The organism is Flagellimonas lutimaris, assembly GCF_051494225.1.
Taxonomy (GTDB): Bacteria; Bacteroidota; Bacteroidia; order Flavobacteriales; family Flavobacteriaceae; genus Flagellimonas; species Flagellimonas lutimaris_A.
Window position 1 is genome coordinate 57,672 of the sequence record NZ_JBNPYE010000007.1, and the last position, 57,671, is coordinate 115,342.

Below are 57,671 nucleotides of genomic sequence, written 5' to 3' on the forward strand. Positions count from 1 at the left end.
TGAAGCATTGATCTTTGCTATCTCTGCATTTGAACCAATAGATGATGAATTCGATTGGTCTTTGGTGTACCCAGAATTGGCCGGTGGAGAAGCAGATGCTTCCAGAAAACAACAAGCTAAAGATGCTCAAGAAGCTGAAGGACTTCTTTCCAAGAAATTGGATAGTCTTCTTAAAGACGCTAAAATCGATTCTGAACTTTTCTCCAACTTAGGTGAAAGTATCAAGAGTTTTGAAGGTGCCGCCAAGAATATCACTCCTACTACAGATGCTATTCAGCACACTAAAAAATACTCTGAGGAACTGTCTCATGCAGCAGCTCAAATGGAATCTTTGAACAGCTTGTACAAAGTACAATTGGAAAGCGCAAGCAGACAAGCTTCCATTAACGAGGAAGTAGTTCAGAACGCAGGTGCCTTGAAAGACCAAATGGAGTCTTTGGCCACTAACCTATCTTCTTTGAACGGAGTATACGGAGGTATGCTTACAGCCATGGGCGGAAAAGTCTAATTAGAGGTTTTTAAATCAACAGAAAACCAAACCAAATCAAATTAATTATTAAATCTAATTAGAAAAACATGGCAGGAGGAAAACAAACACCACGTCAGAAGATGATCAACCTTATGTACTTGATCTTCATCGCGATGTTGGCACTTAATATGAGCAAGGAAGTACTTGCCGCTTTCGGACTAATGAACGAAAAGCTGGAAACTTCCAATACCAATATGGACTCCAACAACTCTAGCTTTTTTGCTAGTTTGGAAACCAAAGCTTCTGAAAATGAAGAAGAGTATGGAGAACTTTATAAAGACGCTCAACAGATCAAAGAACTTTCAGATTCTTATTACAATTATTTGGAAGGATTGAAGAAAGAAATGACCGCAGATTTGGAAGACCCAAAAGACTATGTGGTTATGGACAAGTCTGATTACTTGGACCAAAAATTCTTTCAAGGCGACAATTTGGGCCCAGAAGGAAAAAAGTTCATGGACCAGATCAATAATTATCGTGAAGGCGTAATCAACGCATTGCCAGAAGGCGAATTTGAAGCATTGAAATCAGCGGTTAAAACTCGCTTTGCAACCGGCGATGGTAAAAAAGACGACGGTAAAGTTGAGAAACGCGATGGTACGCGTCAAGATTGGATCAACTATCACTTCGAAGGGTTCCCATTGGTAGCGTCTTTGACCAAGTTGACCCAATTGCAGGCAGATATCAAAACTACCGAGCAAGAGGTATTGAAAACCCTTTTGGAAGGTGAGTTGACCGAAGCGGTTTCCTTGACAAATTTTGCCAGTGCATTGGATGCTCCTAAGTCTGCATACTACGCTGGTGAAAAATATGATGGTAGAATTATTGTTAGTAAAACTGACAGGACTTCTACTCCTGTAAAAGCTGAGTTGACTTTGGACGGAAGACCATTGACAGAAGGTAAGGATTACGAATTGGAAGCTGGTGGTATCAAAATGTTGATCAGTGCCGGTACTCCAGGTGACCATACCATTAAAGGAACCATGACTTATATGCAGGATGGTAACGAAGTGCCAGTAGAAGTAAACAATACTTTTGCAACTATTTCTATGCCTAACGCAGCAGTAATTTCTGCTGATAAGATGAATGTGGTTTACCGTGGTGTTTCTAACCCAATGACCATCTCTATTCCTGGTATTCCAGATAACAAGGTTTCAGCTTCAGCTCCTGGTTTGAGCAGAAGAAGTGGTAGCAATTACATCATGAACCCTGGAACAGGTAGATCGGTAACCATTACAGCTTCAGGTACATTGCCTGATGGTAAAGGAATCCGTACCTCGTCTGAATTCCGTATCAAGGATATTCCAAGACCAAGCGGTACCGTTCGAGGAGAATCCGGTAGCATAAAAATGCCTAGAAAGAACCTTGAAATCGCAACGGTTAGTGCTATGTTGGAAGACTTCGATTTTGACTTGAACCTTGCAGTAGGTCAATTCAAATTCAAAGTACCAGGTCAGCCTACAGTAGTTGTAAACGGAAACAAATTGGATAACAGAGCTAAATCTGCACTTAAAAGAGCAGGTAGGGGCGAGTCTGTCCAGATATTCGATATCCAAGCTTACATCACAAACAATAAGAGTTACAAGTTGAAGAAAGTATCTCCGGTTGTGGTTGAGCTTACTAACTAAGAAGTATAAAAAGTATACAAGTGATCATGAATTGGAAAAACGCACTATTAATTGGATTGTTGGGCATATTGCCGGTATCAATCATGGCGCAGGCAAACATTTTGAATGCCAAATTGCCCGAAGATATAGGTAAGAAAACCCAAGCTCAAATAGAGCAAGATGCTGATGAGCCTTTAGCGTATGGTTATGTGGATGATAGGGATATCCTTTGGTCCAAAACCGTATGGGAAATCATCGATCTTGACGAACGAGTTAACTTTCCATTGTATTACCCAACCGATACCATAGGTATTGGAAAGGATAGAAGGTCACTGTACCACGTTTTGATGAAGAACATCAAAAATGGAAACCTTACGGAGGTTTATACAGATTCCTACTTTACAGAAAAAAGAAAGTTGGAAGACCTTGCAGCTACCTTGAGTAAAGTGGATACAACAGATTTAGGATATGAGCAAGTAAATGCCGGTGAACAGGTTTCCCCAGAGTTTATTAACCAAAGGGATCTTACTGCGGCAGATATTGAGGAATATCGTATAAAAGGAATCTGGTATTTCGATAAACGCCAAGGAGAGCTTAAGTTTCGCTTGTTGGGAATTGCACCAGTTGCACCCGATGTAAACTTTATAGATGATGAATCTGTAGATCCGGGACAGAACAAGGTAGAGTTGTTTTGGATATGGTACCCTGCGGCAAGGAAAATCCTGCACGATGCCAAGGTGTATAACCAGCGCAACTCAGCAAGACCTATTTCCTTTGATATGTTGTTGAACGCACGTCGATTCAACGGTATTATCTATAAAGAGGAAAATGTTCACGAAGATCGTGAGATAAGTGATTACATTTTTGATAATGCATTGTTCCAGCTCTTGGAAGCTCAAAGAATAAAAGAGGGCATACGAGATAGAGAGCAAGATATGTGGGCCTATTAATTTTAACCCATAGAAATATTTCCAATTCAATAAAGCAAAACGCCGCATCTAGTGCGGCGTTTTTTTTTGCATTAAACTGAGGACTCAGTGATCAAGAGATCAATCAGATGCCTAATTTTGTAGCATGTTGGATTATATTGTAGTAGGTCTAGGTTTGGCAGGAATATCATTCTGCGAAACATTGGAGAAAAATGGAAAATCGTTCAAGGTAATTTCCGATGAATCACAAAGAGCCTCCCAGGTAGCTGGAGGGCTGTACAATCCCGTAATTCTGAAAAGATTTACCATGGCCTGGAAGACCAAACAACAATTGGAACTCGCCAAACCGTTCTATCAATACCTAGAAGAAAAACTAGATGTAAAATTGGATTATGAACTTCCCGTTCTGCGAAAGTTTGCTTCCATTGAAGAACAAAACCTATGGTTTGAAGCTTCGGACCGTTCAGAGTTGGATTATTTTCTGTCCACTAAAATTCTGCCGAACAACAATCCTAGCATTGATGCGCCCCATGGTTTTGGTGAGGTGAAATATACAGGTAGAATTGATACGGGCACATTGGTGCGTTCCTACAAAAATTATTTGGATAAGAAAGGACAACTACAAGCTGAACCTTTTGATTTTGATGCGCTTTCCATCACCGAAGATCAAGTGGCCTACAAATCCATTACCGCCAAAAGGATTGTATTTGCATGCGGTTATGGGCTTAAGCAAAGCCCATACTTTGGATATCTGCCCATGAACGGAACCAAAGGAGAATTATTGATTATCCATGCACCCGATTATAAAGAGGAAAATGTGATTAAATCATCTGTTTTTACTATTCCAATGGTTGATGACAGATATTTGGTGGGAGCTACTTATAAGTGGAAAGACAAGACCAACACACCTACCGAAGAATCCAAAAATGAACTTTTGGGAAAATTGAAGACCTTTTTAAAATGTGATTTTGAAGTCCTTGACCACGTAGCAGGAATTCGTCCCACCGTAGTGGATCGCAGACCTTTGGTCGGGAGGCATCCAGAGCATCAGAATTTGTATGTTTTAAATGGATTTGGGTCAAGAGGGGTGCTAATTGGACCCTATGCATCAAAGCAGTTATTCGATTTTATAGAAAACAATGGTGAGCTTGATCCAGAAATGGATATCCAAAGATTTACCAAAAAATATTATTCCGATTAACCTTTTATTGCCTTGTTTTTCTTAACAGCAGTAGGGTCGTACTTCACAAAAAAGTTGATCCAAATATTTCTGGATAACCTAATAATTACTGGCATAAAAACAATCATGGTGCCTACAATCGATATAAAGGTAGTCATCAAAGAAGTGCCAATTAACAAAAAGGAAATTACAAAAGCAGCGACAGCAAAAGCAATACCTACACCATAACTCACGTACATTGCACCATAAAAAAAGGAAGGTTCGATCTTATATTTCAAACCACAATGGGAGCATCTTTCATTCATGCTGAAAATTTTGGACAGTGTATAAGGGTTAGATTTCTCATACATGCTCTCCTCTTGGCATCTTGGACAGTTTCCTGTTAAAATGCTGTACATTTTGGTTCCTTTTTTTAACATTTGCAGGGTTTTTGCACAAAAGTATAAATTCAGTATCTAATGTTTTGTAAACAAGGTCACATATAATGTTAAACATTCACAATCTTTCTGTAGCCTTCGGAGGCGAATACCTGTTCGAGGAAATTTCATTTCGTCTTAACGGTGGGGATAGAGTAGGCCTTATTGGGAAAAATGGCGCAGGAAAATCCACTATGCTTAAACTGCTTGCCAAAGAAATGCCTTTGGATGAAGGAGCTATAGCTACAGAAAAGAACATAAAGATTGGATTTCTAAAGCAGGATATTGATTTTGAAGAAGGAAGGACCGTACTGGAAGAATCTTACCAAGCATTTTCCGAAATCAAAGCATTGGAGCTTAAATTGGATGAAATTAATGCCGCTTTGGCAGAGCGTACCGACTATGAAAGTGATGGATACCATCAGCTTATGGTAGACCTTAACGATGTTACCCATAGATATGAGATCTTAGGAGGTTATAACTATCAAGGAGATACCGAAAAGGTGCTTCTTGGATTGGGTTTTAAGCGGGAGGATTTCAATAAATTGACCGATACATTTTCTGGTGGGTGGCGTATGCGTATTGAGTTGGCCAAACTATTGCTGCAAAGCAACGATGTCCTTTTACTGGATGAGCCCACTAACCACTTGGATATTGAATCGATAATTTGGTTGGAGCAGTTCCTCCGAAACTTTACGGGTGCAGTGGTTATTGTTTCCCACGATAAAATGTTTTTGGATAACGTTACCAACCGTACCATTGAAATTTCTTTGGGAAGGATTTACGACTACAACAAACCTTACTCCCAGTTCTTGGTACACCGAAAAGAAATCCAAGATCAACAAATTAGTGCCCAAAAGAACCAAGAAAAACAAATACAGCAGACCGAAAGGTTGATAGAGAAATTTAGGGCAAAATCCAGCAAGGCCTCGATGGCACAGTCGCTTATCAAAAAGCTGGATAAAATGGAGCGTATCGAAGTGGATGAGGAGGACAATAGTGTAATGAACCTTCGATTTCCAGTTTCGGTAAATCCTGGAAAAGTGGTAGCGGAATTGAATGGTGTTTCCAAAAACTATGGAACTAAAAAAGTGCTACAGAATATAGACCTTATGGTGGACCGTGGTAGCAAAACGGCTTTTGTGGGACAAAATGGACAAGGGAAAACGACCTTGGCCAAAATTTTAGTGGGAGAACTGGATTATACAGGTGATTTAAAAATAGGCCACAATGTGCAATTGGGTTATTTTGCCCAGAACCAAGCTGAATATCTGGATGGTAACAAAACCATCTTGGATACCATGATAGATGCTGCCAATGAAAAGAACCGAAGTAAAGTAAGAGATATTTTAGGGTCGTTTCTGTTCAGGGGAGATGAGGTGGACAAATATGTAAAAGTACTTTCCGGAGGGGAAAGAAACCGATTGGCCTTGGCCAAAATGCTTCTACAGCCTTTTAATGTGTTGGTGATGGACGAACCAACCAACCATTTGGACATCAAATCCAAAAACGTACTCAAACAAGCCCTTCAAAATTTTGAGGGAACCTTGATTTTGGTTTCTCACGACCGGGATTTTCTTCAAGGGTTGACGGATAGAGTATATGAGTTTAAGGACGGAGGCATAAAAGAGTATTTGGGAGATATTGATTTTTACTTGGAACAACGTAAGATGGAGGATTTTCGAAGCGTTGAAAAAGGGGACCAAAAAAAAGAAGACAAACCCCAACCCAAAAACAAGGAAAGCGATTATCAAACCCAAAAGAAGCAAAAATCCCTAAAAAATAAACTTAGCGGGGTGGAAAAGAAGATTTCGCAATTGGAAAAGGATATTGCAAATATTGATCATGACCTGCTCATGGATTACGATGCTACTATTGCCAAACCCAACTTTTTTGATAATTATGAGGGCAAAAAGAAGGATTTGGAATCCTTAATGGAGGACTGGGAAAACCTGTCCCATGAGTTGGAATCACTGGATTAGAGCAACTCCCTTGATTTTTCACAACGATATTTAGCTACTTCACAACAAAGTAAGGTGTATTCACCGATTTAATTTGTAAGGTGTTTCTTCTTTATCGTACTTTGTAGGTAAATTCCGTACAAGTAAATAAGTATTAAATGATTCGGGTAGCCATTTTTTTCTTTTGTTTGATGATTTCTTCAGGCGTATCTTTTGCCAGTGGCCAGGTATCCCCTAAAGAGAAAGCAGCATTGGTAGACTTATACAATAGTACCAATGGTGAGGACTGGAATGCTTCTTGGGATTTAGCCGCCCCTATAAATTCATGGAAGGGTGTAGAGATTAAGGATGGACATGTAGTGGGCATCACTCTATTTATGAATAATTTGAGTGGCGTGCTTCCTGAAAGTATTGGTGATTTAAAATATCTTTCCAATTTGAATCTAGCTTTTAACCAGATTGCGGGTGTACTGCCAGAGGATATTGTAAAACTTGACAAATTAAAGGTTTTCCGTTTAGAGATGAACCGAATCAAGGGTGCCATTCCTACAGGGGTGGATAATTTAAAAGAATTGGAAGTATTTTCCATGTTCAACAATTTTTTGAGTGGTTCAATTCCTGAAAATTTTGGAAAGCTTAAAAACTTAAGGGAGCTCAACCTTTCCAGTAACAATATAAAAGGGGAAATACCTAAGTCCATAGGTAATCTTTCAAACTTGCAGGCTTTGGGACTTTTTGAAAATAAGTTGGAAGGCCAGATACCGGCGGAAATTGGAAACTTGGTGCAGTTAAAGGAATTGGTGCTGTCCAATAACCAATTGGGTGGTGAAATTCCCAAAGAATTCGGTCAATTGGCAAGTTTGGAAATATTACAACTTCAAAATAACCAATTCAATTCTCTCAATGTTCTCCACAATATGAACACAAAACAGTTTTTGGTTTTTGATACGGACGATAATACCTTGAATCCAAGGTTTAATGATATTCAATTTGAACGTACTCGAATGGCAGATACCAAATTCGAGGACGAAAACGAAAACGAGTAGTTAGTTATTACTTTAGTTTGTTTGGTTTGGGGATGCAGGCGTGTATCCCCATTTTTTTTACGACAGAGGTTGGTCAGTTTTATGAAATATTTAACCATTGTAAAAAATGTAGGGAATAGATTTGCAATGATTAAACCAACTAGCGAATGCGAAAGCTCATCATATCGGCCGTTGCCGGTGGTATTATAATTGTTGCTTCCTTATACTTTGCGGGAATTATTGCAGATAGCAAGGATAATAGAAGACCACCAAACCAAAAGGTGGTAAAGACTGTTTTTGTAGATACGGTAAAGAATGCAACCATTCCCATAATGGTGCCAGCCAATGGTAACCTACAAGCCAAAAAAAGAGTAGAGTTATATTCAGAAGTTCAAGGAGTTTTTAGACCGGGCAGTAAACTGTTCCGAACAGGACAAGAGTATACTGCAGGGCAAACCCTTATTAAAATAGATGCAAACGAATACTACGCATCTGTGCAATCGGCCAAAAGTAACTTGTACAACTTACTTACTTCCATAATGCCTGATTTGCGATTGGATTATCCTGAAATATATCCAAAGTGGCAGGCGTATCTTAATAGTTTTGATTTGGAAAAGACAACTCCGGAATTACCGGAATTAAGTTCTGAAAAAGAAAAATTCTTTATTACCGGAAGAGAAATAATCACAAATTACTACAGCGTAAAAAACTTGGAACAACGATTATCCAAATATATTATCAGTGCACCTTTCACTGGAGTGTTGACTGAGGCTTTGGTTACCGAGGGAACCTTGGTAAGGTCCGGACAAAAGTTGGGCGAGTTTATCAATACAGGATTGTACGAATTGGAGGTTTCCGTAAGTAAGACCTATGGAGACTTTTTAAAGGTTGGAAAAAAAGTGGAGCTTTCCAATTTGGAAAAGACCCAAACTTATGTTGGAGAGGTTACTCGGGTAAATGCCAGTGTTGACCAGAACTCACAAACAATAACCGTTTACATTGAAGTTAGTGGAGACAACTTGAAAGAAGGCCAATACCTCGAAGCCAACCTCGAAGCCAAAGAAGAAGCGGATGCAATAGAAATCAATAGGTCCTTGTTATTGGAAAACAACCAAATTTTTGTGGTAAAGGATTCCATCTTGGATTTAATGGATGTAAAGCCTATTTTTTTTACGGATAAGACCGTGGTGCTCAAGAATGTTCCGGACGGAGAAGTAATCGTAGCTAAACCAATTACAGGTGCCTATGCAGGTATGTTGGTGAAAGTTTTTGAAGAAAGTAAATCCTAAACCACCTCAGCTGTGAGAAAAATTATCTCGTATTTTATTAAATACCACATGGCAGTAAATGTCTTTATTTTGGCATTTTTTGTTTTTGGGGTCGTGGGGATACTTTCCTTAAAATCATCTTTTTTCCCGCTTAACGAAGCTCGGAATATTACCATCAATATTACTTATCCAGGAGCCTCGCCACAAGAAGTTGAAGAGGGGATTGTCTTAAAAATTGAGGATAATTTAAAAGGCCTCGAAGGTGTAGAAAGAGTGACTTCCACATCAAGGGAGAATAGCGGTACGATCAATGTAGAGATTGAGAAAGAAAGAAATGTGGACTTCATGTTGTTAGAGGTTAAAAATGCGGTGGATAGGGTGCCAACCTTTCCCACCGGTATGGAGCCTTTAATTGTTGCCAAGCAAGAACCTGTTAGGCCTACGATAAGTTTTGCCGTAAGTGGTAAGGATATTCCCTTGGCCACTTTAAAGCAAATTGGCCGTCAAATAGAAAATGACCTTAGGGCAATCGATGGCATATCTCAAATTTCAATTTCTGGTTATCCCGATGAAGAAATCGAAATTGCGGTTGATGAAAATAGCCTACTTGCCTATAATCTCTCCTTTAGTGATGTTGCGCAAGCGGTTTCCAACGCAAACATCTTGGTTACCGGAGGTAATATCAAAACAGTTACGGAGGAATATCTTATCCGAGCAAATAACCGCTCGTATTATGGCGACGAACTTTCCAACATAGTTGTTCGAGGGGATGCCGCAGGACGTACTATTCGGCTAAAAGATGTTGCAACCATTAGGGACAGGTTCTCAGAAACACCCAACGCTTCATATTTTGATGAGCAATTGGCCGTTAACATAACAATTACCAGTACCAATACCGAAGATTTAATGGGTTCTGCCGAAAATGTTAGGCAGTACATTAATGATTTCAATGAGAAATACACCAACGTCCAGTTAGATGTAATCGATGATCGATCTATAACATTGACACAACGTACCCAGCTTTTGACCGAGAATGCAATAGTGGGGATGATTCTGGTATTGGTATTTTTATCCCTATTCCTTAATACTCGATTGGCGTTTTGGGTGGCCTTTGGACTACCTATTGCATTTTTGGGAATGTTCATTTTTGCTCCAATGTTCAATGTAACGATCAATGTATTGTCCTTGTTCGGGATGATTATCGTAATTGGTATTTTGGTGGATGATGGAATTGTGATCGCAGAGAACATTTATCAGCATTATGAAGATGGGAAGTCACCGGTAAAGGCAGCTTTGGACGGCACAATGGAGGTTTTGCCACCGATTATTTCGGCGATTATAACCACTATTTTGGCCTTCTCCATTTTCTTGTTCTTGGATAGCCGTATTGGTGAATTTTTCAGTGAAGTATCCGTTATTGTTATTCTAACCTTGGTGATTTCGTTAGTAGAGGCCTTGATTATTTTGCCCGCTCACTTGGCACATTCCAAGGCACTACATCGTCATAAGAAAGAACCTAAAACAAGTATTGCCAAAGTTTTTGCGGAGCTTAGGGTTATCAATAGGATTGGCGATAAGATAATGAATTATATGCGGGACAGATGGTATAGTCCTGCCCTTCGCTTTATGATGAATTATAAGATTTTGTCTTTTGCTCTTTTCTTTATGGCATTGGTTTTAACCTTTGGTTCCATCGGTGGAGGTATTGTTAGAACTTCGTTCTTTCCTAGGGTAGCTAGTGATCAGGTATCTATAGAGCTTACCATGCCCAATGGTACCAACGAAAAAGTTACAGACTCCATAATAAGTCTTATTCAAGAAAAAGCCCATATCGTAAACAAAGAACTTACCGATAAATATTTACAAGGCATGGATAAGATGCTTTTTGTGAATATGATCAAGAATTTGGGACCTGGTTCTTCCTCAGCTAGTTTGGAGATCAATCTTTTACCTGGAGAGGAACGACCAGATGGTATACGATCAGATATGGTTACTACCCGCTTAAGGGAGCTAGTTGGTCCCGTAATCGGTGTGGAAAGTTTAATATATGGCTCTGGAGGTAATTTTGGGGGCAATCCGGTTTCCGTATCCTTGTTGGGAAATAACATTGCCGAGCTAAAGGCTGCAAAGGAAGAACTCAAGCAGGCCATGGAAGGCAATGCAAACCTGAAAGATGTTACGGATAATGATCCGGCAGGCATTAAGGAAATAAGATTAGAATTAAAGGAAAATGCATATTTGCTAGGATTGGACCTCAGAACTGTAATGAATCAAGTACGAGGTGGATTCTTTGGAGCACAGGCACAACGTTTTCAAAGAGGACAAGATGAAATAAGGGTTTGGGTCCGCTATGATCGAGAAAACAGGTCTTCCATTTCCGATTTGGATGAGATGAGGATTTTGGCTCCAAGTGGTGACCGTATCCCTCTAAAAGAAATAGCATCCTATACTATTGAAAGAGGGGATGTGGCCATCAACCACCTAGAGGGTAGAAGGGAAATCCAAGTATCTTCAGATTTAACAGATCCCGAGACTACCAGTGGAACCGATGCCATGTTATGGATACGAAATGAAGTATTGCCGGAGATTTTATCAAAATATCCTTCAATTACACCCTCCTACGAAGGGCAGAACAGGGAGGCTAACAAGTTAATAGGTTCCTTAGGTTTCGTTGGGCCAATTGTATTGTTCCTGATTTTTATAACCATAGCGTTCACTTTCAGAAGCATAAGCCAACCATTGTTGTTGATTTTTATGGTGCCTTTTAGTTTGACTGCAGTGGCATGGGGACACTGGATACATGGTTTTCCCATTAATGTACTTTCCATGTTGGGAATTATTGCCCTAATTGGTATTATGGTGAATGATGGTCTGGTTCTAATAGGTAAGTTCAATATCAATCTGCGTAGCGGGATGAAATTTGACGATGCATTATATGAAGCCGGTCGTTCTCGATTTAGGGCCATATTTTTGACTTCAGTTACTACAATAGCTGGTTTGGCACCGTTGCTTTTGGAAAAAAGCCGTCAAGCCCAATTTCTAAAGCCAATGGCCATTTCCATTGCTTATGGAATAGCCTTTGCCACATTATTGACTTTGCTTATGCTGCCATTGCTCCTATCTTTTGGAAATAATGTAAAGGTTTTGACCAAAAGGTTGTGGACAGGAGAAGAGGTTACCAAAGAAGAAGTGGAACGAGCTATTCGTGAAAAACATGAAGAAGAGGGGATGCAAGCAGATAGTATTCCTTTAAATGGAACCGATAGTAAAAACGTTTCTCATAATGGAGAAGAAACCTCAAAAGTTGTAGAAGAGACCACATAATGAAAAGCATTTTTTATACCGTATTCCTAACATTATTGTTATTTGGCCCGTTGGCTAATGCTCAAGACCAAGTGCTTACCAAGCAAGAGGCCATAGATTTAGTTCTAGAAAGTAATTTGGATATTCAAGTGGCCCGTAACATAAGAGTAATAGATGAGAACAATGCCAACATCCTCAACTCAGGCTATTTACCAAGTGTAACCGGAAATGCCAGTGGCAGTATTGACAAACAGGATTCTGAAGGTGTCTTGGGCAATGGTGATACTAGAACAGCAGAAGGAGCAGAAACCAGAAGGTACAGTGCCGCGGTAAATGTGAATTATACCTTGTTCGATGGATTGGGAAGATATTACAATTATAAGAGTTTTAAAGAAAGGTCACAACAATCAGAACTAGAAGTTCGCCAAACCATTGAGAATACCATTCTACAATTGTTTTCAGTCTATTATGAAGCAGCCCGTCTTACAGAAAATACAACTAATTTGGAAAGAGCTTTGGAGATATCCAAGGATAGGTTAAAAAGAGCTCAGTATCAGTTTGAATTTGGACAGAATACAGGTCTGGATGTATTGAATGCAGAAGTGGATATCAATACGGACAGTATTAACTTATTGAATTCACGTCAGCAACTTAGAAATACCATGCGGGACCTGAATTTAATTCTGAACAGGGAACTATCCTCGCAATTTTCCGCCGACACAACGGTCAATTTTGTCCCCGAGCTTCAGATGGAAAGCATGTTCAATGAAGCCCAATTAAATAATGTAAGGCTTCAAATTGTTGAAAAGGACCTTAATATGGGCCTTAATGATATTAGGGTGGCCAGAAGCGGATATTTGCCCACAATTGGTTTGACAGGAACGTATGGTTGGAACGAGTCCAACAATAACAGTCCATTGGCTTTTGTACTTCAAAACACGTCTACCGGAGTAACAGGAACGGTTAATCTAACTTGGAATTTGTTTGATGGAGGGTCTACCATTACCGGAATAAAAAATGCAAAAATCGCTTATAAGAATCAGGAAATAGCGAAAAAACAGATACAACTGGAGGTAGAAAGGGATATTCGAAACGCCTGGGATAGCTATACCAATTCATTATATGTTTTGGAGGTACAGGAGAAAAACTTGCAGACCAACCAAAACAACTTTAGACGTACCGATGAACGTTACAAACTTGGACAGGTAACTTCCATAGAATTCAGGCAGGCCCAGTTAAACTTGTTGAACGCGGAATTGGCCAAAAGTCAGGCCAAGTACAATGCTAAATTGGCCGAATTACAAATGCTTCAAATTAGTGGCCAGTTGCTCAATGTAGATTTTTAACTATGTACGAGCATTTTTTTCAATGTCCTTACTGTTGGGAAGAAATCTCCTTCTTATTGGATGTCTCTGTATCGCAACAGACCTATGTAGAAGATTGCGAGGTATGCTGCAACCCTATTGAGGCAACGGCCAAGTTCAACAACCAGGAACTTGTTTATTTTGATGTTAAGGAACTAGGGCAATAGAACCTCGCTCTCTATTGATAAATTCTTACATAATCAATTTCAAAGATATCTTCCACAAAATTTGCTGGTACATCGCCTCCCAAGTTGCCACCAATGGCAATGTTCAAGATTAAGTAATGTTCGTGATTATATGGTTTGTCATTAGTATTGGGCAGTTCAAAAACCAAAGTATCATCAACATAAGTTTTAATGCTCACACTATCCCACTCCATGGAATAGATATGATATTCGTTGGATGCATTGCGAACAGTTGTTTCTCCTCCCATGTTCCTGTATTCTTTAGTTTTTAGGTCACCCCAATGGAAATGGGATATCGTTTTGTTTTTGTCCCATCCAGTTTGTTCCATGATATCTATTTCTCCAGAGAGCGGCCAACCTACTTCGCCATATTGATTTCCATAATAGTTGCCCGTTTCGTTTACATTGGCTCCCAAGGTCCAAATCGCTGGCCACGTTCCTGCGCTGCTAGGCAGTTTTGCACGAACCTCTACGCGTCCGTAGGTAAAGATAAATTTAGAATTCAGCCTTGCCGAGGTATATTCTTTTGTGCTTCCGTTGTACGAATATTGTTCTTTGATGGCCTTGATTTTCAAGGTTCCTTCGCTTACATAGGAATTGTCTTCCCTATCGGTATAATGCTGTAATTCATCATTGTGCCATCTGCCATTGTTCGGAGGAATTATTTGATGATGCCATTTTTGGCTATCGGGTCTACCATCGTATTCAAATTCATCGGCAAAGACCAATGTCCTAAACTCAGTATCCCGATCTTGGCTTGTATAGACAGCTTCACCTTGCCCTATCAACCCAATAAAAATGAAAAATAATAAGATGAAAGTTCTCAACAGTTAAATTTTAATCATTTATCAAAACTAATATACCAAAATGATTTAAGGAGAATTTATGCTAAGTAAACCATGAAAGCAAAACTGTTCACAGTTATTGGGATGCTTTCTTTTTCCGTAGTTTTTGTGTGTATAAAATTGTAATTCCAATACCTGCGCCAATACAGGCTAGAACACCACCCACTACACTGGCATAGTTCACTCCGAGACCAAAGACCATGGGCAAGCCTCCAAAATAGGCACCCGAGGCATTTCCCATGTTAAATGCGCTTTGATTCATAGAAGAACCTAATTTCTCAGCACCTTTGGCAGCTTTAATAATAGCTATTTGAATTGGTGCAGTAATAGAAAAGGTGATAACGCCAACAATAAAACTGAGCACAAATAAGGCAATACTGCTGCTGGCAAAAATTGAATTTAAGACAAGCACCGTTGTCATGCAAAGCAGGCTTATGACCACTGATTTTATAGGGTTAAAGATTTCCACCATTCTTGCGCCCAAAAAATTACCAAAGAACATTCCAAGACCAGCGACTATCATAACATACCCAACGTTGGCTTCTGGCAGTTTTGTCACAGAAATAACCAACGGGGCGATGTAGCTGTACCAGGCGAAAAAACCACCGGTGCCCACAGTGGTCAAAGCAATCAATGCCCATAGCTTTTTATTTTTTAAACCTTGGGATGGACTTTGGGCTTTTGAATCATCTATTTTTTCCAGGTCATTTTTTGGCATCCAAAAATAGAGGCTGGATAAGGTTGCAATTCCTGCAATGCCAACTAACATAAAAGAATAGCTCCAATGCAATTCTTGTCCAATATAAGTACCCAATGGAACTCCCAAAATATTGGCAACGGTCAATCCGGAAAACATAATGGCCATGGCTTGGGCAGCCTTGCCCGGTTTGGACAAATAGCCTGATATCACCGCCCCAATACCAAAAAAAGCACCATGCGGCATACCGGATAAAAACCGAAAAACCATCATGACCCAATAGTTGCCGGAAAAAGCGGATATGGTATTAAAGACGGTAAACCATAACATTAGGAACAACAAGGCTTTTTTGGGATTCAAGTTGTTTGTGATGCGTGCCATTACGGGAGCACCGATAACCACTCCTAAGGCATAGACAGCAATAAAGTGCCCTGCTTTGGGTATGGATATTTCCATAGAATCTGCAATATTGGGTAAAATACCCATGATCACAAATTCCGTAAGACCTATACCAAATCCTCCTATGGCAAGAGATAAAAGCGCTTTTTTATTGGTGGGTCGAGAAGTGTTGTCCAAGCTTGTTTTCTTAAGATGCAAAGGTAAGTCCTAAGAAATGAAAGTGGTACAAGGATATTCGCTAAATTATATTTTGAATTGTCTTGGAAGAAAGTAAAAACAGCCTTGAGGATTGGACTAATTCAAATACATTCAAAAAATGAAACAAATACTTTTGAAAAGATATTTTGGGTTCAAGGCTGTTGTGAAGATTACTTTTTTTACCTACCTCTAAACTACGTCAACATTCGGTTCTTTTCGGAAATCCTCAACCGCTAGTACTCATCCCGATTTATAAGAACCATTTTCAGGTAAAAATAAAAGGCCCGTTCCAATTGGAACGGGCCTTTCTTTTGAACAATATGTAAAAATCAATTGATACAAGGTGATGGATTAGGTCCAAAAGGGCCTAAGACTTCACCATCCGGTGTCTCTATAGTGTAAACATGTTCTTCTTCAAACGCACCACTAGTGTACGAAATAACCAACTCACTTCCGTCCGGTACATCAACATTAAATGTTGCTGCATCACCTCCGGTAAATGTGTAGTCTGTGGTTACACCATCAATTTCAAAAGTGACAAAAGCACCATCCCATCCATCTCCAAAGAGATCCTGCATTTCAATGACCCAAGTTCCAGGGACAGTTGTTCCCGAAATTGGAGAACATTTGACCAGTACAATGAAGTTAAAGGCTTGTAATTGTTCTGGTTGACCAGTTACGGTGGCACTGTAGTTTTCTGCAGTTGTAACAGTACCATCAACTCCAGTGGATTTTCCTAAGAATCGGATAAAATCACCTCCAGAAATGTCGTCTACCGTTATACCCAAAGCACTTGCTATGTCCGTATAAGGGATGGAGATGTCACTAGGAAACTCCGTTATCGTTGCTAGTTGTACAGTATCTGTGGATACTCCTCCTGATTCCAAAGTCACACTTAACTCCCAAGAAGCAACATTGTCGCTTGCATCATCAACAGTTCCTGAAAGGCTTGAGGAGGCAAGGTCACCTTTGGCAACAATGGTCTGGTCCAGTACGATTCTTACATACGGAGCAGCTGAATCCTCCAGTTCGAAGACATTGAGTGGATTTTTGTCACTGTCCTCGCATGCTGCAATTCCCAAGGTCAGGAGAACAAGACCTAATATATATTTAAAGTTACTTTTCATCTGTATTGTTTTATAGTTAGAAATCAATCAACGAATCCTTCAGGGTTAGTGTCCCAGAATACTGGAGTACTTGGAGCACTTTTTTGTGTGATGTTCGTGTTGCTGTCCGCTGCGGTTTGCGAATACCACATGGATCTCAGGAATGTTCCTGGGTCTGGGGTGGTAAATGCAGGTGTCAGATTATCTGGTTGACCAGTTCTTCTGTAGGTGTTGTAAGCCTCTATTCCATTGCACCACAAAGCTATAAAGTACTGCTCTACGATAATACGAAGCTTGTCCGTATCGTCTCCGGCATCGTAATTGGCCAATATTTCCGCAACATGATTATCGATTGCGGTTGTGGTTGCCTCATATCCTGTACCACTTGCCAAAGGCGCTCCAAAATTTACCACGGTGCCTATGGACTGTCTGATTCCTGTTTCTAGATAGTCCCTGGCATTACCAGTTGTATTCAATGTCAATGATGCTTCCGCCAACATGAAATAGGTGTAGGATGACATTAGGATAGGTGATATACCTGCTCCTGCCAATCCTTCGCTTACAGCTCCGGAACCGGATACATTTCTAAAGGAATTATCATCGAACGGTCCCCCAACAGGATACGTGCCATGAAGTGTTCTGAAGGCGTCATCTGGTGGAATACCGTCATCATCTAAATGGTTTCTCCCCCAATACCCACTTAAACCATTGGTAGAGGGTACCAAACAATAGGGCTCTGTTGGATCCCACCAAGCTGGCAGCGATATTTCTGTAACACATTCTTTGGTAATCACATCGGCACCTGAAAAATCCTCTTGTTGTCGGTAAAAATAGTACCGTATTCTTGGGTCGGGTTCACCGTATTGATTGGCCATCAAATTCATGTAATAATTGGAGGTATAAAAATCCGAACTTGGTCCGGCACCATCATAGTTTGCATCAAAATAAGGATGTCTGCTATCTGGTGAGGCATTGTTGGTGCCCCACTGGAAGAAGAAATCATCAGAAGAATCAAGAATCAATTGGTTTCCGCTGATCAACTCGTTGATACGAGAAGTAGAGACCGATGCCCCAAAACCTTCTGCGCTGGCCAAACGTGTTTGCAAGTAAAGCTTTAAACGCATAGTATTGGCTACTTTTCTCCATTGACCTTCGTTACCGTTGTAAAAAAGATCATTCAATGGCAATGAGGTCTCATCTTTGCCAAGATTAGCGATAGCGTCCACTAAAAGCTGGTCCGCTGCCTGGTATATGGAAGCTCCTGAATCCACTGCGGGATTTAATATTCCTTCTCCACCAGAGACAGCTTCTGAGTAAGGTACATCTCCAAAGAAATCTACCATGGACATCATGATATAGGCTTCCAGAATTTGCCCAATGGCAATATGGGTAAACTGGCCAGCTTCTTCCGCTAGAGGGTTCATAGTTCTGATATCGATTAATGCTCTTGCATAAACATTGTCCCAAACCCTATCAAAATTTGATGGATCATAGTTCTCACGATAGGTTGGGCCAAAACCATGTTGCATTCTCACGGGCTCCATGCCAAATTGGCTGAGCCCGTTTTCTGCACGTCCTTCTTCACCAGAGTGGATTTGTGCTGTCATCAGTTGTATTTGATTCAAGAAGAAATCAACACTCGCCTGCGACGGATTTAATGCATTTGGACTCTCCACAACATCCAAGGAAGTGGTCTCACAGCCCAACATAACTGTCAGCGCAGCGATTATGAGACTTAGTATATTTGATATTTTTTTCATAATATATTTTTTGATTCTAGTTAGCTGCTTTTAAAATGATGCTCTTACTGTAAGACCATATCTTCTCGTTGATGGTCCAGTGAAGAAATCAATTCCTTGTCCATTACCAACACCTGTACTTGAAGAGTTGGTATCGTAACGAACATCGTCAGGGAAGTTCACCGCTTTGTACCATAGGTTGGAACCAGAAAGTGTTAAGGACAAACTACCGAAAGGTGTTTTATCCAACATTTTCTTTGGAATGGAATATCCCAGGGAAGCTTCTTGCAACCTGATAGTGGTACCATCAAAAATGTTTACTTCGTTTATACCACCGGCAAAAAAGGTATTGAACCCAAATTCGGTGGCAGAGATGGCAACATTATTTGGACTTCCATCAGCAAAAACTCCTGGTAGTACATAGTTGGATTCCCTGTGGATGGGATCATCTGCATCAACAACACCACGACCAATTAAACCTGCTGTGGTTACCGAGTAAACATCACCTCCGTGGCGATATTGTAGATTGGCCGATAGGGTAAAGTTTTTAAATGTTATTGTAGGGATAAGGGCAGTTGTCCAATCTGGGTTTGGATCCCCTATCTCGGTGATGTTATTGTCCACCAAATAACGCCCATTGCTACCTACTACTTTGTTTCCATTGTCATCTCTTTGGATTGTGCTTCCCAATAGTACACCAAATGGTCTTCCTTCCACAGCATAGTTTGCTGCTTCACCGGAAACGGCAAATGTCAGAAGAATGTTATTGGTGCCTTCGGCCAAGTCTGTTACCGTTGTTTCACTTGCTGTAAAGTTTCCGGCAAGGTTAAAGCCTATTCCAGCTTCACTTTCTCTTAGGATATTAAGGTCATAATCAGCTTCAATACCTTTTGTCTCAACTTCACCAATGTTTACAAAAGTGGAGCGGAAGCCTGTTGAGCTATCCAAAGTACGGTTGGTGATAAGGTCTGTAGTGGATTTTTGGTATAAACTCAAATTAAAATTGAGCCTGTTGAACAATCTAGTGTCCAAACCAATTTCCAACTCTTGTACTCTTTCTGGGGATAAATCTCTGTTACCCAGTACATCAGAAACAGTGTTTCCGGAAACTACATTTCCATTGGCATCCACAAAGGTTCTAGCACCTAATGAAAGTACATCCCTTGTGTTGAATGGAGTAGGGAAACCTGCGGAGGATCCATAACCCAATCTAAGTTTGGCATAGTTCAACACATTTCCTTGCAATGCAGGAAACGCTGTTGTTGGGATAAACGATAAGCTGGCCCCAGGGTAGAACAAGGAGTTGTTTTCCCTTTCCAAGGTAGAGGACCAGTCGTTTCTTCCAACGACGTTTAAATAAAGTAAATCTTTATAGGAGAGCGTGGCGTCTAAATAAACACCGACCAAATTCTCTTCAAAATTTTGGTTCAGATTTGCTCCGGAGAAAGAGTTGACAGAAGAAGGAGTGGTAAAGTTATAGTGTTCCAACACTCCAAATACCAATTGGCCTTGACTTTCTATACCATCTTGTGCGTAGGTGTCCCTTCTACTATTGGCGCCAAATGTTGCAGTCAGATTTATATCTTCTGAAAGACTTTTTTCTGCACTTAAGAGAAGGTCATGGTTCCAAATGGAATTTCTTACTGAGGTTGTTCTTAAAATACCTAATGTAGGCCCATCAACACCACCTCTATTCTGTCCGTAAGAGTTCAACTCGGTATAGGTGTCCAAACCTACTCGGTAGGTAAGGTTCATCCAATCGTTAATGGCATAACTCATGGAAACGTTTCCGGTAAAGCGGTCAGTTTCCTGTGCAGTTTTGGAATTTGCTACAGTCCAATATGGATTTTGGATATCGTTACCTGAACGATAGTATAGGCTTCTACCATCAACCGCTTGGAATGGAATATTGGTTAAATCAACACTTCTAGGGGTATATAAGACATCACCAAATATTGCAGAACCATTGAATGCGGCCCCACTACCGGTACTAACCGCGTTTGGTGGTGACTTGTACCCTGTTCTTGCAAAATTAAAGACTCCCGATACGGTGAAGTTATTGGATAAAGTGGCATTACCACCTAAACTAAAATTGTTACGAAGTAATTTGTTTCCTGGAGTAACCCCTATATCTTCAGTGCGTCCATAATTTGCGTTGAAGTTTACTTTTTCCGAACCTCCACGTACATTAACGGAAGTACTGTACACATAACCAGTCCTGAAAAATTCCTCTACACCGTTGTAAGGTTTATAAGGATATTCGTTGTCCAATAGGTCTTCATAACCTGCAATAAGGGACGGGTCTGCAATATAATTGAACGGGTGTCGAAGTAGTGCTTCTCCATTGGAACCAGTGCGAATGAACTGTCCCGCTGTGGCTATCCCATCATCATCTGTTCTGTCGAAACGGGGCCCCCAGTTACTAAAAAAGAAACCAAAGCCTTGGTGAAATCCACCTCCATAATTGTCCTGAAACTTTGGAAGTACTGCATTGGACATAAATACGGATTGGGTTACCGATACTTCGGTTTTGGAGGGCGCATCACCAGTTGCTGCACCTTTGGTGGTAATCAAGATTACCCCGTTACGTCCTCGGTTACCATATAATACGGTAGCACTCAATCCTTTAAGCACACTTACACTTTCAATATTGTTTGGATCTAGGTCCAAAAATCGACTGGATTCTGTGTTTCCATCCAAAAAGTTGGTCTGTGTATTTGTTCCAGAATCAAAAGGAATACCATCTACAATAAACAAAGGTTGGTTGGATTGTGTAGCGGACGAATATCCTCGAATAATGATGTTGGTACCTGAACCGGACATCCCGTTGTTCGAAGTAATATTGACACCAGCTACTTTTCCGTTCAATACACGGGCCACATCAGCTTCAGGTCTGGATTCAACCTTTTCGGATTCAACAGTGGTCACGGAATATCCCAGCGACCGTTTTTCCCGCACAATACCTTGGGCAGTTACTACTACTTCCTCCAGTTGGGATGCATCTTCTTCCATTTGTACATCAATAGTATTCCCGGCTCCAACGCTTCTTTCTTGTGTTCTTTGACCTAAATAGGAAAATACAAGAACATCTCCTACACTGGCTTCAAGGGCATAGTTACCGTCAAAATCGGATTGCGTACCCTTTACGGTACCCTTAACAATAATGTTTACACCGGGCAAGGGTACCCCTTCTTGGTCGGTAACCGTTCCGGTAACCGTTTTTTCTTGAGCATGGGCAAATGCTATCGATAGACACATGGCCAACAATGCTCCAAACAGTTTCTTTACTTTCATACGAATAAAGTTTTGTTAGTAATTTGAAATGAGTTAGGGCAACTGAGAAAGGTGGACGGCGCTAGGAAAATGATAGCTAATTCAAATAATACTTCTGGGAAGTGAACAAAACTCAATGGATTTTGTTTTTTTAAGAAGTAGAGCCTCTCACCGCCCTACCTTTACAATTGCATAACAAATCAACCTATATGAGCTGTAGAATAGGTACTTTTTAAACGGCAAGAACCTTAAAAACAAGGATGCCCATGGGGAAGTACCTTTTTTAACACCTCAGAATTAATTTTATAATCATTTGATAATGAGGCACAAAAAAACCTCCTGAATTTCAAGAGGTTTTTTTGAATAGCTTTAAGTGATTTAATGGGTGCGCTACGCCATTTGTATTTCCTGCTGTTGTCCAACGAATCCTATGTTTGCTGCAGCTCTATAGTCGTTGGGGTTTAGCCCGGTAATTTTCTTAAATGCGCTATAAAAACTGTTCTTACTGTTGAAACCTACTTCGTACATAATGGCCTTTACACTTAATGTAGGGTTTGAAACCAGTAGCTTTTTTGCTTCCTTTATTCTGTATTCGTTTAAAAAGGAATAAAAGTTTTTGGAGAGGTAGGTATTGATTACTTGTGACACTTTGTATCGATTTTCTTTAATATGTCCGGAAAGGATATCCAGACAAATAGTATTGTCCCTGTAGATCTTGTCCTCTTCAAAAGCTTTCTTGATTTTACTTTGAATAGCCAAGGCTTCTTCTTCCGTTAATCCAGATTTCTTGTACTTTTCATGACTGTTTAAGGGGTCAGTAGTCTGGTACTCCTGCCCAATGTACTTAAAAACGAGTTGTTTTAGTAGCCGTTTCATATGATTGATGATTTTTGATTGATGACTACTAGTTACTTAAAAAACCTTTGTTCTAAGGTGCTCCCGATAAGAATTTACCCTTGGTTTAGGTTGTTGAGATATTCACTGGGGGTAATTTGGGTGTCTTTTTTGAAAGCTTTGTTGAAAGAAACTTTGTTGTTGTACCCAACTTCATAAGCAATGTCAATAATATTGAGTTCATTTTCTTTTTCAAGAAGTTCTTTGGCTTCTTGAATACGATAGGAATTCACAAACTCTCTAAAGCTCATGTTGAAGTGTTCGTTAATGAGTTGCGAAGCATTGTGTCGGGTGGTGTCCAGTTTATTGGCTACCATGTCCAGATTTATATCGTTATTACGATACAATTTCTCCTTTTGAAAAAGGTCGCTGAGGTTTTGCTTCAGTTCATTGGATAAACTATCCGTTAGTCCTGACTTAACATACTTTGGAAATAAACGGTTTGTATAGGAGTAGAGTCCACTGAAAACATCGGGTTGAACATTCGCAGCATAGCCTATGTATAGTACCATGGCGCTCATTAAAACAATAGGAGCATGGTAGAATGTGCCGCTGTTTATTCCGGTAATAATGTACCCGCCATAAATCACATAGACTACCACGTAACTTATATGGATCGTATAAATGTTTTTTTGCCAGATCCTTGTTTTTTTACTTAAACCAGCTTTGTTTTTTAGAAGGATTAGGTGCACAAAATAGGCATACACTGCCAACGAAATTACTTTAAGCACAACCAACAATATTAATTTCGTGGAATCACCGGGGTTTAAACCTTCTTCCAATCTTTGTAACATGAGGTTTACTTTGTGCGAACCAGAAAAACCATAAACTGTTAAAAAGAGGTAGATGGTCAATACTACAGTGGGTAAAAAGTGCCAAATGTCTTTTTTGTTGAGGTCGGTTGACTTGGAGACTCTCTTATAATAAAGAAAAAGTAACGGGCCATATAAAAAGGAAGACCAAGTGGACATGAGGTAGGTATGCGGAAACTCAAATACATAATTAGTCTGGTTAACGCAAATATTTAAAATAAACAAGGAATGTATAAAGACAAAGGTGCTTATAAGAACCCTTGCTTGTTTGTCGATTTTCTTGTTGATTAACAAAACAAAGGTGACATAAAAACCTATAAGCGAAACGAAGAAATAGAATATAGACCATATCGTAAATTTTGGCGATACTGTTCCGAATAATTTCGCAAAACTTTGTTCATCTCTAATTCTATCAAAATCTTCGTGAAGTAGAAAGGTTGGCTTAAATTCTATATTAAAATAATCGTATATATAGGCAATGGACTCTTTCGGGTGGTTTAAAGCGGCTTCACAAAGCGCCAACTTTTTTAAGATGTGAATTTTCTGTCCCCTATTGGTAACGTCAAGGTTCTTTTTATAAAGAGAAACAGCTTCCTTGAATCTATGAATGTTGAAGTAGTAATCTGCCCGATCGATGGAATCTTTAAAACTTTCTGCTGTGGGCGTAGGTATACCCGCATAACCATTACTCACGGTAATGCCAAAGGCCAACATGGGGTTTAGCCATAGAAACATTAAGACAATGTATTTGGTAGATTGTCTCATTTTTGATTGATGATGAATTAGGCATCAACAAGTTATGAAAATAAGTTGTTAAAAACGTTAACAAACTATTAAAGTAGGTAAGCCCCGATAAAAGTTTACTTCTGTAATGCCGATAGGGACAAGGATTTCGCGAATACACATTAAAAAAGCCGAGAAAACGTTCTCGGCTTTTTTAATTCGCTAGTAGCGGGGACTGGACTCGAACCAGCGACCTTCGGGTTATGAGCCAAAAGGTATACTCTGCTATATAGGTGTAATATGTATCTAAATAATTGATAATAAGAGTTATATATATTATTAAATATTAGATGAGTTCATTTGAAATGATATTATTCTGTACTTATTCTGTACTATGATTTAATGAATCGCTTATCTTTGTAGTCTTAACTGGATTAATATGGCGAGTGTAAAAATTGTTCTCAGAAAAAATATGATCCGAAAGGATAAAACCATTCCTTTGGCGATACGTATTAGTGCGAATTACAAAACAAATTATAAGTGGTTAGGTGTTTATGTGCTTGAAAAAGATTGGGATCGACGCTTAGGACGAATAAGAAGCAGTCATCCAAATTATAAACGTTTGAATAATCATCTCCTTAAAAAGCTTACAGAAGCCAACGATTTATTTTTAAACTCAGAGAATAATTTAACTCCCAAGCAAGCCAAACAAAAATTAAAGGGTGCCAGTGGTTCTAAATCCTTTTTCTCTTTTGCTGCGGATCGGGTTCAGGATAAATATGAACGAGGAATTTTTTCAGTAGCTAAATCCGAACTTTCCATTCTCTACAATATCCAAGAGTTTCTAAATTGTGATTTATCAGAGGGTAAATTAACTGTAAAAACTGAGATTAGGAAAAGACGCATTATACGTATAAGCAAAGGTAGAAAGGGTGAATATAGTTTTTCGGATTCAATTAAGTTGTTTAAAAAGAGTAAGGATTTAATGTTTCAAATGATAGATGAAGCATTTCTTGAAAAATACAAAAATTTCTGTGCGATTTATTTAGACCAAAAGCCTCGGACTGTCACAAATCAGCTAATTTTTATACGAACGCTTTATAATAAAGCAATCAAGAATGGCTATGTGGACGCAAAATTTTATCCCTTTGGTAACGACAAAGAACAAATTAGGGTTGGAAACAGTCACAAAATTGGTTTAACCAAAGATGAAATTGTGAAAATTGAATCTTTAGTACTTGAACCAAACACCTCTATTTGGCACACAAAAAATGTATGGTTAACTGCTTTCTATTTTGCGGGAATCAGAATTTCCGATGTTGTGAAGCTAAAGTGGACTGATATTAAAGATGGAAGACTAATTTACATAATGGACAAAAACAAAAAGTCTGTAAGTTTATCCGTCCCAGATAAAGCAACAAAGATATTTGAAAGTTACAAGATGTTTAAAGCTGATAATGATGGATACATATTTCATTTTTTAAAAGGTGTCAACCCTAACAATGAAGAAGATATTTTCAGAAAAACGAGGAATGCGACGAAACTATTGAACAAGTATCTCAAAAGGATTGCTGTCCAATGTGGAATCGAAAAGCATTTAAGTAACCACATAGCTCGGCATTCCTTTGGAAATATAGCTGGGGACACCATCCATCCTTTAATGCTCCAAAAATTATATAGGCATAGTGATTTAAAAACCACCATTAACTATCAGGCCAATTTCATTCATAAAGAAGCTGATGAAGCTCTCGATAGTGTGGTTAATTTTTAGAACGTATAGTCTCTCCATTGAATTGAAATGGTCAATTTTCCATGTTATAAGTTAACTTTCGTCCATATTGAGTGACACGCTGGATAGGGCGGTCAATGTATACCACCTGCGGCGGATTAAACTGAGCAGTGCAAATCAAGTGCACGAGATCGACTCATTTTGGTGCTGAAGTTAACGTTTATTTTTAATTTTTTTCCTCATCGATTCCCCTTTTATGTCCACCCTGTGGGCCGAGTGCACCAGACGGTCAAGGATGGCGTCAGCGATCGTTTTTTCACCGATGACATCGTGCCATGCCTCCACGGGCAGTTGTGAGGCTATGATGGTGGACCTTTTGCCGTGCCTGTCCTCTATGATCTCCATCAAAGAGTGCCTGTTGATGTTGTCCAATGGTTTTAGGCCAAAGTCATCCAGTATGAGCAGGTCCTGTTTTTCAAGTTTTCCAATGAATTTTAGATAGGACCCGTCCGCCTTTGAGGTTTTGAGCAGGGTAAAGAGCTTGGCCGTGTTGAAGTACATGGTCCTGTACCCCATTGAGCAGGCCTGGTGCCCGATGGCCGAGGCCAGATAGCTCTTGCCGACCCCGGTGCTCCCGGTAATGAGCATATTTTCACCCTTGCGTATAAATCCACAGGAGGCGTAGCGTTGTATCCTGTTCCTGTCGATGTTCCTGCCGGGGCCGTAATCGATGGCCTCCATAACGGCACCGTACCTGAACCTTGCGGCCTTTGTCAGGCGCTCGATCTTGCGGTTGTGCCTATCGTCCCATTCGGACTGTACAAGATAGGCCACCAGTTCATCGTTGGTATAGTCCATGCTCTCGGGCGAGAGGCTGGTTCCAAAGGCCCTGAGCATCCCGTGGAGCCTGAGCTGTTTCATCTGTTCCAATGTCTTTGTGTTCATGTTGTCTGTTTTAATGTTTGTCATTTATAATAGTTTCCTCCCCTGATGTTATCGTGGTCCGGGACCTCGGAGGTATCCTCCGGGTCGTCCTCCAGGGTGTCCCACCCTTTTTTCAGTATCCGCTCCACCATGCTGTAATTATAGGCCCCATAGTCAGATGCCCGCCTACAGGCATTGTCCAGCCGTTGGTCGCCGACCTTCTTGGCCAGGTGCAGTATGCCCATGCAGGACTTATAGGATTGTTCCGGATGTTGTTTCTTGTCGAGTATCCCGATGATGTACCCCTTGCAGTTCTCGCCGATGTGGGCGGCCCAGGAGATGAACTTCTCACTGCTCCATTCGCTGACGAACCTGTGGTGGGAGGGCATATGTTCCGCTGCGGTGGTATAGCCGTAGCGTTGCCGCTTCCTTTCATGGACGGCCAAACGTTCGTGCCTGTGGTATATCTCCACGAAGCTGTCGGTGTAGACGATCTTCACCTGTTTGCCGATGTGCCTGTAGGGAACACTGTAGTAGTGCTTGTCCCTGCCAAGGTAGATATGACTGTTCTTGTGGACCGTTCCCTTTGCATAAGATCTTATCTCATATCGTTTCAATGGAAGGGGGCCGAGCTCCGGCACCTCCACTTCCCGGAAGAGGGAACACCTGGAGTATTCCCTTCCCCTGAAGGAAACATTGTTATGGGCCCTTAGCAGTTCGAGGATGGCCCTGTTGATCTCGCCCAGACTGTGGAAGGTGGTGTTGCGCAAAGGGGCGAACACCCTGGTATAGACAATGCGCACCGCGTTCTCCACGATGGCCTTGTCCCTTGGCCTGTAGGCCCTTGTCGGCAGCACGGCGGTATCGTAATGCTCCGCAAAATCGGCAAAGGCCTCGTTGACCTTCGGCTCGTAACTGCTGCTCTTGGTAACTGCGGACTTCAGGTTGTCGGTCACCAGGGCACGGGGGACCCCGCCATAGAACCACAGTGCGTTCTCGGTACATCGCATGAAGTCCTCCAGTTTCTGGCTCCGACAGGCCTCCACGTAGGTGTAATGGCTGCTGCCCAGTACGCACAGGTATACCTCGAGTTCCTGGATCTCTCCCGTATACTTGTCCGTTATATGGAGCTTTTTGCCCGTAAAATCGATGAAGAGCTTGTCGCCCGCCTTATGGGTGAAGTGCATCACTGGCGATGTCTCCTTTGTCCATTCACGGTACCAGTACCTGAACTGGGAGAGCTTGAACCCGTCCGGGTGCCTCGCATGATACTCTTCCCAGAGCAACTGTCGCGTGACCCCCGTTTTTCGGAGTTCCTTGTCAAAATAGGGGAAGTACCGCTCTAAGGTCCTCAGCTGTTCGCTCTTGGGCTTTTGGTCCGCCTTGAAGAGCCTATGGATCTCCTCCAGGGTCATCTCCGAGACCTCGTAGGGCGTCAGCCTGTAACACTTGAAGAACTCGATGTACTTGGCCACCGTGTTGCGGGAGATGCCAAGTTCCTTGCTGATGCGTCGCTTGCTGGCCCCCTCGCCGTACAATTTGTAAATCCTTTTTGCCTTGCGCATATCTATCTGTTTGTTCGCCATGGTCTTTTTTACAAAAGAAACCATCGCAACACTCAAATAGAATCGATCTTTTTAGTGGCTCACTTTCATCCGCCCCACTATGCTCACTTTGGTCCGCCGCGGGTGGCTCAGTTTAATCCGCCGCAGGTGGTATAATATGCCCGTTTTTTGCAACCAATCACCTCGAACATCAAATTTTAGGATTGGCATTAAAGATTATAGCGCAATTTTCCAATGGGACGTATCTCTATTCCAAATGCAAGACCGTACAATTGGATTTTCCAGAAGTGGACCTCATAAAACCTCATCCGTGGCTTTTTTCAAAATTGGTCTACAATCGAAAGAACAAAGCCTATAAAACCGCACTGGAAATTGCTAGGATTATCATCCTTAATTTTGCTCCTAGTGTTTCTTCTGGTAATGAGAAGATGCTGGCACTCTTATTTGACATGAATAACTTATGGGAGGAATACGTGCTCGTAAAATTGAAATCGTTGAAAATTGAAGGGCTTAAGGTTATTGGACAATCCTCTAAACGCTTTTGGCACAATGTCTCTATCCGTCCTGATATAGTCATTCAAAAAGATGATGAGGTGTTTGTAATCGACACCAAATGGAAACATATTCAATCCAACAAACCCTCAACCCATGATCTTAGGCAAATGTTTGTTTATAATCGATATTGGGGGTCTTACAGGGCTTTGTTGCTGTACCCTTCCAACAGACTGGAAAAACCATCCTTTAAGCCTTTTAAAGAAGAACAGCAAGAATGCGCAGTTGGAAAAGTCAATATAATTGAAAATGATAGCTTGAAAAGCAACTTGGGATATGACATTATCAATTGGCTAACAAAATAAACGTAAATCAATTTATTAAATGCTTTCAATTTTTTGTTCCGCTCACGGGACGAAAATTGTAAAGCAAGAGGATAGCGCGCAAGCGCGGCGCTATTTATTTATTTTCCTTCGGAAAAGCCCATTTTCACTGTTTTTTTCAAAAATATTGAATAATGAAGTTTAGTGCATTTTTGACTAAAAAAGGCATTCAGCCCAGTAAAATCAATGGATTTTTGACTAAAAAATGGCTTTTTGGAGTCTAGTTGAAATTTCTAATGAAGACACTAATTTGTTTAATTAATTTTGTAGACCGATTTTCCATTTTTGATGAAAAAATGCTCTCAGCCCAGTAAAATCAATGAATTTTTGATGAAAAAATGATTATTGAAGGCTTTAGTCAAATGTTATTATGAAGCAATTCTTTTGACCGTCTTGACTTTCTTTATAGATGCCATTTTAGCGTAAAAACAAATTCAGCCCGGTAAAACCAATTGATTTTTAGCATAAAAATCAAAAATCAGTAACTTCTTTGGGCCAGAAATGCCTAGTTCATTCCCCTTTATTGGTTTTCTTCTCTTCCCTGTAGAATAGGTTCAATTGGTCCATTAAAGCCTCTTCACCGACCGGCATCAAACGGTTGGCGATGGTCATCGCTTGATGGATGAATTCCTTCTCGTTCCTGTCCATTACATCGTCAGAGCCAAGATCGGGATTTATTGCCCGCATGGAAAGGTATAACAATGCGCGAACGGTCAATAACAGATCGGCATGACCGTCAAGGTAAAAGAAGGTGGGTTGGAACTTGTCCTTGAACCAGGGATGTGGGACCAAGGTAGGGGAATGGTCATTGGAATGATGCCTCAAATTCTTTAGGAGCTTTTCTTCGTTTGGGCTCATGATGTGATGGATTTGAATTGACTTATGGGATTACCTGTTTTTATGTTTCGATAGCATTTCATCCAGTTTGTCCATATAGTACATTTGACTATCTGGAAGGATGCTCAGCACAAGTTCTAATACTTGGGTAATACTATCCTCCTTTGAGGCATTATTGTTTTTAGGGGCCAACATCATCCCATCACTATCAAGAGCGAATACACAGAGCTGCAATAAGCTTCTTATCTGCATCAAAAGGTGGTTGTTGTCCCTGACCTCGAAGAAGACATGGTTTCCATTGGGATCAATGGACTTTTTGTTTCCAAGCAGCCCGGTAAGATTTTTTCTAAGCTTTTGTATTTCCTTCAAGGTTTTGAGTTGCTTCTTTTTGTGTTTCATTGCTTATGGTTTTGGGTTGACAATCATGCTTATTCTTTCAAAAGGAGTTTTTCTATTCGATCGTAACTGTCCAATTGGTCATCTGGAAGAATATCAATGACCAATTCCAGTATGGTGATCACTGCATCATCCTTGGATAGAAAGGGAAGTCTTGGGGAATCCAGTTCGTTTTCATTGTCAATGGTGGACATGCATAACCGCAGAAGGCAAGAGATGACATAACGCAGTTCAGAATTGTTTTCCACTTTGAACACTACTTCTTGGACTTGCGGTTTGTCCTTCCCATGATACCTTCGTTTTCTTGGGTTCAACACACCGATCACTTTGTCCAATAGTTCCTTTTCGTTGATTTGGCTTTCCTCGCTCTTTTCCATGGCCTCCTTGTTAAGTTGTGGTTTCTTTATCGGAAAGCATGAGTTCCCGCATTTCATCCAGAAAGTTGCCCTCTTCCAAGGGGATGAGGTTCTTAGCAAACTCCAGTACGGTCTTTACATCCTCTTTAATGTTTTTGATGTCCAAGGTCATATCACATTGCTCGTCCAAGGCCAGGATACATACATTAAGGGTCGATCTCAAAGTGTAGAACAGGGAAAAGTGACTGTGGATATAGACATGGTTGAGATAATATCCTTTTTTGGTCCTTCGATTTGCTGGTCGCATCATTTCAAAGTTTTCCTTGCTCAATTGCCTAATCGTGTCCAGTAGGTTGGGCTCTTCCATTTTTTGAGGTTCAAGGGAAGTCTTTTTTCCACTTGTACTAAGAGTTTGTAAAAGTTCAAGTTCCTCTTGGAACAATTGCCTGATTTCATTCAAGAAACTTTCAAGCTTTAGTTCCAAAATGTCCAACTGGTCCCTTTCAATATGGAATGAGTTTTCATACCTTGAACTGGAATAAGCCCTATCCAATAGTTCCAACAACTCCATTTCTGCATGGTCATCAAGGTTGAACATTCCCTTTGTTCGGTATATGTTCCTTTCCAAGAACTTTTGATGGACCTCTATCTTATGGCAGATTTTCACTTTTCCACAAAGAAAGCCTTCCAAGACCCGGTACCCTAATTCGAAGCCTTGATGGGCCATAAAGGCAGCTTGGGAAAGGTTGCCCTCTGACTTAAAATATTTGAACCCTTTTTCAAAAGCCAAACTGCCTTCCAAGAATCTCCAGAAGTCCTCCTCAATGATTTTCTGGACTTTCCCATTTGTTAGGTCTACATATTGGTTCCAAGGAAAGCCAATATCCCGATTTCCAAAGATGAGATGTTCAGTCCTACAATGGTTGAAGAAATAAAGATTGCCGTTAGCCAATTCCACTTTGGCGTAATCATGGGAAAAGATATTGAGGAAATGATCTTGATGATCGAGAAACAACCCTTGGACAATGGGAAGGAACTTGTTGTTTATGTCATTTTTCGGTGCATCAATAATGATGTTCCACCTGTATCTAAAGGTGTTCTTTTTTTCATGTCCCTTGTTTAGATAGACCTGTACAACATTCGGAATTACTTTGATAATATCCGATAAAAGCCCCTGAATCTGGGGGTCAAGATGTTTCTTTCTTTGCGTTAAGGAGTCCATATATCGATATTTTTAAGGTGATATTCAATCCAATTGTATAGATTTTCTATACGAAAGTATAAAATAAATACTCTTTTTCTATACCAATTGGATAAAATTTTATATAGGTGTAGCTAAAATCTATCTTTATGTATCAAAATTTTACATTATTAAAATGACAGACCTAGGATTATATTTGGCCAAAAAGTCCATCAATAAAGCGGAAGTGGCGAGAAGAACAGGTATAAGTAAATCAAGGATTAGTCAATTGAGTTCCAACCCGACCACTAAACTTAGGGCGGAGGAACTCTACCTTATTTCATTGGCCATTGATATAGACCCCTGTGAAGTGATGAAGGAATTATATGGAAATGTAAAGCTTCCTAATTGAGGTTTTACCTCGCTCAGTAAATTAGTTTCGGTAAGTATTTGGGCTTGCAGCACTTCGCTACGCTTCGTTCGCCATTACTTGATTTTCGTTTGAAAGCTACTTTTGTAGGATATGTTAAAACAAGTACAGGTTAGTTAAATGGATTTTTCAGAGATAATTAAACAAATCATACAGTCTACCTTATTTAGAGAAGGGTTAGAAAGAATTAGTGATAACTATTCTAACTTGAAGCAGGAGAACCATATCCGGGATTTGATTTTGGAAGAACTTAACCAGAGATTTGAACAGACCTTTTTTAAAGCATTTGCAGAACATCCTAGAATAAATAATACTAGGGTAGACCTGAGTATAATCAATCAAAAGGATACTTCGAATCCATTTAAAATTGAATTCAAATATCAGTTTAGTGGAGATTATAAAAAATTATCTGATTACCGATTTGTAATTAGAAGAGATTTTGAGGAGAGACAATCCGACTTGTTCATTCTTGTAATTTCCCATTGGGACCGTGAGAAAAAAAGAAGTTTTGATAATCTATGGGGGATTAAAACAGACCTATCTAAAAACATTGCCTCCCACTCAGACTGGAAGGATAATATACTCAATAGTTTTCGGGGGTTTGAAAACACTGAACTTAAGACGATAGAAAAAATAGTAGTTCAGACTCCATTTAGAGCGGAATACTATTTTTATTTGTTAGGAAGAACTTAGAATTTGACAAACAATAGACAAGCCAACAATTTTTCTGCGGCCAAACAAAGCCTATAAAAGGTACTTTTATAGAAAAGTAACTATCATTTGATATCAAATGAATTTAATCGTTAAGGACTTTAATTTTGATAAAAGAAGTTCAGTAATTCTGTACTTATTCTGTACTGAGGACAAAAAAGAAAGGCCCCCGATTTCTCGGAAGCCTTGCCTGCTCTAGTAGCGGGGACTGGACTCGAACCAGCGACCTTCGGGTTATGAGCCCGACGAGCTACCTACTGCTCTACCCCGCGGTTATATAACTTTCTGACTGACAATCAGTTAATATTAGATTAAATTTCATCAAATGTCCACGCCGTATGCGTTTCCGTATGCGGAAACAGAACAATAAAGGTACTATAAATAAATGTAATCTCACAGGATTGATATGTTTTTTCAGGACTAAATATGGTTTCCTCCTTTCCATGAATGGTTTTCCTGACAATTGCAACTCGTTGACAATTGCTAAGAGAACTCGAACTCATGTATTCATTATAAAGGGCCTTGTGCTCGATCTTCCCATCGACCTTTACCTTGTAGTGCATCGCATCGAGCCATACGATGCAATAGAGGGGCTCCAGGGGACGGTTCTGCCACGCCTTTACTCGGGGACGATCGGATCGGTGATCTGGCTTAGGACCGTATGGGAAATCTCCGTATCGTACATCTCCTTTATTTGGGACGAGATGCCCCGGTAACTGATCCCAAGGCCGTAGAGGCCGATGATTTTCTCCGATAGATTGTTAGATGGTCTGGCGTTTTTTCACCAGCTCCGGTTCAAAGTTGCTCTGGCGGTCCTGCAGGGTATCGATATCGAAGGTCCCAAAACCACTTTTCAGCGTCTTTTTTCCCTTGCCATTGCTTTTGTTGCACTTGGTGCGCTCACCCTCGTCCAGATGGTCGTCCATCTCAGCCTCATGGGCCTTCTCGATCACATTCTTCAGAATGGGGGCAAAAGCGCCTCCCTCACCGAAAAGGTTCTTGCCCGACATGAACTGCTCAAGAACCTTCTTTTCAAATTCTGTCTGTTCTTTCTTTGTCATAGTACTGTCTGAATAAAATTAATACTTCTAATCTTTTTCAGACAGAGTTCAGTTTACAGTCTCGGAATTTCTTCCGACCATGACTGGGGCATGCCCCCGCTATTTTTCTATTTACACACTTTATGAGATAGTCCTGAAATTTTCCATTCTAGCCCTAAACAGTTCTTAATGAATCTATAAGAGTAATAAAAATATTCAGTCATTTTTTATTTCTTTACCAACAATTTGCACACTTATCCCTTTTTCTTCTAGTTTTTTTAACATTTGCTGCGATATATTTTTATCTGTTATAATTAAATCAATCTTATTTAAAGGGCAGATTTTAGCAAAACTCCTTATACCAAATTTTGATGAATCAGCCAAGACAATTAGCTTATTGGAGGAGTTTATCATTCTTTGATTAAGCCGAGCCTCTTCTAAATTAGATGTAGTAAGACCGAACTCCAAATCAATTCCATCTACACCCATAAACAACTTACTACAGGACATATTATCCAAAAATTGAATAGCATAATCTCCAATTACAGAAAATGAACTTTGTCTTACAAACCCTCCAAGTTGCAAGACCTTTACTTTTTTATTTCTACTAAGTTCCAAGGCTATATTCAAAGAAGAAGTCACCACAGTTAAACACTTCTCAGGATCCAAGGCTTTGGCTAATGCCAGCACACTTGTTCCTGATGCTATGATTATAGAATCGTTATTTGATATAATAGCTGAAGCCGCATTGGCTATTCCCGTTTTTTCGATAACGGAAATCTTCTCCTTTTCAATGACTGACCTGTCATTGGCGTAGGGGTTTTTTAGCGAAGCACCCCCATGGGTTCTAAATAGTAACCCTTTTTCCTCCAAGAATTTTAAATCTTTCCTAATAGTAACCGCCGAAACTCCCAATATCATGCACAAGTCTAAAACTTCCACATGTTTATCCTCGTCTAGCTTATCGAGTATAGTCTGATGCCTTTTCATAAGAATAAAAATATGGGCAAAGATAAAGAAACGAAACTATCCTTTCAAAAACACAATATTCAAACACCAATTAGATCTACGATTTAACTAAAAATACAACCAATATATTCATTATATATCAATATTATGTTTCGTTTATTTTCATGTTGAAGATAATTATATATATTTGTTATATTATCGAAACCAAATGAAACATATGAATAATAATATATTTAATAGAAGTGTAATAACGAAACAATTGGAAATAGTTGGTAATTGGGATGTAATTGTGATTGGCGGAGGGGCGACGGGATTGGGCATCGCTCTTGATAGTGTTACCAGAGGATACAGAACTCTATTGTTAGAACAGGTGGATTTTGCAAAAGGAACTTCCAGTAGAAGTACAAAACTTGTGCATGGCGGAGTACGTTATTTGGGACAGGGACATATCGATTTGGTAAAGGAAGCCTTGTATGAAAGGGGGCTACTTTTAAAGAACGCTCCGCATTTGGCAAAGAACCAAACCTTTATCATTCCAAATTATAGCTGGTGGAATGCAATTTTTTATACTACTGGACTTAAGGTTTACGATTTTTTGTCTGGGAAACAAAGTCTAGGAAAATCTACATTTATTTCCAAATCCAAAGTATTAAAAAGAATAAAAACCGTCAACAAGATAAAATTAAAAGGAGGCGTTAGTTACCAGGATGGTCAATTCGATGATGCTCGTCTAGCCGTAAACGTTGCCCAAGCTTGTATAGAAAGAGGCGCTACTGTATTGAATCATTTTAAGGTAAATGAATTACTAAAAAAACACAATGGAACAATAAATGGTGTCGTTGCTACAGATACCGAAACTAAAAGAACATACCACTTAAAGGGAAAAGCGATCATAAATGCTACAGGTGTTTTTGCTGACGATATCCTAAAAATGGATAAATCCACAGGCAAAAATATGATACGCCCTAGCCAAGGAGTGCATTTGGTATTGAACAATACTTTTCTGCCTGGCGCCGATGCTATTATGATACCAAAGACCGATGACGGTAGAGTTTTGTTTCTTGTACCATGGCATGATAAGGTTATTGTAGGAACTACCGACACTTTATTGGATGAGCACAGTCTCGAACCAAAAGCTTTGGAGGAAGAGGTCGACTTTATCCTTTCCAACGTTAATGCCTATCTGTCTAAAGAAGTGAGCCGAAAAGATGTACTTAGCATATTTGCAGGGCTAAGACCTTTGGCTGCACCACAGGATGAATCCGAAAAAACAAAAGAGATATCAAGAAGCCATAAAATAGTGACTTCCGATTCCGGATTAATATCTGTTATAGGAGGTAAGTGGACCACTTTTAGAAAGATGGCCCAAGATACTTTGGATAAGGTAATAAAAGCAAAAATGTTACCTGAAAGGAAATGCATCACTCAAGACTTAAAAATACATGGAGCAAAAGAAACCAATGACTGGAGCAACCATTTATATGTATATGGTAGTGATCAGGAAGGTATTCAAAAATTAATACAGGAAAACCCAAAACTGGGAAAGAAAATACACATTAATGCTGCATACGTACAAGCAGAAGTTATATGGGCCGCAAGATTTGAAATGGCAAGAACCGTAGAAGATGTCTTGGCAAGGAGAGTAAGAATGTTATTCTTAGACGCACGGGCTGCAATTGAATCCGCACCTATCGTTGCCGAACTATTAGCGCAAGAACTTAACAAAAATAAAAATTGGGAACAAGAACAAGTGCAACAGTTCTCTAGAATAGCAAGTCATTACGTACTAGGTCAGACTGATATTCCCCAAAGAACCAAAGTAAAACAATAAAAATCAATCGACTCTTTTAGTTAACATTAATCCGAAAAGGGTTAAACCTTTTCACTAACTCACTTTTTAAAATGGATAAATATATTCTTGCCCTTGATCAGGGCACAACAAGTTCACGTGCTATACTTTTTGATAAAAAAGGTAACATCATATCTGTTGCTCAAAAAGAATTCACCCAATACTTTCCTAAACCGGGATGGGTAGAACATGATCCTATGGAGATTTGGTCAACACAAGCAGGGATCGCAGCAGAAGTAACAGTAAAAAAAGGATTAAATGGCTCTAATATTGCTGCCATAGGGATTACCAATCAAAGAGAAACTGTTGTAGTTTGGGACCGTAAAACGGGAAAACCAGTTTACAATGCCATCGTTTGGCAAGATAAGAGAACTTCGGCATACTGTGACGAACTAACAGTCAACGGAAAAACAAGTCTAATTAGTTCAAAAACAGGTCTGGTTATAGATTCTTATTTCTCCGCCACCAAAGTAAAGTGGATTTTAGATAATGTAGAAGGCGCAAGAGCAAGAGCGGAAGCTGGTGATCTTATACTAGGAACCATAGATACTTGGTTAATATGGAACTTTACCAAAGGAGAAAAACACGTTACCGATGTTACTAATGCCTCAAGGACATTAATGTATAACATTAATACGATGGAATGGGACGATGAACTTTTAGCCCTGTTTACTATACCAAAAAGTATGTTGCCAGAAGTAAAGCAGTCTAGTGAAGTATATGGTTATACTAAAACTACTGTTTTTGCAACATCCATACCAATAGCCGGTATTGCAGGAGATCAACAAGCAGCCTTATTTGGCAGTATGTGTATTAGAAAAGGGATGGTGAAAAATACTTATGGGACAGGATGTTTTATGCTTATGAACATTGGAGACCAACCTCAATTGTCTGAAAATAATCTTTTAACTACAGTGGCATGGCAAATAGACGGAAAAACACAGTACGCTCTAGAAGGCAGCATATTTGTAGGGGGCGCAGTAGTGCAATGGTTGCGAGACAGTCTTAAATTTATAAAAACTTCAGCTGATGTGGAAAAACTGGCCAATGAGGTTACTAGCTCAGAAGGAGTATGTTTTGTTCCTGCCTTTGCTGGTCTTGGCGCACCGCACTGGAATCAATATGCACAAGGTACTATTTTTGGATTAACTAGAGGTAGTACAGATGCTCATATTGCACGAGCGGCATTAGAATCAATCGCATATCAAACAATGGATATTCTTAAGGCCATGGAGGCAGATACTGATATTTCTATCAAAGAGTTACGTGTAGATGGTGGTGCTACTGTAAACAATATGTTAATGCAGTTTCAAGCCGATGTCCTGGACACAGTAACTGTCAGGCCTAAAGTTGTTGAAACTACTGCAATGGGAGCAGCTTATCTTGCCGGTCTTGCTGTGGGATATTGGAAAAACATAGACGAGATTCAAGAAATTTGGCAAGCGGACGTACACTTTAAACCTTCTCAGGATAGAACTGAAACGGAGGAGGGAATTAAACGCTGGTATAAAGCAATTGATGCGTTAGAACATTGGACTAAATAATTATAATTTAATTAAAATTTTAAAAAATGACACCATTTATAGCAGAAATTATAGGAACGATGTTCCTAATTACACTTGGGGGTGGAGTTGTCGCCAATGTAGTATTGAACCAAACAAAGGGGAATAATAGCGGTTGGATCGTAATTACCACAGGCTGGGCATTAGGAGTATATGCAGGTGTAGTAATCGCAGGACCTTACAGTGGGGCGCATCTTAACCCAGCGGTTACCATTGGGTTGGCCGTTGCAGGTAAATTTCCTTGGGAATCAGTACCCATATATCTACTAGGAGAAATTATAGGGGCTATGTCAGGAGCCCTTATCGTTTGGATCGTTTACAGAAACCACTTTGAGCAAACCGAAGATACAGGCCTAAAAAGAGCTGTATTCTGTACCGATCCGGCTATTAGAAAACCCCTAAACAATCTGATCAGTGAAATCGTTGGCACATTTTTTCTTGTGTTTGCTATCTTTTTCTTCACTGATGCGAGTTTTCAGCAGAACGAAACAGAAACTATCATAGGTATGGGGTCCATAGGAGCAATTCCTGTAACGTTCATAGTTTGGGCCATTGGTCTTTCTTTGGGCGGAACAACGGGATACGCCATTAATCCAGCAAGGGATTTAGGTCCAAGAATAATGCATGCGATTTTACCAATAAAGGGTAGTAGTGATTGGGGATACGCCTGGGTCCCTGTTGTAGGTCCAATTATTGGAGGTGTGATCGCAGCAGTTTTATATGGAGTAGTAATATAATCAACAAACAATTAAACTCAAAATTAACTTTAAAAATGAAAAAGGCAATACAGCTACTTTTGGTAGGATTCATATCGATACAATTCGTTTCAGCACAACGATCAGAAATCAAAGATAGCCCATTAGATTTTACGGTAGATTTAAAATCAAATCATTTGTGGAGAGGTATAATAATTACCGACAAACCTATGTTAGCTGTTCAAACTATAGTTTCTTTAAACAAATCTGGTAGTTTTACGACAGGCTTTTGGGGAGGAATGTCTTTTTCAAATGAAAGTGATGGATCTTATTATAAAGAAATAAACTATTATGTCCAATATGCTAATAAAGGATTCTCTATTGGATTATGGGATTTATTCAACACAAGAAGAGTTGATAGTCCTGATGTTTGGGATTATGACAAGGAAAGTTCAGGACACTTATTAGACCTAAGGACATCTTACAACTTTGGAGAAAGCCTCCCCTTGTCTATAGAAGTAGATTTGCTTTTATTTGGAAGTGGGGATTCTCAATATTCCGACGATTTGGATTTTGAGCAGCGGTATTCTACTTACATTCAAGTATCTTATCCATTGGCGAAAGAAGCAAAAGTCAATTTAAATGGATTTGTAGGTACTGGATTTTCATTGAATGGGGATACTCATTTATATGGAGATGGAGAAGAAAATTTTGACGTGGTAAGCATTGGGCTAACAACCTCGAAAACAATTAAATTAGGAGATTATAACTTACCTGTTTCAGCAACAACATTATGGAATCCTTCCTTAAAGTTTGCTCGGGTACAATTAGCAGCTAGACTATTTTAATGATTTTCAACTAAACAAACCGCCCGAGATGTCATTTTTAGTCGATTATTTTCTTGAAAATTAACAATATGTTGCCTCTATTAGGGAATGCAAAAGAAAAACAGGAAATAAAATGATTAAAGAGATTAGTAGCACCTAATGTGTGTAAAGTACAAAATAGCGGGACCTATTCCCGCTATTTTTTTATTTAACAATAAATATATACACATTATAAAGAAAAAAGATTTGTTCAACGGTGACTTTTTAAAGCCGTTCAAGACAAGAGGTGAACTTACAACCATATATCTAAAGTCCATTCGCGTCTTTTTATATGTCTAATAAAGCAAGGACTAGGATCTCCTCTCTATGAACTTGGACACCTAATGAATTAACTGTTACCTTCAAGTATGTGCTCTAGGAGTCCAAAACCCAAATTTGTGTTGCCCATCAAAACAGAAATTCCTGAAGATATGTGGAACGAAAAGAACAAAAGAGATGAAAAGTATCTATTACTATGCTCCTACCCTAAGCACAGCAAAAGCCGCTCTCGAGGACTTTGCTATAAATGGAGGCATAAGTATTTCGACATCATCAAAAGCTTATAGGACAACTTGACACTTTTTATGAATTCCCAATACCTCATTTCTTTTTAAATTACACACTTTACAGTATAGTGTTATATTAACCAAGTATCTGGGTTTTTAGACGTGAAAATTAGAATGAAAAACTACGAAAATTTAAAAGACACGCTTTCCTTTTATAATATAGATTGTAACAATTCATTTTACATATCAACGGGCGAATCTATTTTTAAATTTCCTGAAAAGCCTTTTCGGATGGACTACTATGCTTTTTGCATTTGTACTCGAGGAGAAATTGATTTGGAAATTAATACAATTAAATATAAAATAAGTGTAGGCAGTATTATTTGTTCATCACCTTCAACAATAGTTCATTTTCTTAATTATACTAATGACTTTCACATGCAGTTAGTGTTTTTCAAGAAAAATTTTCTGTTGTCCAATATTTCAGATCCTTTTATTATAGAAAAAATGGAACTGTTTCAGAATGATTCATATTCCATCATTAATACTTCAAAAAAAAACACAGAAGTCCTATTAGATATCATTGACAAACTAAAGGATAAAGAAAAAAAAATAGGTAAGTTTACCAACCAGATTATCCGCACTCTAATATTCCATCTCCTCTTAGAAATTGCAGAAATATATCATAATGTAGCTCCTGATACCATCGAGAGTAAAGATCTTCAAAAAAATATCTACTTTAAATTTAAGAAACTTGTTCAGGAAAATTTTTTATTACAAAAATCTGTTCAGTTCTATGCGAACAAATTATGCATTTCCAATAAATACCTAATAGAAATCACTAAATGCACAATAGGTAAAACACCTCACCACATCATAAATGAAGCCATATTAAAAGAGGCGATTGTTTTATTGGGTAACCCTGACTTATCAATCTCTGAAGTTGCCTATAAACTTCGGTTCAATTCTGTTTCGGCCTTTGGGAGGTTTTTTAAACGGCAAACCACTTTCTCTCCTTCAGAACACAGAAGTGGTAAAAAAAATGAAGCCACCAATATTTGAGGATACAATTTCTGAATTTCGGGATATATCAGATTCAGAGGTATTGATAAATTTGTAAAAAAAAATAAAACCATCTAAAATGGATAAAATAACAAATAGTTTACTAAAAACCCTAATACTCGGCACCATGTTTTTTTCTGTTTTGAGTATGTTTGCCATTCCCTCTCCCAGAAAACAAAACCAAGGTGAAACCACAATATTAAAACATGTAAAACATGGTTATGTTAATTCAGGAGGAGTAAATATACATTATGCCGAACTAGGAAATGGCCCACTTGTAGTAATGATTCATGGATTTCCTGATTATTGGTATACCTGGAGAAATCAAATGGCTGTTCTATCAAAAAAATACCATGTAGTTGCTATAGATCAACGAGGTTATAATAAGAGTGATAAACCTATTGGTGTTGAAAATTACACTATGAAAAAATTAGTAGGAGATGTTGCAGCAGTGATTCATCATTTTAAACAGGAGAAAGCAATTATTATAGGTCATGATTGGGGAGGTGCTGTTGCCTGGCAGTTTGCTATTAACCTACCAGATATGACAGATAAACTTATAATTTTAAATATTACACATCCCAACGGAATGCTTAGAGAATTAGCGAATAACCCGACCCAACAAGAAAGTAGTAGCTATGCCCGTAAGTTTATAGATGGAACAGTAGAAGACCCTACTATTTTATTTGGTAAACCTATGACTGCTGAAAACTTAGCGTTTTGGGTAGAGGATTCCGTTACTCGTATTCAGTATGTATCTGCTTTCAAAAGGTCGAGTTTTGATGCCATGCTTAACTTTTATAAAGCAAACTACACGAGAGAGCCTTATATGGAGGAATGGAAAAAAGCACAAGAGAATCCTTTGCCAAAACTCAAAATGCCGTTGCTTATTTTTCATGGTCTAGAGGATGCCGCAATTAATGCTAATGGTTTAAATAATACATGGGAATGGGTAGAAAAAGATATGACACTTGTTACTGTTCCCGGTAGTGGTCATTTTATACAGCAGGATGCTAGTGAATTTGTAACTAAAACAATGAAGTCGTGGCTCAATTTACAAACAGAGCTCAATAGAGCATATGACAGAGGTTAAAAAATATCTTTGTAAAAGTATCGAATTAGTCCAACTTATAAATATAGGAATTAGCCGTATAGTAGTTGCTAAATGGGAACGGGATTCTTCAAATAGATGGTCCATACCGATTAGTTTTGGGTTTGGGGAGTACCACAAAAATTGGAAGATTGCCTGTAAATTTAAGCTATGAAGTACATTACTATGAAAAATCTCCAGAATTAATAGGAACGCAATGGAACTTTAGATTTACGCTTTCTACAGGGATTCTTAATCTTCTTTTATATATTTAAATCACTGAAAATTAAAACTATAGTATTATATTTTATCAACTAAACATAGATATGAGATCAATTTTACTTCTGTTTATATTTTTTTGGGGATTTAATCTCCACGCTCAAGTCGAAAAAAAAGTTTTTAGGATTGTTCATAACAATAAAAATATAGGTGTTCTTTATGCAAAAAAGAATCTGTTAGACGATAAGATTATTTATAGTAATCGAACAGAGATTAATACCCGAATACTAACCAAAATACAGGTAGATTATAATTATAAAGTGATTTATAAAAACGACTCACTTTTCAATGCCAATGTATTAATCCTCTTGAATGAGAAAGAAAAAACAAATACATATACCGAGACAGATGAGAATACCTACATTTTTCATGAAAATGATAAAGAAAAAAACCGAATAAAAGAGACTATCACTTATAGTACTGTAAACCTGATTTTTGAAGAACCTGAAAATATCACCAAAGTATATGCAGAAGAATATGGAACCTTTCATTATCTAAAAAAAATTAGCTCTCATCTTTATGAAAAAACTAATCATAAAGGAAAAACCAGTAGCTACAAATATAAAAGCGGAAAATTACTGGAAGCAGAAATTGATACTGGATTTATTAGCTTTAAAATTATTGCCCAATAAAAACCCTAAAGCGTTGGTAAAACTGAGTATCCTTCTATTTTCAGAAAAGATTGCCTATTGGATTAAATTCTAATCTTTAATAATTAGTAAATTACTTTTTGATTATGGATTGTCCTTATTATGCCTTCAATACTGAGCTTCATATTAATGCATAGTTCAAGGAGGGTGAATGTCTCGGGAGTTAACCGGCTTTCTTGATGGATGACGTTTATTTCAAAGGCCTTTTGCAATGTTTCTTTGCCTCATTGCACATCTGCGGAATTTGATATCGACCGGGCATTTAACACATTTGCTCCTAAATATAAGTTTTCAAAAGCACGACTGCTAAAACCCGCATCAATTCCTAAATAAATCCTTATTGCAAGATGTGTTATTTTTATTAGAGAACTTTGAATTATCTGTCCTCGAAATTGTCAATAAACTTCAATTTAATTTTACTTCTATTTTCGGAAATTTTTATTAATTGGTAAGTAATGAAAATACAAAAATTTGAGGATACAATTTCTGAATTTCAGGATACTTTAGGTTTTAGAGATGGTTATAAATTTGTATAGAGCAAAAAAATAAAACTATCTAAAATGGATAAAATAACATCAAAATTTGACAAAATATTAAGCGCATCAATATATGTTGGAAATGTAGAGCATGACCCGGATGCAAGCAAAGAAGTATTGAGTAATTCAAAAGATAAGACTATGCCTTTTCCTGATTTAACGGGAAACTATCAACGTAACAAAGGTATCCCTTCTAAATCATTTAAAGACAGTAAAGTATATATTGTAGGGAGTGGTATTGCTGGTCTGTCTGCGGCTTATTATTTTATTAGAGATGGACATATTCCAGGGAAAAATATTGTTTTTCTAGACCAACTCTCTATAGAAGGTGGTTCGCTTGATGGTGCAGGAAATGCTGAAGATGGTTATATCATCAGAGGAGGTAGAGAGATGGAGATGACTTATGAAAATCTTTGGGACATATTTCAAGATATTCCTGCTTTAGAAATGCCTGCTCCATATAGTGTTTTAGATGAATATCGTTTGTTAAATGACAACGACCCTAACTATTCAAAAGCTCGATTAATTCATAATAAAGGAGATATTCAAGACTTTAGTAAATTTGGTTTAGACAAAAGAGATCAGTTGGCAATTGTAAAACTTTTATTAAAAAAGAAAGAAGATTTAAACGACTTAACGATTGAAGATTACTTTAGTGAATCTTTCTTGCAAAGCAATTTTTGGTTTTTATGGCGTACCATGTTTGCTTTTGAAAACTGGCATAGTTTACTAGAATGCAAATTATATATGCACCGATTTTTACATACTATTGATGGCATGAAAGACTTATCTTGTTTAGTGTTCCCTAAATACAATCAATACGATACATTTGTAAAACCGTTAACTGAGCATTTGAAATCCAAAGGTGTAAAAATTCAGTTTGACACCTTGGTTAAAGACTTAGATATTCATATTAATTCTGAAGAAAAAATTGTAAAGGGCATTATTACCGAACAAAACAATAAAGAAGTAGTAATTCCTGTAGGAGAAAACGATTATGTAATTGTTACCACAGGTTCTATGACGGAAGATACGTCTTATGGAACCAATACAAAACCTGCTATTGAAGCTATTGACAATAGTCAAAGCGGTACAAGTGATGGTTGGAAATTATGGAAAAATTTGGCCGCTAAGTCTTCCGTTTTCGGAAAGCCCGAAAAGTTTTGTAGTGATATAGAAAAATCAGCTTGGCAATCAGCAACGTTAACCTGTCGCCCTTCAGATTTAACTGAAAAATTTAAAGAATATTGTGTAAATGATCCCTATTCAGGAAGAACAGCTACAGGAGGTATTGTAACCATTACTGATTCTAACTGGTTGATGAGTTTTACCATTAACCGTCAACCTCATTATCCTACACAACCAGATGATATTTTAGTTGTTTGGGTTTATGCTTTATATATTGACAAACAAGGAAATCATGTTCAAAAAACTTTGCCTCAATGTACAGGTAACGAAATTTTATCTGAATTATGTTATCACCTTGGTTTGGAAAATCAATTAGAGAATGCAATAGAAAATACTATTGTTCGTACTGCATTTATGCCCTATATTACCTCTATGTTTTTACCTAGAGCTGTTGGCGATAGACCAGAAATTGTACCTAACGGATGTAAAAATTTAGGACTTGTTGGCCAGTTTGTAGAAACTAAAAATGATGTTGTATTTACCGTAGAGTCATCGGTGAGAACTGCGAGAACTGCAGTTTATAAGTTATTAAATTCTAACAAGCAAGTGCCAGATATCGCAGGTGCACAATACGATATTCGCCATTTATTAAAAGCAACTAAAGCTTTAAATGATTATAAATCCTTTCCTGGTGAAGGAATTTTAAAACGTGTCTTAAAAAATACTTATTTTGAACATGTTTTACCTATGGACGAAGAACCTGAAGAGCATCATAACTCTTTTATTGAAGAGCAATTTGGAAAACTTCAAGAGTGGGCAAAAAATCTTTAAATGGCAATAAAAAAGGGATATCCCATAAAGTGTGTAAATAGAAAAATAGCGGGGGCATGCCCCCGCTATTTTTTGTCTAATTTTAAATATTTGCACATTATGAAGAAAGAAGAATTGTTCAACGACAATTTCCTGAAGCAGTTCAAATCGGGAGACGAGCTCAACGGTTTTTTTGAAGGAGCTCCAGAAACGCGGCATCGAGAAGATGCTGGAAGGGGAACTGGACGGCCATCTGGATTACGGGAGGCACCAGCGCTCGTCCAATGCCAACAAGCGCAACGGACACTCCAAAAAGAAAGTGAGGACCTCCTTCGGGGAGTCCGAGGTATTCACCTCCACCATATCGAGGATCACCGAAAAAGTGGCGGACGATATCGTTGCCTGGCAGAACCGCCCCTTGGAACCTGTCTATCTGATCGTGTGGATGGACGGTATCGTCTTCAAGGTCAGGGAATCCTCCGAGGTAATCAACAGACCGTGTACGTGGTCGTGGGCCTGCGAAGGGACGGAAAGAAGGAAGTGCTGGGCCTATGGTTGGGCAAAAACGAGTCGGCCGCCTTCTGGATGTCGGTGCTCACCGACATCCAGAAGGCCCGCGGCACCGAGGACATCCAGATCACCGCCATCGACAACCTGAACAGGTTTACGGACACCATCAAAAACGTCTTTCCTGAATCCAGGACCCAGATACACAACGCCTGCCGCTATGTATCCACCCCACCAACTGCATCTTGATTAGCTGACTTTCGACCGCTAGCTTTGCTGCTCTAAAATAATATTTATTATGAGCAAACAGGAAGAAATGTACACTTTAGTTAATGAATATCGTAATAGCGGCCTATCGGCAAAAGCCTTCAGCAAAGAAAAAGGGATTAGGCCATCCACATTCTGTTACTGGATTCGCAAGAAGAACGATGAAGATCTGTAGCCTTCCCTAAAAATAGGACAGCTTAAAATTAGAATTTTCTAACTTTAAATTTTAACTGTCACATGAAAAAAAGCAAGTTTACCGAGAGCCAGATCATCAAGGCACTGAAAGAGAACGAACAGGGCCGCAAGGTCGGTGATATATCCCGTGAGATGGGTATTGACACCAGCACTTTTTATTATTGGAGGAAGAAGTACGGGGGCATGGAAGTGGCGCACATGAAGCGTTTGAAGGAACTTGAGGAGGAGAACCGTAAGCTAAAGCAGATGTACGCCGATGCCAGCCTTGACATCCGTATGCTCAAGGACGTACTGTCAAAAAAGTTCTAGGGCCTTCCGACAAGAAGCAGCGCGCCAAATACCTCCAGGAGGCCTATTCGGTATGTGTATCGCGTTCCTGCGAAGTACTTGACCTTGCCCGGTCGATGTGGTACTACCACAGTAGAAGGGACGACACAGAGGTGATCGATGCCCTTTCCAGGCTGGCCGAAGAGCTGCCGACAAGGGGATTCGAGGTGTATTACAAGCGTCTGCGTCGCGAAGGCCACAACTGGAACAGGAAACGGGTGTTGAGGGTCTACAGGTCCATGAACCTAAAGCTCAGGAGGAAGCACAAGAAGAGGCTTCCCACAAGGACCAAGAACCCATTGGAGGCCCCGATGGAGCTCAACGAGGTCTGGAGCATGGACTTTATGGCCGATGTCCTGTCAGATGGGAGGAAGATAAGGGTGTTCAATGTGATGGACGACTGCAACCGGGAGGCCCTGGCCATGGACGTGGGGCTTAACTATCCAGCTATAAGGGTGGTGGAGACCTTATCACAATTGGGTGAAGAAATAGGCCTGCCAAAGACCATACGCTGCGACAACGGCCCTGAGTTCATATCCAAGGCCCTATCGCAATGGTGCAAGAGCAGACGGGTGGAGCTGCAGTTCATCCAGCCCGGCAAGCCCATGCAGAACGGATATATGGAACGCCTCAACAGGTTTTACAGGGAGGATGTGCTCGATGCCTATTGGTTCAACGACCTGCACCAAGTAAGAACGCTGACCCAAAAATGGATGGAGGATTACAATACAAGGCATCCCCATTCATCCATCGGTGATATGCCGCCCAGGGAATACAAGAACCGTTTCGGGGAAGAATTCTTCCCCGAAACAGACAACATTAATGATAATTTTATGAATTTAGCGATGTCCTAAAAGGGGTAAGGCTACAGATCAGCCCAGGGGATTTTTAGAAGTTACCAAGGGATCAAACAGGTCATCGGGTGAGCTGGAGCTTATTTATCCCAACGGGGTCAAACTCCAAATAATGCTACGGACCTGGGACTTAGTGCCCGGTTAGTCAAGTTGTATTAATGTTCTCCTTAGGCTCATCCCATAATTATCACTTTTATCGTAAGTCCTGCGATATGCGAAAATCATTTAATGGTCTGAGCGGATTGGTCAAAAATGAACTCAACCGGGAGCCTGCCAGCGGTGATGTGTTCGTTTTTCTTAACCGGAATCGCACCCATCTTAAGCTGCTCAACTGGGAGCGGGGCGGCTTTGTTTTATACTACAAACGCCTGGAGCGGGGAAGCTTCGCTCCGCCTGTAATTAAAGAAAATCAGACCAGTTTTACCTGGCCGCAACTGGTACTGATGATAGAGGGTATTACGGTTGAAAAAAGTGTTCAGAAACTGCGTTATTCTCACTAGAAAATAATCGTGTTTTATCAGTAAAAACAAGAGTTCACGGTAGGTTTAACAGGGCTGTTTTTGTATCTTTAACACATGCAAGAACCCTTGGAAAACCTTACTAAAGATCAGCTTTTGGCCCTTTTGAAGAAAGAGACGAAAAAGAGGGAAAAAGCTGAAAAAAGTGTTTCTAAAAGGGAACAAGAAGTTGAAAAAGCACAGCATAGGATTGCTGATCTGAAATTCCAGGTGGAGTATTACAAACGCCTGGCCTTTGGTCAAAAAAGAGAACGCTTCGAAGGGGATAAAAACCAGATGAGCCTTCTCTTTGGGATGGAACCCCAAAAGGCTGAAAAACAAGAAGCCGAGTTAAAAGAGAAACTCAGCGACCAGCGTCGCAAAAGAACTTCTGCCCACAAAGGAAGAGTGGCCCTTCCAGAGCATCTTGAGGTAAATGAGATCGAGATCTATCCTGAAGAGGATATTGCCGATATGGTCTGTATCGGCAAGGAAGTGACCGATGAGCTGGAATACGAGCCTGCTAAATACTATATCAAACGCTATATCCGCTATAAGTATGCTCCTAAAAATAAAGAAGGAGTGATCATCGGGGGACTTCCCGAGCGGGTGATTGAAAAAGGAATCCCGGGAGCCGGACTCCTGGCTTCGATTTTAGTCGATAAGTACCAGGACCACCACCTTCCGTTTTACCGGCAGCTCCAACGCTTCAAAAGAGCAGAGATACCCATAGCATCTTCCACCCTGGAAGGCTGGACCAGGCAAAGCCTTAAAATCATCGATATCCTTTATCAGCACCTGCTGGAGGATATTCGCTCCAAAGGGTGTCTCCAAAGTGATGAAACACCCATAAAGGTGATGAATCCTGCTAAAAAAGGAAATACACATCAAGGCTATTATTGGGTACATCATTGTCCCATAGATGGCACTATACTCTTTGATTATCAGCCCGGGCGTAGCCGTGAGGCTGCCGATCATGTATTGGCCGGGTTTAAAGGCTACCTTCAAAGTGATGGCTATGCGGCTTATGATAAAATCGGCAAGCGTGAGGGGGTTACCCACCTGAACTGCTGGGCCCACGCCAGAAGGGAATTTGATAAAGCAAAGGATAATGACAGGGAGCGAGCTGAAAAAGCCTTAACCTTCATCCAGAAACTCTACGGGGTTGAAGCTGAAGCACGAGAACACAACTTAAGCCCGGAACAGCGCAAAGCCTTGCGTCTGGAAAAAGCACTGCCCGTTATCAATGAACTTGGAAAATGGATGTTCGATCAGATGAAGCATCAGCTGATCCTTCCCAAGAGTCCCATCGGAAAGGCCTTCCGGTATTCTATGGATCGTTGGGACCAGTTCAGTGCCTATCTGAAAGATGGTACCCTGGAGATCGATAATAATTTAGTGGAAAATGCCATCAGACCATTGGCCCTGGGTAGAAAGAATTACCTATTTGCCGGTTCGCATAAAGCCGCAGAAAGAGCCGCAGGAATCTATTCCTTCTTTGCCATCTGCAAAAAACACGGGGTAAATCCATATGAATGGCTCAAATACACTCTCTGGAGAATATCATGTCCATCAACCATAAGGACATCCGGAATCTCTACCCTCAGAACTATAAGGAATTACAGCAAGTTTAGATCAAGCTTACCAGAAGATAGCCAAGTAAATAAAATTATGCCAAATTAGAAGATGTGGTTAGTGGGCCGCATACGCCGCTATGTGGTATGGAAGGACAAGAAGGCCTTTACCGCGGATATGAAGGGCATCTACAACGCACCCAACGAGAAAGCGGTAAAGGCCGCCCTAGGGGACTTCGCCAAAAAATGGGAGGACAGTACTCCTATGCCATAAAGAGCTGGAGGGACAACTGGGAGGACCTTACCATGTTCTACGAATTCCCCGTCGAGATACGAAAGATCATCTATACCACCAACCTTATAGAGAACCTGAACGGGAAGATCAGGAAGTACACAAAGAACAAGCTTTCCTTCCCCACCGACGATGCGGTGATGAAATCCGTATATTTGGCAACAAGGGAAGCGACCAAGAAATGGTCCATGCCCATCAGGAACTGGGGCATCATTTTAAACCAGTTCCTTACGATCTATGAAAAAAGGGTCAGACTCTAATAAAGTCCAACCCCCGCTATTTTTAACTTACACACTTATTGAGATAGTGTCATAAAAAAATTGGACTTACTACATTGGACTGGACATTTATAAAAGAGCATGTTGACTGTTTGAATTAACTGTCCATTAATATATCCTTAATTTAATCGAACCGCTTTTTCAATAGTAGTTTCACCTTCCAAAAGCTCAAAAGTTTGATTTTGCATAACGCCATTATCCAAAACTTCAACTAAGGTTTTTGCTACATCAGCTCTTGAAATGCTACCGCTTTTATTTAATTTGGAACCGAGCTCGATTCTACCCTTGCCATCTTCATTCGTCAATTGCCCTGGTCTAACGATAGAATATTCCAAACCACTTGCACGCAAATGCTCATCGGCGTTTTGTTTTGCTTTCAAATAGGCTTCAATCTCTTTATTTTGTGACGAATTATCGGCTCCCATTGAACTTAACATAACGAATTTTTCGATTCCGGCTTGTTTTGCAGCATCGGTTAATCGTTTAGCTCCCTCTTGGTCTACACCAACTACGTTTTTGCCTTTTGACCCAGCGGCGAAAATGATTTTGTCAATTTGAGTGACAACTTGGCTCAAGTCCTCTTCTATATCGGCTAGTACCGTCGTAACATGTTCACTTTCAAAACGCTCTTTTTGCTTTTGTTTACGAACCATGGCAACCGGTTTATAGGTGTCTGATTTTTGAAGTATATCAATAATGATCCTTCCTGTGGTGCCATTAGCACCAGCTATCAATACATTTTTTTTCGCATCATTCATTTCTTTCGTTTTTAATAGTTATTTTCTGGGATTTCCCCTTTCATATTGTTTAGGCCAATTTGGGATAATATTCATTTGATCTGCTCCTAGTAAAGCAAAATAGGGATTTCGTAACATCTCCCTACCAATAAAAATTAAATCGGCTTCATCTTTGTCCAAAATATCATCGGCCTGAAAGACATCCGTAATTAAACCTACAGCACCCGTCGCGATGTTTACTTCCTTCTTGATTCTTTCGGCAAAAGGAACTTGATAGTTTACTTTAACTGGGATATTTTGCTGCCTTACCACTCCTCCAGAGGAACAATCTATCAAATCCACACCGTTTGTTTTTAATACTTTTGAAACTTCCACGGACTCATTTATGGTGTGACCTCCAGATGCCCACTCTTCGGCGGATATGCGTACAAATAGAGGCATTTCTTGCGGTATTACAGAGCGGATACCTTTAGTTACCTCGATCAATAGACGCATGCGATTTTCAAACGAACCACCATATTTATCATTTCTTTTATTTGTTAGGGGCGATAAAAATTGATTCAACAGATACCCATGTGCAGCGTGTATCTCAATGGTATCGAAACCAGCGGTCACTGCTCTTTTCGCAGCTTTTACAAATGATTTTATGATGACTTGGATTTCTTCGATCGACAATTCTAATGGAACCAGACCTACATCACCCTTATAAAATGGTATTGACGAAGGAGCAACAGTATGCCAACCTCCAGCTAATGGGCTAATTTGTTTTCCACCTTCCCAAGGTGGTTGACAGCTAGCTTTTCTGCCTGCGTGAGATAACTGGATGCCTGACGACACACCTTGTGCTTTAATAAAAGTTGTGATTCGTTTTAAAGGTTTTATATGTTTATCCGACCAAATTCCCAGATCCGAAGGTGATATTCTTCCCTCTGGTAAAACTGCGGCTGCTTCCGTAAAAACGAGTCCGGCATCTCCAACTGCACGCGAACCTAGATGTACAAGATGCCAGTCATTGGCCATACCATTTTCTGCACTATATTGGCACATCGGTGATACTACAATTCTGTTTGTCAATTCCAAACCTCGAAGGGTATAGGACGAATATAATTTTGACATATCATTTTTAGTTTTAGTAGAAAACTTTTCCAAAGAGGAGACTATTTTAGAATAAATTTTCCTGTTATTTGAAATCAGATTTTAGCGGACAATTGATTAAAGAATAGAGTTGTAGATCGCTTTCAGAAAGTAGTCGACTACCGCAGTCAAATAAAACCTAAACCTATCGGAATTCTATAAACAATAATAAAAAAGCTCTCAGCCGTTATTTATATATTTATTGGACTATACTTTCGGCAGCAATTGGCATATTTTATTTACTTTCATTCTAAAAAAAGTCTAAATGACTTTTTTGTATATATTAATTTCAGCCTTTTTTCTCAAATACTCAGCCATCTGAGGAACTATTCTTTTAAAATGTTCTGTAGACATATGCTTGTTTAAATCTTCTTCTGTTTCCCATTCTTCTAACATTACTAGTTCTGTTGGCTCGTTTGTATTTTGGTACATTTCATACTTGACACAACCTACTTCTTTTACTGTTTTTTCTACTAATTCCTTTGCCAGTTCTAAAATTTTATCAATTTTATTTTCTTTAGCAAAATTTTTGGCTACCACTTTTATCATAAAATAAATATTCTTTTTTATAATTTATTAATGATTCTGAATTTAAGTCCCTATTCCCTCCTCTTCTCGGAAAAGGAAGGAAGAAACTTCTAATAATTACATCAGAGTATGACCAAAACAACCTATTTTTTAGGTTCTAATTTGGTTAATAATAATTCTGCCACTTTTTGAGAAGAGGCTGGGTTTTGTCCTGTGATGAGCAATCCATCTTCCAAAGCATAGGCCTCAAAATCATTTGATTTGCTATATATGCCTCCTTTTTCCTTCAACATGTCTTCAACAAGAAATGGTACAACATCGGTAAGACCGACCAGTTCTTCCTCTGAATTTGTAAATCCAGTTACTTTTTTTCCTTTCACGAGTGGTTCACCCGAAATATTTTTTACATTTTTCAGGGCTGCAGGAGCATGGCATACAAAGGCGACAGGCTTATTGGCGTTATAAAAGCTCTCGATCAACCTCGCCGAAACTTCACTCTCTGCCAAATCCCATAAAGGACCGTGACCACCTGGATAGAATACTGCGTCATATTCCTTGGTAGATATCTCGGACAGTTTAATCGTATTACTTAGTTTTTCCTGTAATGCCTCGTCATTTTTAAACCGTTTGGTGGATTCTGTCTGATTTTCCGGTTTATCACTGGTAGGATCGATAGGAGGCTGACCTCCATCAGGTGAAGCCAAAGTAACGTTAGCGCCATTATCTACTAAATAATAATAAGGTGTTGCAAATTCTTCTATCCAAAATCCGGTTTGCTCCCCGGTATTTCCCAATAATGCATGGGATGTCAATACGATTAATATTTCCATTATTTTCAATTTTATTAATTATTCAATTTATTTCAATTGTTCCAAAAGCTGTTTAGCTCCTTGTAGTTTTTCTTCAGAATATGGAAACCAAAGTGCTTCAGTATCTTTCTCCCCACTGTCTATCACCATACCTTTATAATTCGCGAATAACTGCAGACCTATTTTTCCGTGATAACGATTGATTCCAGAGTTTTTCACACCTCCAAATGGTATTCCCGATACCGCATAATGAACCAATACTTCATTAATATCTACAGAACCTGCCTGCAACTGATTTGCTATTTTATGGGCTCTTTCCATATTACTACTGAACACATAAGCATCTAGACCATATTCAGAATCATTAGCCAATGCAATGGCTTCTTCATCATCCTTTACGATTTGAATTGGCAATATTGGTCCGAACACTTCTTCGTGCATAACACGCATACTGTGATCTACATTAGTCAAAACCGTTGCTGGCCAGAATAAAGTATCGTCATTCTCGGGGAAACCACCGGCAATCAGTTCCGCACCTTTGTCCAATGCGTCTTGTAATTGCTCCCTCAAGGTATTGACACCCCTGCCATTAGCCAATGGACCAACATCATTTGAAGGTGTGGTGTATTCCCCAGAGGTAAGTACTTCGACTTCCTTTTTAACATTTGCAATAAAAGCATCGGCAACTTTTTCATTAACATACACGCGTTTTACTGCTTCACATATCTGTCCGTTATTGGAAAAACGACCGAATACAGTAGCTTTTGCAGCACGAGTTAAGTTAGCATCATCCGTAACAATTAAAGGATCACTACCTCCAAGTTCTAATAATGAAGGTGTTAAGTTTTCTGCCAATTGTTTTTGAAGTTGACGACCTATTTGTGTAGAACCTGTAAAGGCAACAAAATCTATCCCCTTGGTTGTGGCCAAATCACTTCCCAAACTACCTTTTCCATGAACAACTTGTGCCAACCCATCAAAATCAGAAAATGTATCGTTGAACAGTTTTTCAATTACCTTTCCTATAATCGGAACTGCAGACGTTGGTTTTAAAACCACTGAATTTCCTGCCGCTAGGGCTGTGATTACAGGGGACATTGCTAGACCAAACGGAAAGTTCCATGGAGCAATAACGGCTACCACTCCACGAGGAGTATAACGTACAAGCGCTTTTTTATTTTCTCCAAGATATTCTGGTGTTGGTACATCTTCATCCGCCAGATATATTCCTGCTTTTTCACTATATTCTTCTAGGTCTTCTGCCACTAGGTTAACACCGAACAAATATGATTCTACCAAAGGTTTTCCCATACCTTTTGAGATGGTTTCTGCTATTTCTTCAGCTCGTTCGATAACGAGATTTTTTAATTTTTTTAGATATATACCTCGTTCTTTGTAGGTTAGTGCCGCCCATTTCTTTTGAGCCTGCGCAGCCTTTTCTACCATTTTTGGAAGTTTGCTTTTGGGCGTACTCTCAACATGTTCAAATATCTGTTGCGATGCAGGGTTAACTGCATCTAATATTTCATTTTTCATTTTTTCTGTATTTTAAGATCTTATTATAAGTTTGTAAATTTCATTCCCATATCATTGTAGCGTTTGCCAGCCACTGAAATGTAAGTATCATCTAAATGCTGCATCTCATCTTGAGTAAGTTCAACGTCAACAGCTTTCGCATTTTCAATTAAGTATTTCTCATGCTTGGTACCGGGAATAGGAATTATATTTTCTCCCTTATTTAATAACCAGGCCAGAGATAATTGTGCAGGTGTTATCTTTTTAGTTTCAGCAAGCTGCTCAATTCTACTTAAAAGCCGTTTGTTACTTTCAAAGTTTTCTTTTTGAAAGCGAGGCACCGTATGCCGGTAATCATTCTTGGATAATGCAGAGGTGTCGCTGATCTTACCTGTTAGAATACCTCTTCCTAATGGACTGTAAGGCACCAATGAAATTCCCAATTCCTCAATAACGGACATTGTTGTTTTTTCTACATCCCGAGACCAAATGGAATACTCGGTCTGCACCGCGGTTATAGGGTGAACTTCATTGGCACGCCTTAGCGTATCGCCTGAGACTTCTGAAAGCCCTATATATCTAACTTTTCCTTCTTTCACTAACTCTGCCATTGCCCCAACTGTTTCCTCAATAGGCGTATTGGGATCTACACGATGTAAGTAATACAAATCGATAACTTCGCGCCCCAATCGTTTTAAACTTGCTTCACAAGCACTTTTTACGTACTCAGGTGAACCATTTCTTTGTCGTCCTTCAGGGTTTTTCTTATTTCTCACATACCCGAACTTTGTAGCTAACACCAAATCTTTCCAACGGTCACTATAGGCTTTACGCAATAATTTTTCATTATCACCTATGCCATAAACATCTGCCGTGTCTATAAAGTTGACTCCAATGTCCAATGCTTTGTGCAAAGTTCTAATACTTTGTTTCTCATCAGTTTCCCCATAGAATTCAGACATACCCATAGCTCCCAGGCCAATGGGAAATACTATTAAATCACTTTTTCCAATTGTTCTTGTTTTCATCTTTTTTGGTTTAAAAAAAACTACTATAAATTAGTAAATTTCATTCCCATATCATTGTAGCGTTCGCCAGCCACCGTACTGTATGTATCATCTAAATACAGCATCTCATTTTGAGTAATCTCTACGTGAACAGCTTTGGTATTTTCAATCAAGTATTTCTCTTGTTTGGTACCGGGAATAGGAATTATATTTTCTCCTTTGTGTAATAACCAAGCTAAAGACAATTGTGCAGGTGTTACTTTCTTCTTATCAGCTAACTGCTCAATTCGGTTTAAAAGTGTTTTATTGCTTTCAAAGAATTCTTTTTGAAAACGCGGCACGGTATGTCGGAAATCATTCTCGGATAGTTCTGATGTATCCTTGATTTTTCCTGATAGAAAACCTCTGCCTAATGGGCTGTAAGGCACCAATGAAATACCCAATTCCTCAATAACGGACATTGTAGTTTTCTCTACATCACGAGACCAAATGGAATACTCGGTCTGCACCGCGGTTATAGGGTGAACTTCATTGGCACGCCTTAGCGTATCGCCTGAGACTTCTGAAAGCCCTATATATCTAACTTTTCCTTCTTTAACCAGTTCTGCCATAGCTCCAACTGTTTCCTCAATAGGCGTATTGGGATCCACAC

Annotated in this window: 48 protein-coding genes, 1 tRNA gene and 4 pseudogenes (2 of these 53 cut by a window edge); 28 read left to right on the forward strand and 25 right to left on the reverse strand. The window is 39.5% G+C overall.

Annotated elements, in window-relative coordinates; all coding sequences use genetic code 11:
• From gldL to ACQQ5U_RS13485, 4 genes are all read left to right on the forward strand, one after another.
• Nucleotides 1-508: the 3' portion of a gliding motility protein GldL gene (gldL, locus tag ACQQ5U_RS13470; RefSeq protein WP_437398276.1), read on the forward strand. 149 nt of this gene lie to the left of the window's left edge; 508 of the gene's 657 nt are visible here — the last part of the coding sequence; its start codon lies beyond the left edge, outside the window; the stop codon is at nucleotides 506-508.
• A gap of 68 nt (nucleotides 509-576) precedes the next feature.
• Nucleotides 577-2,157, forward strand: a complete 1,581-nt coding sequence (gene gldM / locus ACQQ5U_RS13475; RefSeq protein WP_437398278.1) for a gliding motility protein GldM — start codon at nucleotides 577-579, stop codon at nucleotides 2,155-2,157.
• A gap of 26 nt (nucleotides 2,158-2,183) precedes the next feature.
• Nucleotides 2,184-3,086: a gliding motility protein GldN gene (gldN, locus tag ACQQ5U_RS13480; RefSeq protein ID WP_437398280.1), complete on the forward strand. Its 903-nt coding sequence runs from the start codon at nucleotides 2,184-2,186 to the stop codon at nucleotides 3,084-3,086.
• Between the two features lie 124 nt (nucleotides 3,087-3,210).
• Nucleotides 3,211-4,266 (forward strand): NAD(P)/FAD-dependent oxidoreductase, encoded by a 1,056-nt coding sequence (locus ACQQ5U_RS13485; protein WP_437398282.1) that lies wholly within the window; start codon nucleotides 3,211-3,213, stop codon nucleotides 4,264-4,266.
• Here ACQQ5U_RS13485 and ACQQ5U_RS13490 read toward each other — a convergent pair.
• On the reverse strand, nucleotides 4,263-4,664 hold the full coding sequence (locus ACQQ5U_RS13490; RefSeq protein ID WP_437398283.1) for a DUF983 domain-containing protein: 402 nt from the start codon (nucleotides 4,662-4,664) through the stop codon (nucleotides 4,263-4,265). The genes ACQQ5U_RS13485 and ACQQ5U_RS13490 overlap by 4 nt on opposite strands.
• Before the next feature lie 65 nt (nucleotides 4,665-4,729).
• On the opposite strand from ACQQ5U_RS13490, the gene ACQQ5U_RS13495 reads away from it, so the two are divergent.
• The 6 genes from ACQQ5U_RS13495 (at nucleotide 4,730) to ACQQ5U_RS13520 (ending at nucleotide 13,749) form a co-directional block, all read left to right on the forward strand.
• A complete protein-coding gene (locus ACQQ5U_RS13495) occupies nucleotides 4,730-6,643 on the forward strand; it encodes an ABC-F family ATP-binding cassette domain-containing protein (RefSeq protein ID WP_437398284.1) in 1,914 nt (637 codons plus the stop codon).
• Between the two features lie 137 nt (nucleotides 6,644-6,780).
• A complete protein-coding gene (locus tag ACQQ5U_RS13500; RefSeq protein WP_437398286.1) occupies nucleotides 6,781-7,668 on the forward strand; it encodes a leucine-rich repeat domain-containing protein in 888 nt (295 codons plus the stop codon).
• Between the two features lie 146 nt (nucleotides 7,669-7,814).
• A complete protein-coding gene (locus ACQQ5U_RS13505; RefSeq protein WP_437398287.1) occupies nucleotides 7,815-8,936 on the forward strand; it encodes an efflux RND transporter periplasmic adaptor subunit in 1,122 nt (373 codons plus the stop codon).
• A gap of 12 nt (nucleotides 8,937-8,948) precedes the next feature.
• The gene (locus ACQQ5U_RS13510) at nucleotides 8,949-12,239 is read left to right on the forward strand and encodes an efflux RND transporter permease subunit (protein ID WP_437398289.1); all 3,291 of its coding nucleotides are present in this window, start codon (nucleotides 8,949-8,951) and stop codon (nucleotides 12,237-12,239) included.
• Nucleotides 12,239-13,564 carry a TolC family protein gene (locus ACQQ5U_RS13515; RefSeq protein ID WP_437398291.1) on the forward strand — a complete coding sequence of 442 codons (1,326 nt, stop codon included), beginning with the start codon at nucleotides 12,239-12,241 and terminating at the stop codon, nucleotides 13,562-13,564. The genes ACQQ5U_RS13510 and ACQQ5U_RS13515 overlap by 1 nt, the downstream gene beginning before the upstream one ends.
• A gap of 2 nt (nucleotides 13,565-13,566) precedes the next feature.
• Entirely contained in the window at nucleotides 13,567-13,749 is a 183-nt protein-coding gene (locus ACQQ5U_RS13520; RefSeq protein ID WP_437398293.1) for a CPXCG motif-containing cysteine-rich protein, read from the forward strand.
• A gap of 11 nt (nucleotides 13,750-13,760) precedes the next feature.
• On the opposite strand, the gene ACQQ5U_RS13525 is transcribed toward ACQQ5U_RS13520, so the two are convergent.
• The 7 genes from ACQQ5U_RS13525 to ACQQ5U_RS13555 form a co-directional block, all read right to left on the reverse strand.
• A complete protein-coding gene (locus ACQQ5U_RS13525; protein ID WP_437398294.1) occupies nucleotides 13,761-14,594 on the reverse strand; it encodes a glycoside hydrolase family 16 protein in 834 nt (277 codons plus the stop codon).
• A gap of 94 nt (nucleotides 14,595-14,688) precedes the next feature.
• Nucleotides 14,689-15,885: an MFS transporter gene (locus ACQQ5U_RS13530; RefSeq protein WP_437398295.1), complete on the reverse strand. Its 1,197-nt coding sequence runs from the start codon at nucleotides 15,883-15,885 to the stop codon at nucleotides 14,689-14,691.
• Nucleotides 15,886-16,235: 350 nt separating this feature from the next.
• Nucleotides 16,236-17,033 (reverse strand): hypothetical protein, encoded by a 798-nt coding sequence (locus ACQQ5U_RS13535; protein ID WP_437398296.1) that lies wholly within the window; start codon nucleotides 17,031-17,033, stop codon nucleotides 16,236-16,238.
• 23 nt (nucleotides 17,034-17,056) lie between these two features.
• Nucleotides 17,057-18,772, reverse strand: a complete 1,716-nt coding sequence (locus ACQQ5U_RS13540) for a SusD/RagB family nutrient-binding outer membrane lipoprotein (protein ID WP_437398297.1) — start codon at nucleotides 18,770-18,772, stop codon at nucleotides 17,057-17,059.
• A gap of 30 nt (nucleotides 18,773-18,802) precedes the next feature.
• Nucleotides 18,803-22,045 carry a SusC/RagA family TonB-linked outer membrane protein gene (locus tag ACQQ5U_RS13545; protein WP_437398298.1) on the reverse strand — a complete coding sequence of 1,081 codons (3,243 nt, stop codon included), beginning with the start codon at nucleotides 22,043-22,045 and terminating at the stop codon, nucleotides 18,803-18,805.
• 369 nt (nucleotides 22,046-22,414) lie between these two features.
• Complete coding sequence (locus tag ACQQ5U_RS13550) at nucleotides 22,415-22,900, reverse strand: helix-turn-helix domain-containing protein (protein WP_437398299.1); 486 nt, start codon at nucleotides 22,898-22,900, stop codon at nucleotides 22,415-22,417.
• Between the two features lie 74 nt (nucleotides 22,901-22,974).
• The gene (locus tag ACQQ5U_RS13555; protein ID WP_437398302.1) at nucleotides 22,975-24,495 is read right to left on the reverse strand and encodes a helix-turn-helix domain-containing protein; all 1,521 of its coding nucleotides are present in this window, start codon (nucleotides 24,493-24,495) and stop codon (nucleotides 22,975-22,977) included.
• Nucleotides 24,496-24,892: 397 nt separating this feature from the next.
• On the opposite strand from ACQQ5U_RS13555, the gene ACQQ5U_RS13560 reads away from it, so the two are divergent.
• A complete protein-coding gene (locus tag ACQQ5U_RS13560; protein ID WP_437398303.1) occupies nucleotides 24,893-26,224 on the forward strand; it encodes a tyrosine-type recombinase/integrase in 1,332 nt (443 codons plus the stop codon).
• A 171-nt stretch (nucleotides 26,225-26,395) separates the two neighbouring features.
• Here ACQQ5U_RS13560 and istB read toward each other — a convergent pair whose 3' ends face one another.
• Nucleotides 26,396-27,127 carry an IS21-like element helper ATPase IstB gene (gene istB, locus ACQQ5U_RS13565; RefSeq protein WP_437398305.1) on the reverse strand — a complete coding sequence of 244 codons (732 nt, stop codon included), beginning with the start codon at nucleotides 27,125-27,127 and terminating at the stop codon, nucleotides 26,396-26,398.
• A gap of 20 nt (nucleotides 27,128-27,147) precedes the next feature.
• On the reverse strand, nucleotides 27,148-28,671 hold the full coding sequence (gene istA, locus ACQQ5U_RS13570) for an IS21 family transposase (RefSeq protein WP_437398307.1): 1,524 nt from the start codon (nucleotides 28,669-28,671) through the stop codon (nucleotides 27,148-27,150).
• Nucleotides 28,672-28,826: 155 nt separating this feature from the next.
• Here istA and ACQQ5U_RS13575 point away from each other — a divergent pair, with 155 nt between their 5' ends.
• Entirely contained in the window at nucleotides 28,827-29,528 is a 702-nt protein-coding gene (locus ACQQ5U_RS13575; protein ID WP_437398510.1) for an McrC family protein, read from the forward strand.
• Between the two features lie 528 nt (nucleotides 29,529-30,056).
• Here the strand turns inward: ACQQ5U_RS13575 and ACQQ5U_RS13580 are convergent.
• From ACQQ5U_RS13580 to ACQQ5U_RS13595, 4 genes are read right to left on the reverse strand one after another with little or no spacing between them, the layout of a single operon-like run.
• Complete coding sequence (locus tag ACQQ5U_RS13580) at nucleotides 30,057-30,404, reverse strand: hypothetical protein (RefSeq protein WP_437398309.1); 348 nt, start codon at nucleotides 30,402-30,404, stop codon at nucleotides 30,057-30,059.
• Between the two features lie 30 nt (nucleotides 30,405-30,434).
• A complete protein-coding gene (locus tag ACQQ5U_RS13585; RefSeq protein ID WP_437398311.1) occupies nucleotides 30,435-30,782 on the reverse strand; it encodes a hypothetical protein in 348 nt (115 codons plus the stop codon).
• A gap of 29 nt (nucleotides 30,783-30,811) precedes the next feature.
• Nucleotides 30,812-31,156: a hypothetical protein gene (locus ACQQ5U_RS13590; RefSeq protein WP_437398313.1), complete on the reverse strand. Its 345-nt coding sequence runs from the start codon at nucleotides 31,154-31,156 to the stop codon at nucleotides 30,812-30,814.
• A 10-nt stretch (nucleotides 31,157-31,166) separates the two neighbouring features.
• Entirely contained in the window at nucleotides 31,167-32,357 is a 1,191-nt protein-coding gene (locus ACQQ5U_RS13595; protein ID WP_437398315.1) for a hypothetical protein, read from the reverse strand.
• A 154-nt stretch (nucleotides 32,358-32,511) separates the two neighbouring features.
• Here ACQQ5U_RS13595 and ACQQ5U_RS13600 point away from each other — a divergent pair, with 154 nt between their 5' ends.
• A complete protein-coding gene (locus ACQQ5U_RS13600) occupies nucleotides 32,512-32,727 on the forward strand; it encodes a helix-turn-helix domain-containing protein (RefSeq protein ID WP_207031515.1) in 216 nt (71 codons plus the stop codon).
• 138 nt (nucleotides 32,728-32,865) lie between these two features.
• A complete protein-coding gene (locus tag ACQQ5U_RS13605; protein WP_437398316.1) occupies nucleotides 32,866-33,438 on the forward strand; it encodes a hypothetical protein in 573 nt (190 codons plus the stop codon).
• Between the two features lie 217 nt (nucleotides 33,439-33,655).
• On the opposite strand, the gene ACQQ5U_RS13610 is transcribed toward ACQQ5U_RS13605, so the two are convergent.
• From ACQQ5U_RS13610 to ACQQ5U_RS13625, 4 genes and pseudogenes are all read right to left on the reverse strand, one after another.
• A tRNA-Met gene (locus ACQQ5U_RS13610) sits at nucleotides 33,656-33,728 on the reverse strand.
• Nucleotides 33,729-33,767: 39 nt separating this feature from the next.
• On the reverse strand, nucleotides 33,768-34,211 hold the full coding sequence (locus ACQQ5U_RS13615) for a transposase (protein ID WP_437398511.1): 444 nt from the start codon (nucleotides 34,209-34,211) through the stop codon (nucleotides 33,768-33,770).
• Nucleotides 34,148-34,517 (reverse strand): annotated as a pseudogene (locus tag ACQQ5U_RS13620) (transposase); the annotation flags it as partial. The pseudogene ACQQ5U_RS13620 and the gene ACQQ5U_RS13615, both read right to left, overlap by 64 nt.
• A gap of 195 nt (nucleotides 34,518-34,712) precedes the next feature.
• On the reverse strand, nucleotides 34,713-35,486 hold the full coding sequence (locus tag ACQQ5U_RS13625; protein ID WP_437398318.1) for a DeoR/GlpR family DNA-binding transcription regulator: 774 nt from the start codon (nucleotides 35,484-35,486) through the stop codon (nucleotides 34,713-34,715).
• 196 nt (nucleotides 35,487-35,682) lie between these two features.
• Here ACQQ5U_RS13625 and ACQQ5U_RS13630 point away from each other — a divergent pair, with 196 nt between their 5' ends.
• The 14 genes and pseudogenes from ACQQ5U_RS13630 to ACQQ5U_RS13695 form a co-directional block, all read left to right on the forward strand.
• On the forward strand, nucleotides 35,683-37,296 hold the full coding sequence (locus ACQQ5U_RS13630) for an FAD-dependent oxidoreductase (protein WP_437398320.1): 1,614 nt from the start codon (nucleotides 35,683-35,685) through the stop codon (nucleotides 37,294-37,296).
• Between the two features lie 71 nt (nucleotides 37,297-37,367).
• The gene (gene glpK / locus ACQQ5U_RS13635; protein ID WP_437398322.1) at nucleotides 37,368-38,858 is read left to right on the forward strand and encodes a glycerol kinase GlpK; all 1,491 of its coding nucleotides are present in this window, start codon (nucleotides 37,368-37,370) and stop codon (nucleotides 38,856-38,858) included.
• A 26-nt stretch (nucleotides 38,859-38,884) separates the two neighbouring features.
• On the forward strand, nucleotides 38,885-39,613 hold the full coding sequence (locus ACQQ5U_RS13640; RefSeq protein ID WP_437398324.1) for an MIP/aquaporin family protein: 729 nt from the start codon (nucleotides 38,885-38,887) through the stop codon (nucleotides 39,611-39,613).
• A 35-nt stretch (nucleotides 39,614-39,648) separates the two neighbouring features.
• On the forward strand, nucleotides 39,649-40,419 hold the full coding sequence (locus ACQQ5U_RS13645) for a hypothetical protein (protein WP_437398326.1): 771 nt from the start codon (nucleotides 39,649-39,651) through the stop codon (nucleotides 40,417-40,419).
• A gap of 698 nt (nucleotides 40,420-41,117) precedes the next feature.
• The gene (locus tag ACQQ5U_RS13650; protein WP_437398327.1) at nucleotides 41,118-42,005 is read left to right on the forward strand and encodes a helix-turn-helix domain-containing protein; all 888 of its coding nucleotides are present in this window, start codon (nucleotides 41,118-41,120) and stop codon (nucleotides 42,003-42,005) included.
• Nucleotides 42,006-42,084: 79 nt separating this feature from the next.
• Nucleotides 42,085-43,098: an alpha/beta fold hydrolase gene (locus ACQQ5U_RS13655; RefSeq protein ID WP_437398329.1), complete on the forward strand. Its 1,014-nt coding sequence runs from the start codon at nucleotides 42,085-42,087 to the stop codon at nucleotides 43,096-43,098.
• Between the two features lie 323 nt (nucleotides 43,099-43,421).
• Nucleotides 43,422-44,006, forward strand: coding sequence for a DUF6134 family protein (locus tag ACQQ5U_RS13660; protein WP_437398330.1), 585 nt, complete (start codon nucleotides 43,422-43,424; stop codon nucleotides 44,004-44,006).
• Nucleotides 44,007-44,584: 578 nt separating this feature from the next.
• Nucleotides 44,585-46,519, forward strand: a complete 1,935-nt coding sequence (locus tag ACQQ5U_RS13665; RefSeq protein WP_437398331.1) for an oleate hydratase — start codon at nucleotides 44,585-44,587, stop codon at nucleotides 46,517-46,519.
• Nucleotides 46,520-46,618: 99 nt separating this feature from the next.
• Nucleotides 46,619-47,230, forward strand: a pseudogene (locus ACQQ5U_RS13670) (transposase); the annotation flags it as partial.
• Between the two features lie 73 nt (nucleotides 47,231-47,303).
• Entirely contained in the window at nucleotides 47,304-47,447 is a 144-nt protein-coding gene (gene tnpA, locus ACQQ5U_RS13675; protein ID WP_437398333.1) for an IS66 family insertion sequence element accessory protein TnpA, read from the forward strand.
• Between the two features lie 62 nt (nucleotides 47,448-47,509).
• Nucleotides 47,510-48,648, forward strand: a protein-coding gene (locus ACQQ5U_RS13680; protein WP_293294698.1) for an IS3 family transposase whose coding sequence is annotated in 2 segments (ribosomal slippage) — nucleotides 47,510-47,771 and nucleotides 47,771-48,648 — 1,140 coding nt in all. Because the reading frame shifts where the segments join, the coding sequence is not laid out codon by codon here.
• A 158-nt stretch (nucleotides 48,649-48,806) separates the two neighbouring features.
• Nucleotides 48,807-49,148, forward strand: coding sequence for an IS66 family insertion sequence element accessory protein TnpB (gene tnpB, locus ACQQ5U_RS13685; protein WP_437398334.1), 342 nt, complete (start codon nucleotides 48,807-48,809; stop codon nucleotides 49,146-49,148).
• A 75-nt stretch (nucleotides 49,149-49,223) separates the two neighbouring features.
• Nucleotides 49,224-50,779 (forward strand): annotated as a pseudogene (tnpC, locus tag ACQQ5U_RS13690) (IS66 family transposase).
• 76 nt (nucleotides 50,780-50,855) lie between these two features.
• Nucleotides 50,856-51,271, forward strand: a pseudogene (locus ACQQ5U_RS13695) (transposase); the annotation flags it as partial.
• 137 nt (nucleotides 51,272-51,408) lie between these two features.
• On the opposite strand, the gene ACQQ5U_RS13700 reads toward ACQQ5U_RS13695, so the two are convergent.
• The 7 genes from ACQQ5U_RS13700 to ACQQ5U_RS13730 form a co-directional block, all read right to left on the reverse strand.
• Entirely contained in the window at nucleotides 51,409-52,047 is a 639-nt protein-coding gene (locus ACQQ5U_RS13700; RefSeq protein WP_437398335.1) for an SDR family oxidoreductase, read from the reverse strand.
• An 18-nt stretch (nucleotides 52,048-52,065) separates the two neighbouring features.
• Entirely contained in the window at nucleotides 52,066-53,142 is a 1,077-nt protein-coding gene (locus ACQQ5U_RS13705) for an NADH:flavin oxidoreductase/NADH oxidase (protein ID WP_437398336.1), read from the reverse strand.
• Between the two features lie 279 nt (nucleotides 53,143-53,421).
• Nucleotides 53,422-53,709, reverse strand: a complete 288-nt coding sequence (locus tag ACQQ5U_RS13710) for a putative quinol monooxygenase (protein ID WP_109653804.1) — start codon at nucleotides 53,707-53,709, stop codon at nucleotides 53,422-53,424.
• A 122-nt stretch (nucleotides 53,710-53,831) separates the two neighbouring features.
• A complete protein-coding gene (locus ACQQ5U_RS13715) occupies nucleotides 53,832-54,518 on the reverse strand; it encodes a type 1 glutamine amidotransferase domain-containing protein (RefSeq protein ID WP_437398338.1) in 687 nt (228 codons plus the stop codon).
• A 27-nt stretch (nucleotides 54,519-54,545) separates the two neighbouring features.
• Nucleotides 54,546-56,033 (reverse strand): aldehyde dehydrogenase family protein, encoded by a 1,488-nt coding sequence (locus ACQQ5U_RS13720; RefSeq protein WP_437398339.1) that lies wholly within the window; start codon nucleotides 56,031-56,033, stop codon nucleotides 54,546-54,548.
• Nucleotides 56,034-56,056: 23 nt separating this feature from the next.
• On the reverse strand, nucleotides 56,057-57,040 hold the full coding sequence (locus ACQQ5U_RS13725) for an aldo/keto reductase (protein WP_437398340.1): 984 nt from the start codon (nucleotides 57,038-57,040) through the stop codon (nucleotides 56,057-56,059).
• Between the two features lie 23 nt (nucleotides 57,041-57,063).
• Nucleotides 57,064-57,671, reverse strand: the 3' portion of a protein-coding gene (locus ACQQ5U_RS13730; RefSeq protein ID WP_437398342.1) for an aldo/keto reductase. The gene runs 376 nt beyond the window's last position; only the last 608 of its 984 coding nucleotides appear in the window; its start codon lies beyond the right edge, outside the window — the gene reads right to left on this strand; the stop codon is at nucleotides 57,064-57,066.

Excerpts from the sequence above, each read along its gene's own strand:
- gldM (WP_437398278.1), top strand. The coding sequence starts at position 577 with ATGGCAGGAGGAAAACAAACACCACGTCAGAAGATGATCAACCTTATG.
- gldN (WP_437398280.1), top strand. The coding sequence starts at position 2,184 with ATGAATTGGAAAAACGCACTATTAATTGGATTGTTGGGCATATTGCCG.
- ACQQ5U_RS13485 (WP_437398282.1), top strand. The coding sequence starts at position 3,211 with ATGTTGGATTATATTGTAGTAGGTCTAGGTTTGGCAGGAATATCATTC.
- ACQQ5U_RS13490 (WP_437398283.1), bottom strand. The coding sequence starts at position 4,664 with ATGTTAAAAAAAGGAACCAAAATGTACAGCATTTTAACAGGAAACTGT.
- ACQQ5U_RS13495 (WP_437398284.1), top strand. The coding sequence starts at position 4,730 with ATGTTAAACATTCACAATCTTTCTGTAGCCTTCGGAGGCGAATACCTG.
- ACQQ5U_RS13500 (WP_437398286.1), top strand. The coding sequence starts at position 6,781 with ATGATTCGGGTAGCCATTTTTTTCTTTTGTTTGATGATTTCTTCAGGC.
- ACQQ5U_RS13505 (WP_437398287.1), top strand. The coding sequence starts at position 7,815 with ATGCGAAAGCTCATCATATCGGCCGTTGCCGGTGGTATTATAATTGTT.
- ACQQ5U_RS13515 (WP_437398291.1), top strand. The coding sequence starts at position 12,239 with ATGAAAAGCATTTTTTATACCGTATTCCTAACATTATTGTTATTTGGC.
- ACQQ5U_RS13520 (WP_437398293.1), top strand. The coding sequence starts at position 13,567 with ATGTACGAGCATTTTTTTCAATGTCCTTACTGTTGGGAAGAAATCTCC.
- ACQQ5U_RS13535 (WP_437398296.1), bottom strand. The coding sequence starts at position 17,033 with ATGAAAAGTAACTTTAAATATATATTAGGTCTTGTTCTCCTGACCTTG.
- ACQQ5U_RS13540 (WP_437398297.1), bottom strand. The coding sequence starts at position 18,772 with ATGAAAAAAATATCAAATATACTAAGTCTCATAATCGCTGCGCTGACA.
- ACQQ5U_RS13545 (WP_437398298.1), bottom strand. The coding sequence starts at position 22,045 with ATGAAAGTAAAGAAACTGTTTGGAGCATTGTTGGCCATGTGTCTATCG.
- ACQQ5U_RS13550 (WP_437398299.1), bottom strand. The coding sequence starts at position 22,900 with ATGAAACGGCTACTAAAACAACTCGTTTTTAAGTACATTGGGCAGGAG.
- ACQQ5U_RS13555 (WP_437398302.1), bottom strand. The coding sequence starts at position 24,495 with ATGAGACAATCTACCAAATACATTGTCTTAATGTTTCTATGGCTAAAC.
- ACQQ5U_RS13560 (WP_437398303.1), top strand. The coding sequence starts at position 24,893 with ATGGCGAGTGTAAAAATTGTTCTCAGAAAAAATATGATCCGAAAGGAT.
- istB (WP_437398305.1), bottom strand. The coding sequence starts at position 27,127 with ATGAACACAAAGACATTGGAACAGATGAAACAGCTCAGGCTCCACGGG.
- istA (WP_437398307.1), bottom strand. The coding sequence starts at position 28,671 with ATGCGCAAGGCAAAAAGGATTTACAAATTGTACGGCGAGGGGGCCAGC.
- ACQQ5U_RS13580 (WP_437398309.1), bottom strand. The coding sequence starts at position 30,404 with ATGAGCCCAAACGAAGAAAAGCTCCTAAAGAATTTGAGGCATCATTCC.
- ACQQ5U_RS13585 (WP_437398311.1), bottom strand. The coding sequence starts at position 30,782 with ATGAAACACAAAAAGAAGCAACTCAAAACCTTGAAGGAAATACAAAAG.
- ACQQ5U_RS13590 (WP_437398313.1), bottom strand. The coding sequence starts at position 31,156 with ATGGAAAAGAGCGAGGAAAGCCAAATCAACGAAAAGGAACTATTGGAC.
- ACQQ5U_RS13595 (WP_437398315.1), bottom strand. The coding sequence starts at position 32,357 with ATGGACTCCTTAACGCAAAGAAAGAAACATCTTGACCCCCAGATTCAG.
- ACQQ5U_RS13600 (WP_207031515.1), top strand. The coding sequence starts at position 32,512 with ATGACAGACCTAGGATTATATTTGGCCAAAAAGTCCATCAATAAAGCG.
- ACQQ5U_RS13605 (WP_437398316.1), top strand. The coding sequence starts at position 32,866 with ATGGATTTTTCAGAGATAATTAAACAAATCATACAGTCTACCTTATTT.
- ACQQ5U_RS13625 (WP_437398318.1), bottom strand. The coding sequence starts at position 35,486 with ATGAAAAGGCATCAGACTATACTCGATAAGCTAGACGAGGATAAACAT.
- ACQQ5U_RS13630 (WP_437398320.1), top strand. The coding sequence starts at position 35,683 with ATGAATAATAATATATTTAATAGAAGTGTAATAACGAAACAATTGGAA.
- glpK (WP_437398322.1), top strand. The coding sequence starts at position 37,368 with ATGGATAAATATATTCTTGCCCTTGATCAGGGCACAACAAGTTCACGT.
- ACQQ5U_RS13640 (WP_437398324.1), top strand. The coding sequence starts at position 38,885 with ATGACACCATTTATAGCAGAAATTATAGGAACGATGTTCCTAATTACA.
- ACQQ5U_RS13645 (WP_437398326.1), top strand. The coding sequence starts at position 39,649 with ATGAAAAAGGCAATACAGCTACTTTTGGTAGGATTCATATCGATACAA.
- ACQQ5U_RS13650 (WP_437398327.1), top strand. The coding sequence starts at position 41,118 with ATGAAAAACTACGAAAATTTAAAAGACACGCTTTCCTTTTATAATATA.
- ACQQ5U_RS13655 (WP_437398329.1), top strand. The coding sequence starts at position 42,085 with ATGGATAAAATAACAAATAGTTTACTAAAAACCCTAATACTCGGCACC.
- ACQQ5U_RS13660 (WP_437398330.1), top strand. The coding sequence starts at position 43,422 with ATGAGATCAATTTTACTTCTGTTTATATTTTTTTGGGGATTTAATCTC.
- ACQQ5U_RS13665 (WP_437398331.1), top strand. The coding sequence starts at position 44,585 with ATGGATAAAATAACATCAAAATTTGACAAAATATTAAGCGCATCAATA.
- tnpA (WP_437398333.1), top strand. The coding sequence starts at position 47,304 with ATGAGCAAACAGGAAGAAATGTACACTTTAGTTAATGAATATCGTAAT.
- tnpB (WP_437398334.1), top strand. The coding sequence starts at position 48,807 with ATGTTCTCCTTAGGCTCATCCCATAATTATCACTTTTATCGTAAGTCC.
- ACQQ5U_RS13700 (WP_437398335.1), bottom strand. The coding sequence starts at position 52,047 with ATGAATGATGCGAAAAAAAATGTATTGATAGCTGGTGCTAATGGCACC.
- ACQQ5U_RS13705 (WP_437398336.1), bottom strand. The coding sequence starts at position 53,142 with ATGTCAAAATTATATTCGTCCTATACCCTTCGAGGTTTGGAATTGACA.
- ACQQ5U_RS13710 (WP_109653804.1), bottom strand. The coding sequence starts at position 53,709 with ATGATAAAAGTGGTAGCCAAAAATTTTGCTAAAGAAAATAAAATTGAT.
- ACQQ5U_RS13715 (WP_437398338.1), bottom strand. The coding sequence starts at position 54,518 with ATGGAAATATTAATCGTATTGACATCCCATGCATTATTGGGAAATACC.
- ACQQ5U_RS13720 (WP_437398339.1), bottom strand. The coding sequence starts at position 56,033 with ATGAAAAATGAAATATTAGATGCAGTTAACCCTGCATCGCAACAGATA.
- ACQQ5U_RS13725 (WP_437398340.1), bottom strand. The coding sequence starts at position 57,040 with ATGAAAACAAGAACAATTGGAAAAAGTGATTTAATAGTATTTCCCATT.